General features: G+C 60.9%; 53 protein-coding genes and 1 pseudogene (2 of these 54 cut by a window edge). 30 read left to right on the top strand and 24 right to left on the bottom strand.

Annotation, left to right across the window (positions count from 1 at the left end; translation table 11 throughout):
- Nucleotides 1-1,187, top strand: the 3' portion of a protein-coding gene (locus HU773_RS17180; protein WP_057959124.1) for an MFS transporter. Its footprint begins 4 nt before the window's first position; 1,187 of the gene's 1,191 nt are visible here — the last part of the coding sequence; its start codon lies off the left edge, out of view; it ends in the stop codon at nucleotides 1,185-1,187.
- Between the two features lie 147 nt (nucleotides 1,188-1,334).
- Here the strand turns inward: HU773_RS17180 and HU773_RS17175 are convergent, their stop codons facing one another.
- From HU773_RS17175 to HU773_RS17165, 3 genes are all read right to left on the bottom strand, one after another.
- A complete protein-coding gene (locus HU773_RS17175; RefSeq protein WP_057439435.1) occupies nucleotides 1,335-1,583 on the bottom strand; it encodes a DUF1652 domain-containing protein in 249 nt (82 codons plus the stop codon).
- 11 nt (nucleotides 1,584-1,594) lie between these two features.
- The gene (locus HU773_RS17170) at nucleotides 1,595-1,846 is read right to left on the bottom strand and encodes a CsbD family protein (protein ID WP_057439434.1); all 252 of its coding nucleotides are present in this window, start codon (nucleotides 1,844-1,846) and stop codon (nucleotides 1,595-1,597) included.
- 132 nt (nucleotides 1,847-1,978) lie between these two features.
- Nucleotides 1,979-3,475, bottom strand: a complete 1,497-nt coding sequence (locus HU773_RS17165; protein ID WP_057439433.1) for a PAS domain S-box protein — start codon at nucleotides 3,473-3,475, stop codon at nucleotides 1,979-1,981.
- A 211-nt stretch (nucleotides 3,476-3,686) separates the two neighbouring features.
- On the opposite strand from HU773_RS17165, the gene HU773_RS17160 reads away from it, so the two are divergent.
- On the top strand, nucleotides 3,687-4,655 hold the full coding sequence (locus HU773_RS17160) for a hypothetical protein (protein ID WP_057959125.1): 969 nt from the start codon (nucleotides 3,687-3,689) through the stop codon (nucleotides 4,653-4,655).
- Nucleotides 4,656-4,740: 85 nt separating this feature from the next.
- Nucleotides 4,741-5,361 (top strand): transglycosylase SLT domain-containing protein, encoded by a 621-nt coding sequence (locus HU773_RS17155; RefSeq protein ID WP_225923796.1) that lies wholly within the window; start codon nucleotides 4,741-4,743, stop codon nucleotides 5,359-5,361.
- Nucleotides 5,362-5,401: 40 nt separating this feature from the next.
- Here the strand turns inward: HU773_RS17155 and HU773_RS17150 are convergent, their stop codons facing one another.
- Nucleotides 5,402-6,571, bottom strand: a complete 1,170-nt coding sequence (locus HU773_RS17150) for a hypothetical protein (RefSeq protein ID WP_170060312.1) — start codon at nucleotides 6,569-6,571, stop codon at nucleotides 5,402-5,404.
- 14 nt (nucleotides 6,572-6,585) lie between these two features.
- Nucleotides 6,586-7,473, bottom strand: coding sequence for a nitrilase family protein (locus HU773_RS17145; protein ID WP_057439430.1), 888 nt, complete (start codon nucleotides 7,471-7,473; stop codon nucleotides 6,586-6,588).
- A gap of 183 nt (nucleotides 7,474-7,656) precedes the next feature.
- On the opposite strand from HU773_RS17145, the gene HU773_RS17140 reads away from it, so the two are divergent.
- The 4 genes from HU773_RS17140 (at nucleotide 7,657) to HU773_RS17125 (ending at nucleotide 11,485) form a co-directional block, all read left to right on the top strand.
- Nucleotides 7,657-8,001, top strand: coding sequence for an FKBP-type peptidyl-prolyl cis-trans isomerase (locus HU773_RS17140; RefSeq protein ID WP_057959126.1), 345 nt, complete (start codon nucleotides 7,657-7,659; stop codon nucleotides 7,999-8,001).
- Between the two features lie 148 nt (nucleotides 8,002-8,149).
- Nucleotides 8,150-9,370 (top strand): putative DNA modification/repair radical SAM protein, encoded by a 1,221-nt coding sequence (locus HU773_RS17135; RefSeq protein ID WP_115128533.1) that lies wholly within the window; start codon nucleotides 8,150-8,152, stop codon nucleotides 9,368-9,370.
- Nucleotides 9,367-10,200 (top strand): TIGR03915 family putative DNA repair protein, encoded by an 834-nt coding sequence (locus tag HU773_RS17130; protein WP_057439426.1) that lies wholly within the window; start codon nucleotides 9,367-9,369, stop codon nucleotides 10,198-10,200. Before HU773_RS17135 ends, HU773_RS17130 begins: the two co-directional genes overlap by 4 nt.
- 322 nt (nucleotides 10,201-10,522) lie before the next feature.
- On the top strand, nucleotides 10,523-11,485 hold the full coding sequence (locus tag HU773_RS17125; protein ID WP_076965387.1) for an IS110 family RNA-guided transposase: 963 nt from the start codon (nucleotides 10,523-10,525) through the stop codon (nucleotides 11,483-11,485).
- Between the two features lie 72 nt (nucleotides 11,486-11,557).
- Here HU773_RS17125 and HU773_RS17120 read toward each other — a convergent pair whose 3' ends face one another.
- From HU773_RS17120 to ctlX, 7 genes are all read right to left on the bottom strand, one after another.
- The gene (locus tag HU773_RS17120; protein ID WP_057439425.1) at nucleotides 11,558-12,055 is read right to left on the bottom strand and encodes an Lrp/AsnC family transcriptional regulator; all 498 of its coding nucleotides are present in this window, start codon (nucleotides 12,053-12,055) and stop codon (nucleotides 11,558-11,560) included.
- A gap of 14 nt (nucleotides 12,056-12,069) precedes the next feature.
- Nucleotides 12,070-12,912, bottom strand: a complete 843-nt coding sequence (locus HU773_RS17115; protein ID WP_225923795.1) for an ABC transporter ATP-binding protein — start codon at nucleotides 12,910-12,912, stop codon at nucleotides 12,070-12,072.
- Between the two features lie 3 nt (nucleotides 12,913-12,915).
- Complete coding sequence (locus tag HU773_RS17110) at nucleotides 12,916-13,629, bottom strand: ABC transporter permease (RefSeq protein WP_057439424.1); 714 nt, start codon at nucleotides 13,627-13,629, stop codon at nucleotides 12,916-12,918.
- The gene (locus HU773_RS17105; RefSeq protein WP_057960092.1) at nucleotides 13,626-14,327 is read right to left on the bottom strand and encodes an ABC transporter permease; all 702 of its coding nucleotides are present in this window, start codon (nucleotides 14,325-14,327) and stop codon (nucleotides 13,626-13,628) included. Before HU773_RS17105 ends, HU773_RS17110 begins: the two co-directional genes overlap by 4 nt.
- Nucleotides 14,328-14,429: 102 nt before the next feature.
- Nucleotides 14,430-15,209: an ABC transporter substrate-binding protein gene (locus HU773_RS17100; RefSeq protein ID WP_057439422.1), complete on the bottom strand. Its 780-nt coding sequence runs from the start codon at nucleotides 15,207-15,209 to the stop codon at nucleotides 14,430-14,432.
- 257 nt (nucleotides 15,210-15,466) lie between these two features.
- Complete coding sequence (gene ocd / locus HU773_RS17095; protein ID WP_057960091.1) at nucleotides 15,467-16,513, bottom strand: ornithine cyclodeaminase; 1,047 nt, start codon at nucleotides 16,511-16,513, stop codon at nucleotides 15,467-15,469.
- A gap of 11 nt (nucleotides 16,514-16,524) precedes the next feature.
- Nucleotides 16,525-17,451: a citrulline utilization hydrolase CtlX gene (ctlX, locus tag HU773_RS17090; protein ID WP_120733536.1), complete on the bottom strand. Its 927-nt coding sequence runs from the start codon at nucleotides 17,449-17,451 to the stop codon at nucleotides 16,525-16,527.
- A 309-nt stretch (nucleotides 17,452-17,760) separates the two neighbouring features.
- On the opposite strand from ctlX, the gene HU773_RS17085 reads away from it, so the two are divergent.
- Nucleotides 17,761-18,651: a GNAT family acetyltransferase gene (locus HU773_RS17085; protein WP_186626266.1), complete on the top strand. Its 891-nt coding sequence runs from the start codon at nucleotides 17,761-17,763 to the stop codon at nucleotides 18,649-18,651.
- Nucleotides 18,652-18,682: 31 nt separating this feature from the next.
- On the opposite strand, the gene HU773_RS17080 is transcribed toward HU773_RS17085, so the two are convergent.
- The 5 genes from HU773_RS17080 to HU773_RS17060 form a co-directional block, all read right to left on the bottom strand.
- Nucleotides 18,683-19,702, bottom strand: coding sequence for a branched-chain amino acid aminotransferase (locus HU773_RS17080; protein WP_057439419.1), 1,020 nt, complete (start codon nucleotides 19,700-19,702; stop codon nucleotides 18,683-18,685).
- Nucleotides 19,703-19,886: 184 nt separating this feature from the next.
- Nucleotides 19,887-21,266 carry a dihydrolipoyl dehydrogenase gene (gene lpdA / locus HU773_RS17075; protein WP_057960089.1) on the bottom strand — a complete coding sequence of 460 codons (1,380 nt, stop codon included), beginning with the start codon at nucleotides 21,264-21,266 and terminating at the stop codon, nucleotides 19,887-19,889.
- Nucleotides 21,267-21,270: 4 nt separating this feature from the next.
- Nucleotides 21,271-22,536 (bottom strand): dihydrolipoamide acetyltransferase family protein, encoded by a 1,266-nt coding sequence (locus tag HU773_RS17070; protein ID WP_186626267.1) that lies wholly within the window; start codon nucleotides 22,534-22,536, stop codon nucleotides 21,271-21,273.
- Nucleotides 22,537-23,595 carry an alpha-ketoacid dehydrogenase subunit beta gene (locus HU773_RS17065; RefSeq protein WP_057439417.1) on the bottom strand — a complete coding sequence of 353 codons (1,059 nt, stop codon included), beginning with the start codon at nucleotides 23,593-23,595 and terminating at the stop codon, nucleotides 22,537-22,539.
- Nucleotide 23,596: 1 nt separating this feature from the next.
- A complete protein-coding gene (locus HU773_RS17060; protein ID WP_057439416.1) occupies nucleotides 23,597-24,832 on the bottom strand; it encodes a 3-methyl-2-oxobutanoate dehydrogenase (2-methylpropanoyl-transferring) subunit alpha in 1,236 nt (411 codons plus the stop codon).
- Nucleotides 24,833-25,028: 196 nt separating this feature from the next.
- Between HU773_RS17060 and bkdR the strand changes: the two genes are divergently transcribed.
- Entirely contained in the window at nucleotides 25,029-25,517 is a 489-nt protein-coding gene (bkdR, locus tag HU773_RS17055) for a Bkd operon transcriptional regulator BkdR (protein WP_057439415.1), read from the top strand.
- Nucleotide 25,518: 1 nt separating this feature from the next.
- Here bkdR and HU773_RS17050 read toward each other — a convergent pair whose 3' ends face one another.
- A complete protein-coding gene (locus tag HU773_RS17050; RefSeq protein WP_186626268.1) occupies nucleotides 25,519-26,394 on the bottom strand; it encodes a tyrosinase family protein in 876 nt (291 codons plus the stop codon).
- A 494-nt stretch (nucleotides 26,395-26,888) separates the two neighbouring features.
- On the opposite strand from HU773_RS17050, the gene HU773_RS17045 reads away from it, so the two are divergent.
- Both HU773_RS17045 and HU773_RS17040 read left to right on the top strand, forming a co-directional pair.
- A complete protein-coding gene (locus tag HU773_RS17045) occupies nucleotides 26,889-28,514 on the top strand; it encodes a methyl-accepting chemotaxis protein (RefSeq protein WP_186626269.1) in 1,626 nt (541 codons plus the stop codon).
- 46 nt (nucleotides 28,515-28,560) lie between these two features.
- Nucleotides 28,561-29,784, top strand: a complete 1,224-nt coding sequence (locus HU773_RS17040) for an HD-GYP domain-containing protein (protein ID WP_120733529.1) — start codon at nucleotides 28,561-28,563, stop codon at nucleotides 29,782-29,784.
- 15 nt (nucleotides 29,785-29,799) lie between these two features.
- Here HU773_RS17040 and HU773_RS17035 read toward each other — a convergent pair whose 3' ends face one another.
- Nucleotides 29,800-30,663, bottom strand: a complete 864-nt coding sequence (locus HU773_RS17035) for an MBL fold metallo-hydrolase (RefSeq protein ID WP_186626270.1) — start codon at nucleotides 30,661-30,663, stop codon at nucleotides 29,800-29,802.
- Nucleotides 30,664-30,757: 94 nt separating this feature from the next.
- Between HU773_RS17035 and HU773_RS17030 the strand changes: the two genes are divergently transcribed.
- From HU773_RS17030 to HU773_RS17005, 6 genes are all read left to right on the top strand, one after another.
- Nucleotides 30,758-31,093, top strand: coding sequence for an ArsR/SmtB family transcription factor (locus HU773_RS17030; RefSeq protein ID WP_032860171.1), 336 nt, complete (start codon nucleotides 30,758-30,760; stop codon nucleotides 31,091-31,093).
- Nucleotides 31,094-31,147: 54 nt separating this feature from the next.
- The gene (locus HU773_RS17025; protein WP_186626271.1) at nucleotides 31,148-32,392 is read left to right on the top strand and encodes an NAD(P)/FAD-dependent oxidoreductase; all 1,245 of its coding nucleotides are present in this window, start codon (nucleotides 31,148-31,150) and stop codon (nucleotides 32,390-32,392) included.
- A 9-nt stretch (nucleotides 32,393-32,401) separates the two neighbouring features.
- On the top strand, nucleotides 32,402-33,205 hold the full coding sequence (locus tag HU773_RS17020; RefSeq protein ID WP_057439411.1) for a sulfite exporter TauE/SafE family protein: 804 nt from the start codon (nucleotides 32,402-32,404) through the stop codon (nucleotides 33,203-33,205).
- A gap of 153 nt (nucleotides 33,206-33,358) precedes the next feature.
- Complete coding sequence (locus tag HU773_RS17015; RefSeq protein WP_115128524.1) at nucleotides 33,359-34,534, top strand: porin; 1,176 nt, start codon at nucleotides 33,359-33,361, stop codon at nucleotides 34,532-34,534.
- Nucleotides 34,535-34,776: 242 nt separating this feature from the next.
- Complete coding sequence (gene nosP / locus HU773_RS17010; RefSeq protein WP_057960094.1) at nucleotides 34,777-35,940, top strand: nitric oxide-sensing protein NosP; 1,164 nt, start codon at nucleotides 34,777-34,779, stop codon at nucleotides 35,938-35,940.
- Nucleotides 35,870-38,170 (top strand): hybrid sensor histidine kinase/response regulator, encoded by a 2,301-nt coding sequence (locus HU773_RS17005; protein ID WP_120733526.1) that lies wholly within the window; start codon nucleotides 35,870-35,872, stop codon nucleotides 38,168-38,170. The genes nosP and HU773_RS17005 overlap by 71 nt, the downstream gene beginning before the upstream one ends.
- A gap of 256 nt (nucleotides 38,171-38,426) precedes the next feature.
- Here HU773_RS17005 and HU773_RS17000 read toward each other — a convergent pair whose 3' ends face one another.
- From HU773_RS17000 to HU773_RS16990, 3 genes are all read right to left on the bottom strand, one after another.
- Complete coding sequence (locus HU773_RS17000) at nucleotides 38,427-39,551, bottom strand: IS481 family transposase (protein ID WP_057961168.1); 1,125 nt, start codon at nucleotides 39,549-39,551, stop codon at nucleotides 38,427-38,429.
- Between the two features lie 382 nt (nucleotides 39,552-39,933).
- Entirely contained in the window at nucleotides 39,934-40,599 is a 666-nt protein-coding gene (locus tag HU773_RS16995; protein ID WP_029296512.1) for a response regulator transcription factor, read from the bottom strand.
- A gap of 27 nt (nucleotides 40,600-40,626) precedes the next feature.
- A complete protein-coding gene (locus HU773_RS16990; protein WP_057960077.1) occupies nucleotides 40,627-41,181 on the bottom strand; it encodes a PQQ-dependent catabolism-associated CXXCW motif protein in 555 nt (184 codons plus the stop codon).
- A gap of 275 nt (nucleotides 41,182-41,456) precedes the next feature.
- Between HU773_RS16990 and HU773_RS16985 the strand changes: the two genes are divergently transcribed.
- Nucleotides 41,457-42,083: a response regulator gene (locus HU773_RS16985; protein ID WP_057439407.1), complete on the top strand. Its 627-nt coding sequence runs from the start codon at nucleotides 41,457-41,459 to the stop codon at nucleotides 42,081-42,083.
- Between the two features lie 42 nt (nucleotides 42,084-42,125).
- Here HU773_RS16985 and HU773_RS16980 read toward each other — a convergent pair whose 3' ends face one another.
- Both HU773_RS16980 and exaA read right to left on the bottom strand, forming a co-directional pair.
- Nucleotides 42,126-42,773, bottom strand: a complete 648-nt coding sequence (locus HU773_RS16980) for a pentapeptide repeat-containing protein (RefSeq protein WP_120733525.1) — start codon at nucleotides 42,771-42,773, stop codon at nucleotides 42,126-42,128.
- A gap of 87 nt (nucleotides 42,774-42,860) precedes the next feature.
- On the bottom strand, nucleotides 42,861-44,753 hold the full coding sequence (exaA, locus tag HU773_RS16975; RefSeq protein ID WP_057439406.1) for a quinoprotein ethanol dehydrogenase: 1,893 nt from the start codon (nucleotides 44,751-44,753) through the stop codon (nucleotides 42,861-42,863).
- A gap of 254 nt (nucleotides 44,754-45,007) precedes the next feature.
- Here exaA and pedF point away from each other — a divergent pair, with 254 nt between their 5' ends.
- The 12 genes and pseudogenes from pedF to HU773_RS16915 all read left to right on the top strand — a co-directional run.
- Nucleotides 45,008-45,469 carry a cytochrome c-550 PedF gene (pedF, locus tag HU773_RS16970; protein ID WP_057439405.1) on the top strand — a complete coding sequence of 154 codons (462 nt, stop codon included), beginning with the start codon at nucleotides 45,008-45,010 and terminating at the stop codon, nucleotides 45,467-45,469.
- Between the two features lie 3 nt (nucleotides 45,470-45,472).
- A complete protein-coding gene (locus HU773_RS16965) occupies nucleotides 45,473-46,228 on the top strand; it encodes a quinoprotein dehydrogenase-associated SoxYZ-like carrier (RefSeq protein WP_128593382.1) in 756 nt (251 codons plus the stop codon).
- Nucleotides 46,225-47,151, top strand: coding sequence for a quinoprotein relay system zinc metallohydrolase 1 (locus HU773_RS16960; RefSeq protein WP_169990361.1), 927 nt, complete (start codon nucleotides 46,225-46,227; stop codon nucleotides 47,149-47,151). The genes HU773_RS16965 and HU773_RS16960 overlap by 4 nt, the downstream gene beginning before the upstream one ends.
- A gap of 26 nt (nucleotides 47,152-47,177) precedes the next feature.
- Nucleotides 47,178-48,698, top strand: a complete 1,521-nt coding sequence (gene exaC / locus HU773_RS16955; protein ID WP_057439402.1) for an acetaldehyde dehydrogenase ExaC — start codon at nucleotides 47,178-47,180, stop codon at nucleotides 48,696-48,698.
- Between the two features lie 519 nt (nucleotides 48,699-49,217).
- Nucleotides 49,218-50,746 (top strand): IS3 family transposase gene (locus HU773_RS16950; protein ID WP_425608171.1). Its coding sequence is split into 2 segments (ribosomal slippage): nucleotides 49,218-49,683 and nucleotides 49,683-50,746, totalling 1,530 coding nucleotides; the frame shifts between segments, so codons are not numbered across the junction.
- Nucleotides 50,747-51,043: 297 nt separating this feature from the next.
- Entirely contained in the window at nucleotides 51,044-51,115 is a 72-nt protein-coding gene (pqqA, locus tag HU773_RS16945; protein ID WP_003243383.1) for a pyrroloquinoline quinone precursor peptide PqqA, read from the top strand.
- A 127-nt stretch (nucleotides 51,116-51,242) separates the two neighbouring features.
- Nucleotides 51,243-52,406, top strand: a complete 1,164-nt coding sequence (gene ercA, locus HU773_RS16940) for an alcohol dehydrogenase-like regulatory protein ErcA (protein WP_186625820.1) — start codon at nucleotides 51,243-51,245, stop codon at nucleotides 52,404-52,406.
- Nucleotides 52,390-53,760 carry an ATP-binding response regulator gene (locus tag HU773_RS16935; protein ID WP_057960070.1) on the top strand — a complete coding sequence of 457 codons (1,371 nt, stop codon included), beginning with the start codon at nucleotides 52,390-52,392 and terminating at the stop codon, nucleotides 53,758-53,760. Before ercA ends, HU773_RS16935 begins: the two co-directional genes overlap by 17 nt.
- A gap of 148 nt (nucleotides 53,761-53,908) precedes the next feature.
- Complete coding sequence (locus HU773_RS16930; protein ID WP_057439400.1) at nucleotides 53,909-54,322, top strand: VOC family protein; 414 nt, start codon at nucleotides 53,909-53,911, stop codon at nucleotides 54,320-54,322.
- Nucleotides 54,323-54,468: 146 nt separating this feature from the next.
- Nucleotides 54,469-54,561 (top strand): annotated as a pseudogene (locus tag HU773_RS16925) (ATP-binding cassette domain-containing protein); the annotation flags it as partial.
- 75 nt (nucleotides 54,562-54,636) lie between these two features.
- Nucleotides 54,637-55,923, top strand: a complete 1,287-nt coding sequence (locus tag HU773_RS16920) for an amidase (protein WP_186625819.1) — start codon at nucleotides 54,637-54,639, stop codon at nucleotides 55,921-55,923.
- A gap of 108 nt (nucleotides 55,924-56,031) precedes the next feature.
- Nucleotides 56,032-56,732, top strand: partial view of a DASS family sodium-coupled anion symporter gene (locus HU773_RS16915; RefSeq protein ID WP_057439399.1) — the start only. 778 nt of this gene lie beyond the right edge of the window; only the first 701 of its 1,479 coding nucleotides appear in the window; the start codon lies at nucleotides 56,032-56,034; its stop codon lies beyond the right edge, outside the window.

Here is a 56,732-nt window from a genome sequence, read left to right as displayed (position 1 = left end):
TGAAAACAATAAAAAACTACCCCCGCAGCGTAAACCTGCTGCTATCGGCCACGCTGGTATTGACCCTGGCCAAGGCGATCACCTTTCCGTACATGGTGATCTACCTGTCCAGTCACTTCGCCCTGGGCATCAGCCAAGTGGGCCTGGTGATCGGCAGCTCGTTGATCGTCGGTTCCCTGTTGAGCGTGTACGGCGGTTTCCTCGTGGACCGGGTCAATAGCTACCGGCTGTTGCTGGGCCTGAGCCTGCTGTTCGTCCTGGGATTCGTCGGCACCTTGCTGGCTCGCGAGCTATGGCTTTTCTACAGTTGCCTGATCCTGATCAACTTGGCGTATGCGGTGATCGATGTCGCGGTCAAGGCCGGCTTTGCCAGCCTGTTGCCGGTCGATGCGCGCAGCGAAGTGTTTTCCATCAAGTACACCCTGACCAATATCGGCTACGCGGTAGGGCCGTTTCTGGGGGCGATGGTGGCCAAGGTCGATATGAGCTTGCCGTTTGTCTTGTCGGTGTTGCTGGGGATGGGGTTCTTCCTGCTGTACTGGCGCTGGGGCGACCGCAGCCTGGCCACGGTGGACGCCGCGCAAAAACCGGTGCCGTTCCTGGCGGTGGGCCGGGTATTGCTGCGCGATCATCGCCTGGTGTGCTTCACCCTCGGCGGCCTGCTCAGTGCCGTGGTATTCGGGCAGTTCACCGCCTACCTGTCGCAGTACCTGGTGACCACCTCGGACGCCGAATACACCTACACCGTGATCAGCGCCATCCTGACCACCAACGCCCTGCTGGTCATCGCCCTGCAATACGTGATCGGTCGGCAGATCAGCCACCGTCACCTGAGCCGCTGGCTGATCTTCGGGCTGGGCATGTTCATGCTAGGGGTGATGGGTTTTGCGCTGTCCACCAGCGTGTGGTGGTGGGTGGTGTCGATGGCGATCTTCACCGTGGGGGAGATCATCGTGTTTCCCGCCGAATACATGTTTATCGACCGCATCGCCCCTGACCACCTGCGCGGCATGTACTACGGTGCGCAAAACCTCTCCAACCTCGGCGCCGCACTGGGGCCGGTGTTGTGCGGCCTGGTGCTGGCCAGCCTGCCGGCGCACTACATGTTCTACATGTTGGCGGGGTTTATCGTGGCCGGGGGGCTGTTCTACTTTATAGGGGCATCGTTGAAGCCACGCCCGTTGTAGACAAGGCCAAAGCGCGGAGCTGCGCCCCTGTGGGAGCGAGCTTGCTCGCGATGGCGGTGGGTCAGTCAAGTCACTGTTGGCTGTCTCACCGCCATCGCGGGCAAGCCCGCTCCCACAGGGGTAGGCGTCCCTACAGAGGGGGTGTTGTCAGATGGAGAGCGCGCCGCCCACGGTGTTGCTGTGCAATTCGTAGCGCAGTTCCTCGACCATCGTTGCGACGTCCTCCGGGGTCTTGAGTTTGTTGACGCTGATCCCGGTGACCACCAGGTCCACGCGGCCGCTCTGGGCGTCAAACACTTTCAAGGTCAGTGACGAGTCGCGGCACAGGGTGAATTCGCAGGTCAGCGGCAACAGGGCTTCTTCGATGCAATTACGCAGTTGGGCCAGGGTAAACATGCCAGCCCCCATCAACGACGACGCAGCAACAGGCCCAGCACCAGGCCCACGCCAGCAACGATCGCCACGGTGGCCAGGGGCTTGCGCTGGGCAAAGTCACCAACAGTGTCCAGCGCATCGCCATAGGTCTGTTGCAATTGGCCGGCCGCCTGGCGCGCTACGCCCTGGGCCTGCAGTTGTTCGTCGTCGGTCATTTCGCCGAGAAAGTCCTGAGCCTTGCCCACGGCTTTTTTCACGCGGCCGGTGACTTGTTCACTGTTCATGCTGCCTCCTTCAAGGGCAAAAAACTCGCCATGACACAGGGCATCAAACCCTGTGCCTACCCTTCAAGGTTAAGCAGCCCATCGCCCGGCAATAAGGCGAATTTGCACTGGTCGCCCTAGTGCATTTGCACCTTATTTCGCACTTTTTGCCCGCCGTTCCCCGGCAAACAACCCGCGTTCCCTGGCCCAGACGATGGCGGCGCTGCGGCTGTGCACGTTGAGCTTGGAGTACACCGTGGCCACATGATTGCGCACGGTATTGGGTGCCAGCTTCAAGCGCGAGGCGATTTCCTTGTCGGCCAGGCCTTCACAAATCAGCCCCAGCACATCCCGCTCGCGGGCGGTCAGGTCGGTAAAGGCGATGGTCGTCAGGTTGGGGCTGTTGACGCTCTTGGCGTTGGCCAGTTTTTCGATCAGGGTCTGGCTGAACCAGGACGCGTCTTTCATCACTTCCTCGATGGCCGACACCAACTCCAGCTCCGAGCGTTTGCGCTCGGTGATATTCATCATCACCAGCAGGTAACAGGTCGTGTCCTGGATGCTCACGGTGTCGGCCGACACCACGCAATCAATCACCTCATTGCCTTTCTTGCGGATTTTCAGGTCCTGGCCGTCGAGGTTGCCGGCTTTTTCCAGAGTGGCGAACAACTGCGTGCAGGCCTCCTTGCTGTCGATGAAGTCGATATCGCTGATGGACTTCCCAATCAACTCTTCGCTGGTGTAGCCGGTGACGCTCATGAACGCGTCGTTGACGTCCACCACCTGCTGATTGTCCGCGTCGCACACCAGGGTCGGCACCGGCGTCAGGCGGAAGGACTTGGCAAACCGCTCCTCGCTCTGGCGCAGGGCGGTTTCGGCCTTGCGCCGGGGCTCAAGGTCAGTGAAGGAAAACAGCATGCATTCCTCATCGTTCATATCCAGCGGCTGGCCGGCGACAATCACCAGCTTGCTGCCGCCTTCGGGCAGCTTCAGCTCGGCTTGCATCTGCGGGATGGTCGCGCCTTCGCCCAGGCGCTGGATTGCCAGCTCCTTGCGCTCGGCCTGTTCCAGCACGTCCAGTTCGTACACTGAACGGCCGATCACCTGGTCGCGGTTGTAGCCGGTCATCTCCAGGAAGCCCTGGTTGACCTTGATATAGCGCAGATCACTCAAGCGGCAGATCACCGCCGGCGCCGGGTTGGCGTTGAAGGTCTTTTCAAAGCGCTGCTCGGCGCTGGCCCATTCGGTGGCATCGCTCAAAATCAGCACCAGCAGTTCCGGCTTGCCGGCGCTGTCGGTGAGCGCCAGGCTGCGCAGGCGGTGGACCCAGGTGCGGTCGGTGTCGGCGCTGGGCGTGACTTCGACCACCACATCACTGAACTCTTCGCCGTTGGCCACCCGGCTCAGCGGATAGGCTTCCAGGGGCAGCGGGTGATTGTTGCGGTAGCGCAGGGCAAAGCGCTCGGCGTATTCGGCGGTGTTGGCGCCGAGCCCGGCAATGTCATCCAGGCCATGCATGGCCAGCGCGGCTTCGTTGGCCCAGAGAATGCTCTGGTCGATCTCGGCGAGAATCACCCCATCGGACAGTCCGGAAATGATCTGCTGCAATTGGCGGCGATTGGTTTCTTGGGCGAGAACGGCCTGGCTCATGGTTTCTCCAAAATGGCTACATAACGACATCGGCGCCTGCAACAGGGCATGTCTGGCTTGTGTGGAGTACGACAACTGGCCTTGAGCATAGTGCAGACCGATTCAGCTTGACGGGGTGCGAATGCACCAGTCGTCCTAGTGCATTTGTGCCGAGACCGCAGGCGTCGGCCTGGACAAACTGAAGGTCTACTCATTTGTCCAAGGAACGATTATGACCTCCCTCTATGAAACCCATCGCTCGCCTTTTCGTGTGTCCTGGGGCTCGGTACTGGCCGGCAGTGCAATTGCCCTGGTGACCTACCTGGTACTCAGCGTACTGGGCACCGCCATCGGCGCCAGTGCGGTCGACCCCATGGCGGCAGGCAACCCGTTGAGCGGCTTTGGCACTGGCGCCGGGATCTGGCTGTTTGTGTCCACGCTGTTGGCGATTGGCGTGGGCGCCTTTGTCGCCGGCCGCACAGCCCCGGATCGCGGCGGCCTGCATGGTGTCCTGAGCTGGACCATCACCACCTTGCTCACCACCTGGCTGCTGGCAGCATTGGCCACCAGCGTGGTCGGCGCCGCGGGCAATGTCGTAGGCAAAGGCCTGTCGGCGGCCGGTAGCGGCATTGCCGCCGTGGCCCCCGGCATCAGCGACAGCGTCAAGCAGCAGTTGGACGAAAAGGGCATCAGTTTGGATTGGGATAGCCTGCAGGGCGAACTCGACACCTTGCTCAAGCAAAGCGGCAAGGTTGAACTGGATCCGGCTAACGTCGAGCAAACAGCTAACCAGGCAGCGGCAGACGGTCAGCAATCGGCCACTGATGCCGCCACCAACCCGGCCCAGGCCGCGAGCGAACTCAAGCAATGGTTCGAGCGCGTCAAAGCCTCTGGTGAGCCGGCGTTGAATGCGGCCGACAAAGAGGCGCTGGTGAACATCGTCGCCGCCCGTACTGGCAAGAGCCAGGCCGAGGCCAGCCAGATTGTCGAGAACTATGCCCAGGCCTATCAGCAGGCCGTGCAGAAAGTCGAGGAACTCAAGGCCCAGGCCGAACAAAAGGCCCGCGAGGCCGGTGAAGTGGCGGCCAAGCAACTGTCCCGCGCGGCGTGGAGCACCTTGTTGATGTTGGTACTGGGTGCCGCATTGAGCTTTGGCATCGGTCGCCTGGCCATTTCGACCCGCAAAGTGCCCGTGGCTTGATCAAGGCCCATTGATTCGTAACCGCAACACCTTGCGTGAGCGCGTAAACTGTCGGCTTTTTTCGCGCTCACGCAAAGGTATGCTTTTGACCCCGGTAAAAACCACAGCCCTCCTGCTATTCACCACCCTGTTGGCGGCGTGCGGTACCTCGCCGCCACGCACCCCTGACGACATCTGCGGCATCTTCCGCGAAAAGGACGACTGGTACGACGCAGCCAAAGTCACCCAGAAGCGCTGGGGTGTGCCGATCCAGGTGCCGTTCGCCATCATGTATCAGGAATCGGGCTTCCGGCAGAACGCCAAGACTCCGCGCAAATACCTGCTGTGGATCATCCCCTGGGGCCGCGTCAGCACCGCTGCCGGCTACGCCCAGGCCAAGGATGAAGTGTGGGGCGACTACCAGAAAAGCACCGGCCGCAACTGGGCCAGCCGCCAGGACTTCGACGACGCGATCGACTTTGTCGGCTGGTACATGGACAAGACCGCCAGCATCAACGGCGTATACAAATACGACGCCTATGGCCAGTACCTCAACTACCACGAAGGCTGGGGCGGCTATCGTAACCGCACCTATGCCAGCAAGGCGTGGCTGTTGCCGGTAGCCGGCAAGGTCAAGGCCCGTTCCGATCTGTATGCGCGCCAGTATGCAGGGTGCAAGGCGGATCTGGAGCGGGGGTTCTGGGGGCGGTTCTGGCGGTGGTTGTAAGGCTGGGAGCGGGTAAGGCTCAAGAGCCTTACCCGGCTGTTTACGCGATCAACCTTCCAACGACGGGCACAATCAGCAAGGTGCTCAACGCCATCGAGATTACATTACCGATATAGGGATGAAAGTGTGTCGGCAGCCGCCCGGCAATGGCACAGGCCAGCGGCGGCGCGATCAACGCGCCAAGCAACGCACTCGATCCAATCACCATCCAACTCCCGCCATGGGTCAGCACCGCTGCCGGTACGACCGAGACCAGCGGCACGTAGGTGGGATACCAACCGCGCTTGATCCACTGACTGCGCCAGATCAGTACACCCAGAGCCGATGTCAGCGCCTGGGCACCGATCAGTTGCAGCACCAGTCCCGACCCATAGGCGGCACTCAACGGGTTCAAGGCATACGCCAGCAGGACTCCCGCCAGTAGGCCAAGGCTGGCCCACTCATTGCCGAAGAACGGCGCTTCGGAAAAATCGGCCAAGACCCTGCGCAAGCTCCAGCCCAGGCCATAGGTTGGCGGCTTGAGCGGCAATGGTTTGTCCGCGGCGATATAGTCCGAGCGCACCAGAATCGGCACGCGGCGACAGATGACAAAGGCAATCACGCTGCCCGCCGCCATGCCCAGCACGTTACCAATCACCACCGGCAAATCCAGCGGTACACAGACAAAATTGACGATCAGCAAGCACATCGGCGTGACCAGCAGCGCCCCCAACAACGCGCCATTGAGGGTGACTTTCCAACCACCCCCAAACATCAGGACCATTGCTGCCGGCAGTGAAACAAACGCGGCGAAGGTGGGTTGCCAGGTCTCGGCGGTGACCGTCCAACCCCATAGCAGGTTGCTCAGCAGCAGGCCCAGCAGGGAACTGGTCACCAACCATGGCCACAGCCCACTGCCGTAGCAAATCGCAAAGCCTTGCCAGCGCTTGCCGGTGCGGCTGGCCCACCAGGCCAGGTATGCACCCGCCAACAACCCGAGGGAGGCAAGCTCATGCTTGTAGAAGGCCACTTCGCTGACATCTCCCAGTACCCAGCGTAGCCAGGCGATGGGGTCGGGAAATGCTGCCACCATATCGCCGTAGCTAGGCCAGGAGCCTTGGTGCGTGAGGACCGTCCAGACAATCAGCGAGATGCTGATGAGCCCCAATGCGATGATCGCCTTATCGACCCGAGATCGCTCGTTTCCAGGTTTCATGAATAAATTTTCCATGACTCGCCCTCCCTTTAGCGTGGCAGGGCGGGGTGCTGGCAATACCCGAGCATCTGATCGTAAAGATCATCGCGCCGGTCACGGTGCAGGTCGTTGAGACTGTTCCAGATCGGCGCACTGCGGGCGCTGGTCAGGTCTATATCGGCGAAGAGGATTTCCTGGCGGTTAGCCGACGCCACTTTGCCGATAGGCCAGCCATTGGTCCCGGCAATCAACGAACACCCCAGGTAGCGTGCATCACGCTCCTCACCGATCCGGCTGGCGGCGGCGATAAACACATTATTGACGTGGGCGGCGGTCATGGTCAGGTACGACGCCATGCATTTACCGGCCTCGTCGAACAGCGGCGGCGGCGTCCACACCCAGTTGTTGAGGCTACAAATAATATCGGCGCCTTGCTGGCTGAGGATGCGTGGTACTTCCGGGAACCAGATGTCCCAGCAGATCAACAGGCCAATGCGCCCGATAGGCGTTTCAAACACCGGAAAGCCCAGGTTGCCAGGGGTGAACCAGAGCTTCTCGAGGTTCCATAGGTGGGCCTTGCGGTACTTACCGATCAACCCATCCGGCCCCAGCAATACCGCAGTATTGAACAACTGCCGACCCTCGATCTCATTCAGGCCCGCCACCAGATACACCTGATGGGTGGCGGCAAACGCCATCCAGGCTTGCACACTGGCCCCGCCGGGAACGGGCTCGGCATGCTCGAATGCGTCCTGGCGGCTGCTGAAGAAGTAACCGCAGTTCGACAACTCGGGCAGTACGATCAGGTTAGCCCCACCATTGACCGCCTCGGCAGCCAAGGCCAGGCTGCGATGCAGATTGCTTTCGCGGTTATCCAGGCCGACCTGGGGGTCGAACTGCACGACAGCGACGCGGACAGGGCTTGTTGGTTGGCTCATTGGGGTGTGACCTCTTATTGTTGTGCAACCGGGGTGGTTGATTTTTTATAAGAGGGGAAAAGATGGCTGAGGTTAAGTCAGGCGCTTCTGGCTGAGGCGTAGTCTGGATCCTTAAGAGTGCACTTGCCAAAGGCGCTTGATTCTGGGAAAAAGCCAGCCAGTGTGAACCCAACGAGATCCCCCATGAGCAACGAAGAACTGCAAATCACCGACATCCGCCAAGGCGACGGTAAAGCCGTGGTCAAGGGGGCGCTGATCACCACTCAATACACCGGCACCCTGGAAGACGGTACGGTGTTTGATTCGTCCTGGGAGCGGGGCAAGCCGTTCCAGTGTGTGATTGGCACCGGGCGTGTGATCAAGGGGTGGGACCGGGGCTTGATGGGGATGAAGGTCGGCGGCGTGCGCAAGCTGTTTGTGCCGGCGCATCTGGCGTATGGCGAGCGGGCGATGGGCGCGCATATCCAGCCCCATAGCAATCTGCATTTCGAGATTGAGTTGCTGGAAGTGCTGACGCGCGACGATTGAAGGTTCGGGGTCGCTCAACTGTTCTTGATGTGTTTGAAAAAACGTCGGCAGCTCCCACAACTATTTGTTCTACCGTTCGCCGATCTCTCCTTGAATGCCGGGTATCGCTGCTGATACTGTACAAAAACACAGTGTCCGGTAGCCCGCCATGCAGTTGATCGAAAAACTCAGCATCCTCGCCGATGCGGCCAAGTACGACGCGTCTTGCGCCAGCAGCGGGGCGCCCAAGCGCACCTCCGAGGGCAAGGCCGGGCTGGGTTCGAGCGATGGCATGGGCATCTGCCACAGCTACACACCCGATGGGCGCTGTGTGTCGTTGCTCAAGGTGCTGCTGACCAATTTCTGCCTCTACGACTGCCAATACTGTGTCAACCGCCGCTCCAGTGACGTGCCCCGTGCGCGGTTCAACCCGGAGGAGGTGGTGAGCCTGACCCTGGATTTCTACCGGCGTAATTGCGTCAGCGGGCTGTTTCTCAGTTCGGGGATCATTCGTTCGGCGGACTACACCATGGAGCAACTGGTGCGGGTCGCCAAGTTGCTGCGTGAGGAGCATGACTTTCGCGGTTATATCCACCTCAAGACCATCCCCGAAGCGGATCCTGCATTGATTGCCGAGGCCGGGCGATATGCCGATCGCTTGAGCGTGAACATTGAGTTGCCCACCGATAAAAGCCTGCAGATCCTCGCGCCGGAGAAGCAGATCGGTTCGATCAAGCAGGCGATGCAGACGATTTTCACCGGCGAGCAAACCGTGCTCAACGAGCCCCGGGCACCGCGGTTCGCCCCGGCCGGGCAAAGCACGCAGATGATTGTCGGCGCCGATGACACCGACGACAGCACCATCCTGCACGGTGCCGAGGCGCTGTATGGCAACTTCAAGTTGCGCCGGGTGTACTACTCGGCGTTCAGCCCGATTCCCAATAGCCCGAAAAGCGTGCCCCTGGCGGCGCCGCCGCTGATGCGCGAGCACCGTTTGTACCAGGCCGATTTCCTGCTGCGCAGTTATGGCTTTCGCGCCAACGAACTGTTCGCGGGGCCGGGGGATCTGGCGCTGGATATCGACCCGAAGCTGGCCTGGGCCCTGGAGCATCGCGAGGTGTTCCCGCTGGACCTGAACCGTGCCGAGGCGACGTTGATCGCGCGTATCCCGGGGATTGGCCTGCGTACCACCGAACGCCTGGTGGAGCTGCGCCGGCAACGCAAGATCCGTTTTGAAGACCTGGCGCGTATGCGCTGCGTGTTGACCAAGGCCAAGCCGTTCTTCATCACCAGCGACTACCACCCCCAGCAGGCGGAAAGCACCAGCGTGCTGCTGCGCGAGCAACTGCGCGACCGCCCGCAACCGCAACAGATGGGGTTATGGGGATGATCAGCCTGGAATGCGACAACCTGTTCAGTACCTGGCGCGAGCAGGCGCGCTGGCTGCTCAGCCATCAGATCGACCCCAGCCATGTCAGTTGGGGCGAAGTGGAAGTGGCGGACCTGTTTGCCACCGATGAACACTACCCCACGCACAATGGCCCGTTCCAGGCACGCATTCCCAAGGCGCTGCTGGAGCTGCTGGAAAGTGCCGCCTGTTACCACGGTGAGCAGCGCTGGAGCCTGTTGTATGAAGTGCTGTGGCGCGTCAGCCATGGTGACCGCACGGCGATGATGGCGGGGGATCAACTGGGCAGCGAGTTGCAACGGCGGATCAAGCAGGTAAGGCGTGAGGCCCACCATCTGCATGCGTTTGTGCGTTTTATCGCGCTGCCGGCGGCGGCGGGGCCGGAGTTGCCGGAGTACGTGGCCTGGCACGAACCGGCCCACGATATTTTGCACAGTGCCAGCCAGCATTTTGTCGGGCGCATGGGCCGTCATCGCTGGATGATCGCGACGCCCCTGGATGGGGTGTATTACGACGGTGAGCAGTTGATTCATCAACGCCAGTGCCCGGAGCAATGGCAGCAGTTGGCGCAGAATGTCGAAGATCCACACAGTGCCATGTGGCTGACCTATTACAGCCATATCTTCAACCCGGCGCGGTTGAATCCCAAGGTCATGGAGGGGCACCTGCCGAGCCGGTTCTGGAAGAATTTGCCGGAGGGTAAGTTGATACCGGGGTTGATCAGCGAGGCGCGGACGGGGAAGCAGCGGGATGGGCAGGCGAAGCTGATTGGTGAGCGCCCCGGCAAGCGGATTTCAGGCGGGCACGGTTAAAACATGTGGGAAACATATGGGAAGCATATGGCGGGCTGGCTTGTGTGGGAGCTGGCTTGCCTGCGATAGCATCACCTCGGTATAGCTGATAGACCGAGGCGTCTGCATCGCAGGCAAGCCAGCTTGTATGGTTAGACTTGTAGGGGTGGTGGGACTAAAAGCCAGCATCTGACTCTAGCCAGTACAGACCGTGGGAGACTTCGTCCCACCCCTTCACCAAAGCGCCGATAAGGAATGCATCGGCCATGACCGACGATAGAAGCAAGCCAGCGCAACGGTGAAGCCCCGACAAGCCCGTAAACCCTAACCCGGAGCTTTTCTCATGGCAATGACTGTCTCGCAATCAATCATTGGAGTGGATGTCGCTAAAGCCGAAGTAGTTGTTTATCAAAGTGAAACTGCTGAAACAAAGATCGTATCGAACAAGAAAAGCGAGCTGAAGGCATGGCTGAAGTCTTTGCCTGCGGGCAGCGCCATCGCAATTGAAGCCACCAATATCTATCACGTGGATACCGTCAACTTGGCTCATTCGATGGGCCATATCGTTTACGTGATTGATGGATATCGCCTTAGCCATTACCGCAAAGGCACAGGTGGTCGCGCTAAAACAGACTTCAGTGATGCGCAGTTGCTGGCTCGCTACTTGAAGAATGAACAGGCTGATTTACGCGCCTGGAATCCGCCGCCGAAGATTTATACCAAGCTTCAAAGCTTGCTGCGTCGACGCGCAGCGCTGGTGAAAATGCGTGTTGCACTGAATCAGAGCTGGGCGGGCGAGCCATCACTCAAGGCCTCGTCCAAGAGCATTTCAGCGTGTCTTGATAGGCATGAGGGGCTCATTGAGAAAAGGATATTAGATGCTGTTACTGAGGCGGGGCTTTTGCATCAGGTCAAGCGCTGCCAAGCCGTCGAGGGCATTGGGTTTCTGACAGCAGTTGCCCTGGTAATGGCGTTTCAGCGAGGAGAATTTGAAAGTGCTGACGCTTACATCGCGTTCTTGGGAATGGACTTGAGAGTATCCGATTCTGGGCAAATGAGCGGACGCCGCTCATTGAGCAAGAAGGGAGATTCAGAGATACGCAGATTGCTGCATAACGCGGCGTCAGCAGGTATCAGGTCAGAAGCCTGGAAACCTTTATACGAGGGTTATCTGGCCAGGGGCCTGAAAACGACTCAAGCCCTGGTCATCATTGGCCGCAAGCTGGCGCGCATCGCCTTTTCGCTCATGAAAAACCTGAGCGAATACCAGTCAAAAGCGGTTTTGGGGGCTTCCCCAAAACCATAGAATCTCCCACACAGCAAGCCCACACAAGTCCACCCCCCCACATCTGATCTGCATCGTGTGAGGCGATGGGGTTCAGGCCAACTCAGTCGCGGTGTTTTTCACCACCGCCAGCTCCGGATGGGCCACCAGTTTGTCGATGTGCAGCTCATCATTGTTCAACCAGGTTTCCGTCAGCACGCGGTAGTGCTCCATGTCCCGGCAGCGCATGCGCAGGCTGTAGTCGAAGGGGCCACTGATCAATTGGCACTCGAACACCTGCGGACAGGCTTTGACGCAGGCTTCAAAGGCTTTTTGCGCCGAGCGCCCGCTCTGGTTCGACAAGGCCACCAGTACCAGCAAGGACAACCCCGGCGAGACCATTTGCACATCAATGATCGCGCCGTAGCCGCGAATCACCCCGCGCCGCTCCAGCTTGCGCACCCGCTCCAGGCAGGGCCTGGGCGTCAGGTGCACCAGCGAAGACAGCTTTTCGTAGGTGATACGCCCCTGATGGCGCAAGACATCAATGATGGCTTCATCAATGCGATCCAGCACTGGGGTGGAATGGGGTCCGTTGGCCTTGGTATCCATGGTCGATTCTGTGTTCACTTCAAGCGGTTGGAGAGAAATTGCTGCAAGCGTTCGCTGGTCGGGTGGTCGAGGATCTCGGCGCTGCCTTGTTCTTCGACACGGCCCTGGTGCAGGAACAGCACCTGGCTGGAGACTTGCCGGGCAAAGCCCATTTCGTGGGTGACCATAAGCATGGTACGACCTTCCTCGGCCAACGTCTGTATGACTTTGAGGACTTCTCCTACAAGCTCCGGATCCAGCGCCGAGGTCGGTTCATCGAACAGGATAATCTCCGGCTCCATGGCCAGGGCCCTGGCGATGGCCACGCGCTGTTGCTGGCCACCGGAGAGAAACGCCGGGTATTGATCGGCGACCCGGCCCGGCAGGCCGACTTTATCCAGGTACATCCGCGCGCGTTTCTCCGCCTCGGCGGCACTGACGCCCAACACCCGGCGTGGCGCCATGCAGATGTTTTCCAGCACGGTCATGTGGCTCCACAGGTTGAAGTGCTGGAACACCATGGCCAGGCGCGTGCGCAGGTTCTGCAGTTGTGCCTGGTGCGGCGCCTGCACCCCGGCGCGACCCTGGCGCATTTCAATGCTGATGCCGTCCAGGGTGATTACCCCGGCGTCGGGCTGTTCGAGGAAATTGATGCAGCGCAGCATGGTGCTTTTGCCGGAGCCGCTGGCGCCGATCAGGCTGATCACATCGCCCTTGCTGGCGTTGAGCGAAACCCCCTTGAGCACTTCGTGGTCGCCGTAGCTTTTATGCAGGTCTTCGACCTTGAGTTTGACGTTGGCGCCGGCCGCCACCACGTTCGGGCGGGGCGCGGCAGTGTGTGTGGGATGAGCGGCCAGGGCCTGTGCGGACTGATTCATGGGTTAGCCTCGGGTCGGGACAAGAAAGCGCATCCAGCGTCGTTCGGCCAGTCGGAACAGGCCCACCAATGCGAAGGACAGCAGCATGTACAGCAGCGCAGCAATGCCGAAGGCCTGGAACGTGAGGAACGTTTCGGCATTGGCGTCACGGGCCACCTTGAGGATGTCGGCGATGGTTGCGGTAAATGCCAGGGACGTGGCGTGCAGCATCAGGATCATTTCGTTGCTGTAGGCCGGCAATGCGCGGCGCAGCGCGGCGGGGATCACCACGAACAGGTTCATCCGCCAGCCGTGCAGGCCGTAGGCCCGCGCGGCTTCAATTTCGCCATGGGGAATATTGCGAATGGCCCCGGCGAAGATTTCCACGGTGTAGGCGCAGGTGTTGAGCACAAAGGCCAGCAGCGTGCAGTTCAAGGCATTGCGGAAAAACTGATTGAGCAGGGCGTTATCCTGCACCACTTCCAGGCTGTACAGGCCGGTGTAGCAAATCAGCAACTGGATATACAGCGGCGTGCCGCGAAACAGGTAGGTGTACACCTCCACCGGCCAGCGTAGCCAGAAGTGCTCGCTGACGCGGGCGATTGCCAGGGGGATGGACAGGAAAAACCCGAGGATCACCGACACGATAAACAGCCACAAGGTCATGGCCACCCCGGAAAACCCCGAGCCATCGGTCCACAGGTACGCCAGGCCATATTGCTGGATCAGTTCGATCATCGCGCCACTCCTTTGATGCCGACGTTGTAGCGCCGTTCCAGGCGTTTGAAGATGCGGTTGGAGAGGGTGGTGATCACCAGGTACACCAGGCCCGCAAGGATCAGGAAGTACAACGGGTCATTGGTGGTCTTGCCGGCGTTCTGCGCGGCCTTGACCAGGTCCGCCAGGCCGATGATCGACACCAGCGCCGTGGACTTGAGCAGTACCAGCCAGTTATTGCCCAGCCCCGGCAACGCAAACCGCATCAATTGCGGGAACATCACCAGCCGAAACCGCTGCCAGCGGCTCAAGCCGTAGGCGGTCGCTGCTTCCAGTTGGCCCACCGGCACACTGAGCATCGCGCCGCGAAAGTTTTCGGTGAAATACGCACCGTAGATAAAACCCAGGGTGATCACACCGGCGGTGAAGGGATCAATTTCGAAGTAGTTCCAGCCAAGCATCTCGGTCAAGTCATTGAGCCACAGTTGCAGGCTGTAGAAGATCAGCAGGATCAGTACCAGGTCCGGCACGCTGCGGATCAAGGTGGTGTAGAGGGTGGCGGGGATGCGCAACAGCTTATGGCTGGACAGCTTGGCACCGGCGGCGATCAGGCCCAGGCTCAGGCTCAGGACCAGCGCGAGGAACGCCAGCTTGATGGTCATCCAGGCACCCTGGGCCAACAGCGGGCCGAAGCCTTGCAGGTTGAGGAGTTCATTCACGGGAAAGTCTCGATAGAACCGGTAGGAACCTGCCGCAAATGGCGGTGTTTGTCGCACCGCCAGCGCTGGCAAGCCGGCTCCTACAGGGGATAGGGCGGGGGATTACTCGTGATAGATATCTTCGTCACCGAAGTACTTCTTCTGGATCAGCGCGTAAGTGCCATCGGCCTGGATGGCTGCGATGCCCTTGTTGATCAGCGCCAGCAGTTCCTGGTCGTTCTTGCGCAGGCCCATGGCAATGTCCAGCGGCAAGGTCGGGTCCTTGAAGGCCGGGCCGGATTGGTAGTCGGCGCCTTCAGGCTTGGACAGGAAGTTGAGCTGGGCTTCGAGCTTGTCGGTCAGCGTCGCGTCGAGGCGGCCGTTTTGCAGGTCGGCATAGTTCTGGTCCTGGGACTGGTATGCCTTGACCTGGGCACCGAGCTTGGCCAGGTGGGCGCGGGCATAGGCTTCCTGCAGCGAGCCCTGGAGCACGCCGACCTGTTTGCCCTTGAGGGATTCGGGGGTGTCGCCGAAACCGGCGCCCTTGCGGGTGATCACCGAGGTGGGGCTGAGGAACAGGCGATCGCTGAAGTCGATCTGTTTTTGCCGGGCCGGGGTCACGGCCATGGAGGACATGATGGCGTCGAACTTGCGCGCACGCAGCGCCGGGATCATGCCGTCGAACTCGTTGTGGACCCAGGTGCACTTGACTTCAAGCTTGGCGCAGATAGCGTTGCCCAGCTCAATGTCGAAACCTTGCAGGCTGCCGTCAGCGGCCACGGATTCAAAGGGTGGGTACTCGGGGAACACGCCGAAACGGATTTCTTTCCATTCCTGGGCCTGGACGGCGGTGGCGCACAAAGGCAGGAGCAGCGCGGCGACGAGTGATCGGAGCGGAGTCATGGTGTTTTCCCTATATTTTGTAATTGATGTCAGGGCAGTAGAAAGGGTGCGGCATGCATTCATTTGCTGACTCTTTGGTCGCGCTCAGAATGCTTCATGATGGTGCGTTTTTTGTGTCGTTTACCTAGTCCTTCGCATGCGGAATGCGCTGTTAAAACGCGGATTGCAGCAGAATCGGCTGCGGCACCCTGTATATCGGCTTTTCAAACCGCGGTTTAGGGCCCGCCGCTTGCGCAAAGCGGCAGGCCAGAGCGGTTTCAGGCGCGCTTTTTATGCTGTGCGGTTGGTCGCTGGGCCAGGCGGGCGAACAGGTCCTTGGGGTCGGCCAGGTCCGGTACCAGCTCCAACTCGCTGCCCACGTCCAGGGCCTTGGCCACATCCAGTACATAACGCAGGGCCGAATAGTCTTCGAGGGCAAAACCTACCGAGTCAAACAGGGTGACCTGGCGCGCATTTTCCCGGCCCGGCTTCTGGCCGTTGATCACTTGCCACAGCTCGGTGACCGGCGAGTCCTCGGGCATATGCTGGATTTCGCCTTCGATACGGCTTTGTGGTTCGTACTCGACGATCACCCGCGCGCGCTCGACGATGCGCCGGTCCAGTTCGGTCTTGCCGGGGCAGTCGCCGCCCACGGCATTGAGGTGCATGCCGGGCTCGATCATGTCGTCGGTAAGGATGGTGGCGTAGGCCTTGTCGGCGGTGACGGTGGTGACGATATCGGCGCCTTTCACCGCTTCGGCGACGCTACCCGCGAGGGTCAGCTTGATCGCCGGGAAGGCCTTGAGGTTGTTCGCCAGCTTGTGCATGGCCTGGGTATCTATATCGAACAGGCGGATCTCATTGATGCCCAGCAAGGTGTGAAACGCCAGGGCCTGGAACTCACTTTGCGAGCCATTGCCGATCAGCGCCATGCTGCGGCTGTTGTCCCGTGCCAGGTAGCGCGCAACCAGGGCCGAAGTGGCGGCAGTGCGGATCGCCGTGGTCAGGGTCATCTCGCTGAGCAGCACCGGTTTGCCGGTATCCACATCCCCCAGGGCGCCGAACGCCATGACCGTGAGCATGCCGCTCTGGGTATTTTTCGGGTGGCCGTTGACGTATTTGAAGGCATACAGCGAAGCATCCGAGACCGGCATCAGTTCGATCACGCCCTCGGGCGAGTGGTTGGCCAGGCGCGCGCATTTTTCGAAGTCATTCCAGCGCAGGTAGTCGGCGCGGATGTACTCGGCCATCTCGGTGATGCAGGTTTGCAGGCCTTTTTGCGATACCAGGTAGCTGAGGTCGTTGACGTCGATATAACGGGTCATGGAAAAACTCCTTATTGGAATGAGGCGCGGGCCGGAAGATGCACTTCGGCCAACATGCAGCGGGCACTGCCGCCGCCGATGCGTTCGATGTTGTCGATATTCACCACGACTGGGTGGGTGTGGCGTTCCACATGCAGGCGCTGCGCCGGCTTGAGCGAGCGCCAGGCGCTGGCCGACATCACCAGCAGCGGCTGGCCGTCGCGGTCGTGGAGTTCCAGCATGTTGCCGGCGAAGGCTTCCAGTTGGTCGAAGTCCAGGGCCAGGATGTCTTTGCCGGTGTCGCGCAGGGAGCGTTCCAGGCCCTGGCGTTCGTGGGTCTCGGGCAGCGCGTCCAGGCACACCACCGACAGGTCGCGGCCGACGCTCATCATCACGTTGCTGTGGTAGATCGGTGCGTGATGGCGGTCGACGGCGTGGAAGGCGCAGACCTGATAGTCCAGGCGCTCGGCAAACTGGCGCAGGGCATCGTGATGGGTGCGCCCGGAGTGGCAGGCGTAGCTGATGCGGTGCTGGCGGTCGAGGACCATGCTGCCAGTGCCTTCGAGGAACATGTTCTGTTGTTCCAGGTGGCTGAAGTCGATGGTGTCTTTGATTGCGAAGCGCTGCTCCAGTACTTGCAGCACGCCTTTATCGCGCTCCAGGCGGCGGTTCTGGCCTTCCATCGGGTACAGCACCAGGCTGCCGTCGGCATGGCTGCTCCACCAGTTATTGGGGAAGATCGAATCCGGGGTATGGGGCGCGGGTGTGTCCTGCACCACCAACACGTCCACACCATGCTGGCGCAGGGTGTCGACATAACCGTCGAACTCTTCCAGCGCTTTGTGCTGTGCGGCCACCGGATCGACGGGCGCGCGCTGGAAGCGGTTGTTGATCGCGGTGTCAGGGTTAAAGGCAAAGTGCGCCGGGCGAATCATCAGGACGGTATTGGTGGTTTGCATGGGGGCACGAGTCCATGGGGTTGGGCATTGAGGCTATTTTGTGCGCTCTGGCCGCAGAATCCCGGCTGAAACAGGGGAGCAGCCCAGCCGGGAAAGCTGAAAAGAGGGGTATGGCAGCCGAATCGGCTGTCAGGGGGGCGCTCAATCCTGTAGGAGCCGACTTGTGTGGGAGCTGGCTTGCCTGCGATAGCATCACCGCGGTGTGGCGGACACACCGAGGTGCCTGCATCGCGGGCAAGCCCGGCTCCCACACAAGCCCACACATGGGTATTGTGGTGGCTGTCATTACGTCACCCGTCAGGAGGAGTCATGTCTACCGCCGTCCGCCTCGCCCAACCCACCGATGCCGAAGGCATCAGCCAGGTCATCCTGGCGGCCCTACGCAGCAGCAATGCCCGCGACTACCCGGCGGATGTGATTGCGCGGGTGGCGAGCAACTTCACGCCGGAGGCGGTGCTGCAATTGCTCACGCGGCGTACCGTGCTGGTTGCACTCCAGGATCAAGAAATCGTCGCGACCGCCGCCTTGGACGCCAATGTGGTGCGTTCGGTGTTCGTCAACCCGGCGCTGCAAGGGCAGGGCATCGGCCGCCAACTGATGGTCGATATCGAACAGCGGGCCCGTGAGGCTGGGGTCACGGTATTGAGCGTACCGTCGTCCCTCACCGCCGAGCCGTTTTATACCAAGCTGGGGTTCCAGACCGTGCGGGATGTGTACCACGGCAACGAGCGCACCCTGGTGATGGAGAAAGTATTGTCGTCTCGCCACCCCATCGGCGTGTATCGCGACCGTTTGCATCGGGCCCAGGTCGCGGCGTTATGGCAGACGGCGTTTGGTTATGACACACCACATAACCGGCCGGAACTGGCGATTGATAGAAAGCTTGCGGTGGAGGACGGGCTGTTCTTTGTCGCCACCCACGGCAAGGCCGTGATCGGCACCTTGATGGCAGGTTACGACGGGCATCGGGGTTGGTTGTATTCGGTGGCCGTGCATCCGGACTATCGCCGGCAAGGCCTGGGCGCGTCGTTGGTGCGCCATGGGGAACAGGCGTTGATCGCCCTGGGCTGCCTGAAGATCAACCTGCAGATCAATCTGGGCAACGATACGGTGGTGGGCTTCTACGAAGCACTGGGGTATGGCGTGGAGCCGAGGATCAGCATGGGCAAGAAGATTGCGCAAAACCTGCCAAAATCCTGAAACCACCTGTAAGCAAATGTGGGAGCGGGGCTTAGACCTTGACGATCCAGCCAGCTGGCGCTTCAACGTCGCCGGACTGCACACCGGTCAGCTCTTTGTAGAGCTTCTGGGTCACTGGGCCGACTTCTTTTTCGCTGTAGAACACGTGCAGCTTGTCTTTGTACTCGATCCCGCCGATAGGCGTGATCACTGCCGCCGTACCGCAGGCGCCGGCTTCCTTGAAGTCTGCCAGCTTGTCGATCAGCACGTCGCCTTCGACCACGTCCAGGCCCAGGCGGGTCTTGGCCAGTTCGATCAGCGACAGGCGGGTGATGCCTGGCAGCACCGACGGCGAGTTCGGGGTGACGAACTTGTTGTCGTGGGTGATCCCGAAGAAGTTGGCCGAACCGACTTCTTCGATTTTCGAGTGGGTGGCCGGGTCCAGGTAGATGCAGTCGGCAAAGTTGGCTTTTTTCGCCAGGGAGCCGGGCATCAGGCTGGCCGCGTAGTTGCCACCGACCTTGGCGGCGCCGGTGCCGTTCGGCGCGGCGCGGTCGTAGCCGGAGATCAGGAAGTTGTGCGGGGTCAGGCCGCCCTTGAAGTAGGCGCCGACCGGGATGCAGAAGATCGAGAAGATGAACTCGGGCGCGGTACGCACGCCGATGTTGTCACCGGTGCCGATCACGAACGGGCGCAGGTACAGCGCGCCGCCAGTGCCGTACGGCGGGATGAACCGCTCGTTGGCGCGGACCACTGCCTTGCACGCCTCGATGAAGGCTTCGGTCGGCACCTGCGGCATCAGCAGGCGGGCGCAGCTGCGTTGCATGCGGGCGGCGTTCTGGTCCGGGCGGAACAGGTTGATCGAACCGTCCTTGCAGCGATAGGCCTTCAGGCCCTCAAAGCACTGCTGGCCATAGTGCAGGGCGGTGGAGCCCTCGCTGATGTGCAGCACGTTGTCTTCGGTCAGGGTGCCTTCTTGCCAGGCGCCGTCTTTCCAGGTCTGGAGAAAACGCTTGTCGGTCTTGATGTAGTCAAAACCCAATTTGTCCCAATTGATGCTTTCGTTACCCATGACACCCTCTATCTCTTTTCAACCGCCTGGTCGAAGGCAGGCTTTTGGTTTATTTCTGGATGGGCGCAACAATACTTCATTCTTGGCCTGTGTGGGAGCGGGCTTGCTCACGAGAGCGGTGGGTCAGTTAACGCCTCTGACACTGACACATTGCTATCGCAGGCAAGCCCGCTGCCACAGTGGGTCAGAGGTGCAGGGCATGCCCCAGCGCCCGCAGCGCCGCTTCCTGCACGGCTTCACCGAGGGTCGGGTGGGCATGAATGGTGCCTGCCACATCCTCCAGGCGCGCGCCCATTTCCAGGCTCAGGCCAAAGGCCGTGGACAGTTCGGACACGCCAACCCCCACCGCCTGCCAGCCAACAATCAGGTGATTGTCGCGGCGTGCCACCACCCGCACGAAGCCGGTCTTGGACTCCAGGGTCATGGCCCGGCCATTGGCCGCAAACGGGAAGCTCGAGACAATGCAGTCCAGGCCCGCAGCCTTGGCTTCGTCCGGGGTCTTGCCGACCACCACCAGTTCCGGGTCGGTAAAGCACACCGCCGGGATCGCCGCCGGGTTGAACTCGCGGGATTTACCGCTGATCAGCTCCGCGACCATTTCGCCCTGGGCCATGGCCCGGTGCGCCAGCATCGGTTCGCCGCTCAGGTCGCCAATGGCCCACACATTGCGCATGCTGGTCTGGCAACGACTGTCGATCTGGATTGCCGCGCCGTTCATCGTCAGGTTCAAGGCTTCCAGGTTCCAGCCCTGGGTGTTGGGTTTGCGACCGACGGCAACCAGCACCTGGTCGGTGTCGAGGGCCAGGGTCTCGCCATTCGGATCGCGCACTTGCAGGCTGCCACCTTCAAAACCCGTCACGCTGTGCTTGAGGTACAGCTTGACCCCCAACTGCTTGAGGGATTCGGCGACCGGCTGCGTCAGCTCGGCGTCGTAGGCCGGCAGGATGCGGTCCTGGGCTTCGACCACGCTGACCTCGGCCCCGAGTTTGCGATAGGCAATCCCCAGTTCCAGGCCGATATAACCGCCACCCACCACGATCAAGCGTTTTGGCACACGGCTCGGCGCCAAGGCTTCGGTGGACGAAATGATCGGCCCGCCAATCGGCAGCATCGGCAGGTTGACGCTTTTCGAACCGGTGGCCAGCAGCAGGTGCTCGCACTGGATGCGTTGGCCGTCCACGTCCACGGTCTTGCCGTCGACGATCTTGGCCCAGCCGTGGATCACCTGCACTTTGTGCTTTTTCAGCAGCGCGGCAACCCCGGTGGTCAGGCGGTCGACAATGCCGTCCTTCCACTCGACGCTCTTGCGGATATCCAGGGTCGGCACATCCACTTCGATGCCCAGGGCCGAACCCTGGCTGTGGTGCACGGTTTGCTGGAACTGCTCGGCAACGTGGATCAGGGCCTTGGACGGAATGCAGCCGATATTCAGGCAGGTACCGCCCAACGCCTGGCCTTCTACCAGGATGGTCGGGATGCCCAGTTGGCCGGCGCGAATCGCCGCCACATAGCCGCCCGGGCCGCCGCCGATAATCAGCAGCGTGGTATGCAAAGTCTGAGTCATGCCCTTACTCCAGGAACAGGCTGGCGGGTTGTTCGAGCAGGCCACGGATGGCCTGGATGAATTGCGCCGCGTCCATGCCATCGACCACCCGGTGATCGAAGGAGCTGGAGAGGTTCATCATCTTGCGGATCACGATCTGCCCCTTGATCACCATTGGTCGCTCGACGATGCGGTTGACGCCGACAATCGCCACTTCCGGCAGGTTCAGCACCGGGGTGCTGACAATTCCGCCCAACGCGCCGAGGCTGGTCAGGGTGATGGTCGAGCCCGACAGTTCGTCACGGCTGGCCTTGCCATTGCGCGCGGCGTTGGCCAGGCGGGTGATTTCTTCGGCGGTGCCCCACAGGCTGCGTGCCTCGGCGTGACGCACCACGGGCACCATCAGGCCGACATCGCTCTGGGTGGCGACGCCCACATGCACCGCGCCAAGGCGGGTGATGACTTGGGCTTCGTCGTCATAACGCGCGTTGATCTGCGGGAAATCGCGCAAGGCCACAACCATCGCGCGCACCAGGAATGGCAATAACGTCAGCTTGCCGCGGCTGGCGCCGTGTTTTTCATTGAGGTGTACGCGCAAGTCGTCGAGGGCCGTCACGTCGATCTCTTCGACGTAGCTGAAATGTGCGGCGCGGCGCGTGGCGTCCTGCATGCGCTGGGCGATCTTGCGGCGTATGCCGATCACCGGAATCTGCTCTTCCTCGTTACGCTCGGCATACGGGTTGGCGCCGGCCGAGGCGCGGGTGCTGCCCTGTTGCAGATAGGCGTCGAGGTCTTCATGCAGAATACGCCCGGCCGGGCCCGAGCCCTGGACCAGGCGTAGCTGGATCCCGGCGTCCAGCGCATGCTTGCGCACGGCGGGCGAGGCCAGCGGGCGCTCATTGGCGTCGCGGGCCACCGGGGCCTGGGCGGCCACCACCGGCTTGGCGGCCGGTTTGCTTTCAACCGCAGGAGCCTTGATTTCGGCTTTTGAGGCCGGCGCGGCTTCTTCAACCACCGCCGACAACGCCGACTCCCGGGTATTGCCCGCGCCTTCGACTTCAATGCTGATCAGGATACTGCCCACGGCCATGACTTCACCCGGCTCGCCGCCCAGCGATATCACCTTGCCATGGACCGGCGAGGGAATATCCACCATCGCCTTGTCGGTCATCACATCCGCCAGCACCTGGTCTTCCACGACCATATCGCCGACCTTGACGTGCCATACCGACAACTCAACTTCTGCGATGCCTTCGCCAATGTCCGGCATCTTGATAACGTGCGTGCCCATTCAGACCTCCATGACCCGTTGCAAAGCCGCGCCCACACGGGTCGGGCCAGGGAAATACGCCCATTCTTGCGCGTGGGGGTAGGGGGTGTCCCAACCGGTCACACGCTCGATAGGCGCTTCCAGGTAGTGGAAGCAGTGTTCTTGCACCAACGACACCAGCTCGGCACCAAAACCGCAGGTCCGGGTGGCTTCATGCACCACCACGCAACGGCCGGTCTTTTTCACCGACTTGACGATGGTTTCCAGGTCCAGCGGCCACAGGCTGCGCAGGTCGATGACTTCGGCGTCGATGCCGGTTTCTTCGGCGGCCACTTGCGACACGTACACGGTGGTGCCGTAAGTCAGCACCGTGACGGCCGAGCCTGGACGCACGATGGCAGCCACATCCAGCGGCACCGTGTAGTAGCCGTCCGGCACCTGGGCTTGCGGGTGTTTGGACCACGGGGTCACCGGGCGGTCGTGGTGGCCGTCGAACGGGCCGTTGTACAGGCGCTTGGGCTCGAGGAAGATCACCGGGTCATCGTTTTCGATGGAGGCGATCAGCAGGCCCTTGGCGTCATAGGGGTTGGACGGCATCACCGTGCGCAGGCCGCAGACCTGGGTGAACACCGCTTCGATACTCTGGCTGTGGGTCTGGCCGCCGTAGATGCCGCCGCCGCAGGGCATGCGCATGGTCAGCGGTGCAGTGAACTGGCCGGCCGAGCGATAACGCAGGCGCGCCGCTTCCGAGATGATCTGGTCGGTGGCCGGGTACACGTAGTCGGCGAACTGAATTTCAGCCACCGGGCGCAGGCCATAGGCACCCATGCCCACGGCCACGCCGATAATGCCGCTTTCGGAGATCGGCGCATCAAACACCCGCGAGGTGCCGTACTTGCTCTGCAAGCCTTCGGTGCAACGGAACACGCCGCCGAAGTAACCGACGTCCTGGCCGAATACCACCACATTGTCGTCGCGCTCAAGCATCACATCCATGGCCGAGCGCAGGGCCTGGATCATGGTCATGGTGGTCGTGGTCATGGCGGTTTCCAGCTCGATTTTATTGTTGTGATCGTTCATGTCAGATCCCCAACTCTTGACGCTGGCGCTTCAAGTGCTCCGGCATCTCTTTATAAACGTCTTCGAACATGCTCGCGGCGCTTGGAATCTGGCCACCGGCCAGGGTGCCGTACTGTTCGGCTTCTTTCTGCGCGCTGAGCACTTCGGCCTCCAGCTGCGCACTGACCGTGGCGTGTTCCTCTTCGGACCACTGGCCAATCTTGATCAGGTGCTGCTTGAGGCGGGCAATCGGGTCGCCCAGCGGGAAGTGGCTCCAGTCGTCGGCAGGCCGGTACTTGGAGGGGTCATCGGAGGTGGAGTGCGGGCCGGCGCGGTAGGTGACCCATTCGATCAGGGTCGGGCCGAGGTTGCGGCGTGCGCGTTCGGCGGCCCAGGCAGAGGCGGCGTACACCGCGATAAAGTCGTTGCCGTCCACCCGCAGGGAGGCGATGCCACAACCCACGCCGCGTCCGGCGAAGGTGGTGGCTTCACCACCGGCGATGGCCTGGAAGGTGGAGATCGCCCACTGGTTGTTGACCACGTTGAGAATCACCGGCGCGCGGTACACGTGGGCGAAGGTCAGGGCGGTGTGGAAGTCCGATTCGGCGGTGGCACCATCGCCGATCCATGCCGAGGCAATCTTGGTATCGCCCTTGATCGCCGAGGCCATGCCCCAGCCCACGCCCTGTACGAACTGGGTGGCGAGGTTGCCGGAAATGGAGAAGAAACCGAAGTCTTTTACCGAGTACATGATCGGCAACTGGCGGCCCTTGAGCGGATCGCGCTCGTTGGACAGCAGTTGGCAGATCAGGTCTACCAGTGGCACTTCACGGGCCATCAGGATGCTTTGCTGGCGGTAGGTGGGGAAGCACATGTCGTCGATGTTCAAGGCCAGGGCCTGGGCGCTGCCGATGGCTTCTTCGCCAAGGCTTTGCATATAGAACGACATCTTTTTCTGACGCTGGGCGACCACCATGCGGTTGTCGAAGATCCGCGTCTTGAGCATGGCACGCATGCCGCGGCGCAAAATGTCTACCGGGACACCTTCGGCCCATGGGCCCAGGGCCTGGCCCTGGTCGTCGAGCACGCGGATCAGGCCCTTGGCCAGGTCGGCGGTGTCGGCGGCTTCTACGTCAATTGCGGGTTTGCGCACCGTACCCGCATCGGTCAGATGCAGGTAGGTAAAGTCGGTCTTGCAACCTGGACGGCCAGAAGGCTCGGGAACGTGCAGGCGCAGCGGTTCGTATTGCTGGGTCATGGCTTTCTACGCTCGATCTTGTGAATTTCTTGTAGTGGGCGCGCTTAGCTGACAGTCAGTCCCCGGGTAGGAGAAATCTTGTCCTACAACAATCATAGGCCGGGGCGTGGAGAATATTTATCTCTGTTTGGTTGCGCCTGAGATCATTTGAGGATAAAAAATCTGCATAAACATAATAAACAGGTGGTTTTGTCTCATGCGCAAGCTGGACCGTATTGATATCGGGATTCTCAACAGCCTTCAGGAGAATGCCCGCATCACCAACGCCGACCTCGCACGTTCGGTCAACCTGTCGCCCACACCGTGTTTCAACCGGGTCAAGGCGATGGAAGAATTGGGCTTGATCCGTGACCAGGTCACGCTGCTGGACGCCGATTTGCTGGGGCTGCACGTCAATGTGTTTATCCACGTCAGCCTGGAAAAGCAGAACGAGGAAGCCCTGCAGCAATTCGAGGGGGCGATTTCCGACCGGCCGGAGGTGATGGAGTGCTACCTGATGGCCGGCGACCCGGACTACCTGATCCGGGTGCTGGTGCCGACCATCCAGTCGCTGGAGCGCTTTATGATGGATTTTCTGACCAAGGTGCCGGGTGTGGCGAACATCCGCTCGAGCTTTGCACTCAAGCAGGTGCGCTACAAGACCGCGCTGCCGCTGCCGGCCAATGGTTTGAACCTAGGCAGCTGACTTATTCATAACGGTAGTCAAGTTGCTCAAGGTCCAGGGTCTGCCTGACGGTCCAGCGCTCTGGCCAGGGTGCCGGTTCGTTTGGCGGGTTGAACACCAGGCTTGAGTCCAGCACGCCGTTGGGGGCGTCAGCCCTGGGCTGGAACGGCTCGCTGATCGGATGCTGCTGGCGCCACTGCTCCCATAGAAAGTCCAGATGGCAATGGTGCAGGAAAAACAGCGGGTCATTGGAAGAGGAGGCGGTGGTCATATCGCCGCCGATCCAGGCATGAACCCTGTTGTGCAATCGGTCTTCACTGACATTTTCCCAACCTCCGGAGGCTTCAGCCACGGGGACTTGCCAGTACGGGGTGCGCGCTAACGTTGAAATCACTTCCAGGGGGCCTGGCAAGGGCTGCTCGGGATTTGCCCCCAGGTCGCGACGCAGACCCTGATCACCCGAATTGTCGTCCCACACCTTGAGTTCGAATGCGCCGTTGAACACGGAAAATGGGCCGGTGGTGACACGTTGGTTTTGCATGTTGTCGCCGTTGCCCCCCATGAAATCGGCGGTGAAGGGGTTGCTGCGACCCTCTAGCTGCCAATCCCAATAGGGCAGGGTGATAGACGGATCATTTGCGGCGGTTTTGAGCGCCAGTTCGAACTGCCGAATCAGGATCCGGTGCCAGGGATAGAACAGCGGGCTTTGGTGGGGGTTGGGGACCAGTGGGTTGGGCCCGCCCATAGAGTTGCGATGGACCTGCACGAAATCGTCATAGCGGCTCTGCAGGCCGGGGCGCAGGACACTTGGAACGTCGTTCTTGAGCCGCAGAATGGCGGTGACAAAGGCTCGTTTCTGCTCCCCGGTCAGGTCGCGGTGGTTACGTCGGATGTCCATGTTTCAGATGCTCCATAGAATGTGGGTTCCTGGAGTATCCGTGGGGGAGGCAGCAGAATGTGGTGTATAGATCTTCCTCTCGTAACGTCGGTAATACGCAATTGTTTCTATTCATACGAGGCGATGTGACTGATAGCGATCATCTGGAAGTGTCTGGTGAGCAAGCCATTATTATAAAAAACGCTTGTCCTTATGGGCAGTAAGGTATCTGCTAAGCTCATGTCTTATTCGGAAGAGCGAGTCATAGAGAATGAGAAACTAGTCCATCTGGCTATTTAAGGCTCTAAGGGTGCTCGCCCGTCTGTTATCGTCGCGGCGTATTCTTGGTCTACTTGACTTATATGAGTAGTTAGCTAAGTAGTGGTTTGCGTGATTTTTTGTTTGTCGGCTCCATAAAACAACGATAGGCCTACATTTTTTTCACAGAACGCTCCACACACTGATGCCATCGAGGCTGTAAAAGTCCTTGAGCCAGTAAGCCTAGGGGAATTGCCATGTCAATGAGATCCATAAGATTGAACTCCCGTACCACCCTGTGTTTTGGCGTGGTGTGCCTGTTGCTTTTAATACAAGGCGCGATGACCCTGGTGAAAGTTGACAAAGTCTATTCGTCCACTGTGCAAATAGAAACTAACTGGCTACCCAGCATTCGTCAGGCTGGAAAGATGGAAAGTACGTTATTGAAACTTCGCTTGGAGTTGCGCAGGTTTGCACTGGATGCTAATCGGCTAAGTTCAACTTCGGTCGCTGCTGTTAAAGAGGCGAGTAGTGCGCTGGTTAAAGTAACCAATGAGTATGCTTCGTTTGTATCCAGTCCCGAAGAAAAGAATAAATATGATCAAGTCATACGGGATATACAGGCCTATAACCTGAAAGTTGATGAGTTGCTGGCCATGGACAGTTCACATTCGGCTGCTGACTTGAGTGTGTTTTTTAGAGATTACACCAGCCCTCTGGCCGTTAAGCTGCAGTCCATGATTGGGGAATTGTTGGCTATCAACGAAACGGGTGGGCAGGCCGCAGTGGCCACTGCGGCCCATGAATATGATGCTGCCCGATTGTTCACATTGATCCTGATGGTGGCGTCGGTGCTGTTGACCATTGTGGTCGCCCGACTGTTCACCAAAAGTATCATCACGCCGGTTGGCGAACTGTTGGCCGCGACGGCGAAGATTGCCCAGGGAGACTTGCGTGTCGCCATCCAGATCAGCGGCAAGGACGAACTGACCGACCTGCAACAGTCCACTGCAGCCATGCAGATGAGTTTGAAAAGTACTTTGCAGCATATATCCGAAGCATCCGGCCAACTGGCATCGGCTGCTGAAGAGATGAGTTCGATCACCAAGGAGTCCAGTGCCGGTATTGAACGACAAAGTATGGAGACCGATCAGGCCGCCACGGCGGTCAATGAGATGACTGCCGCGGTAGAAGAAGTGGCGCGTAATGCGGTGTCGGCCTCCCAGTCGACACAGGACTCCCAACGCTCGGCAAAAGTCGGCCAGGAGCGGGTGACCCAGACCATCGCATCGATTGAAAAATTGAGCGCCACCGTCCAGCAAACCGGGGTCGAAGTAGAGGGGCTGGCCAAACAGGCCCAGGACATTGCAAGGGTGGTGGAAGTCATCCGCTCCATTGCCGAGCAAACCAACCTGCTGGCCCTGAATGCGGCCATCGAAGCGGCCCGGGCCGGCGAGCAGGGGCGCGGCTTTGCGGTGGTGGCCGACGAGGTCAGGGCGTTGGCCCATAGAACGCAGACCTCGACCCAGGAAATCGAGCAGATGATCGCGAAGATCCAGAGCTGTTCCAGTGAGGCGGTGCTCTCGATGGGGCTGAACCGAACTGAAGCCGTGGATTCGTTGAAGATCGCCCATGAAGCGGGTGCGGCCATTACTCAAATCACCCATGCGATCGAGGATATCAACGAGCGAAACCTGCTGATCGCCACCGCGTCGGAAGAGCAGGCCCATGTCGCACGCTCTGTCGACCAGAACCTCATCAGCATTCGTGACCTGTCTATCCAGAGCTCGTCGGCCGCCAGTCAAACCTCGATCGCCAGTAATGAACTGTCGAAGCTGGCGATTGATCTCAAACAGATTGTTTCGAGGTTCTCGGTGAACTGAGCCGAGTCGGGCAGGTTGTTTGATCTTGAACTGTGAGGTAATGCCTATGTTGAAATGCATTCCTACTTCGCAAGTCAGGTTGGGTATGTACGTCCACAAGCTCAACGGCGCCTGGACTGACCATGGTTTTTGGAAAAGCAGTTTTTTGCTGACCCGTCTGCAAGACCTGCAGCGTTTGCGTCAGTCACAGGTGCAGAGCCTCTGGATTGATACCGAGAAGGGGGACGACGTGCTGCCGGACGAGCTGCCGCGTTCGCCAGCTGTTACCTCAACGGTCGCTGCACTGGCGCAATCTGCGGTGCCCCCGCGTGTTGATATGAAGGTCGAGGTGGCGCGTGCCGTCAAGGTGTGCGCGCGGGCCAAGAGTGCCGTCGTCGAAATGTTCAGTGACTTGCGCATGGGGGGCGCGATCGACCCTACTCGCGTGGTTAGCCTGGTGGATGAAATTTCCCAGTCGATTTTGCGCCACCCCCATGCCTTGATCAGCCTGGCCCGGTTGAAGCGGGCCGATGAATACACCTACATGCATTCGGTCGCGGTCAGTGGCTTGATGATCGCGTTGGCCAGGCAGTTGGGGCTGTCGCCGGCATTGGTCCAGGAGGCAGGGCTGGCAGGGTTGTTCCATGACGTGGGGAAAATGGCCATCCCGGAGGGCATTTTAAGCAAGGCCGGCAAGCTGACTGAGGCGGAGTTCGAGATTGTGCGCAGCCATCCCCAGGAGGGGGTGAACATGTTGCGCAACAGCCCGCATATCAGCGCCCTGGTATTGGATGTGTGCTTGCATCACCATGAAAAGTGCAACGGCGAGGGTTATCCCCACGGCCTGCTCCAGGATCAGATCAGCTTGTTTGCACACATGGGCGCTGTGTGTGATGTGTACGATGCGGTGACCTCAGAGCGGCCTTATAAACAAGGCTGGGGGCCGGCCGATGCCATTCAGAAAATGGCCGAGTGGAAAGGCCATTTCGATGAGCGGGTGTTCCAGGCGTTTGTCCGGTGCATGGGGATTTACCCGGTGGGCGCCTTGGTGCGCCTGGAGAGCGGGCGTATCGGTGTGGTGATTGAGCAAAGCCAGAAGTCGTTGCTCACGCCACGGGTCAAAGTGTTCTTTTCGGCGCGCTCCCGCTTGCCCATTATCCAGGTGGTGGTGAACCTGGCCGAGCAGCGCGACAAGATTGTCGCTCGCGAGAGCATCGAGGACTGGGGCTTCAAGCATGTCGACGAGCTTTGGTCAGGCTTGCCCAAGCCCAAGGGCTCTTACTTCAGTTGAGCCCGATGTGCCGTGTCACAGCTGGTTGATCGGGATTTTCAGGTACACCACGCCATTGTCTTCCGCCGGCGGCATATTCCCCGCTCGTACATTCACCTGGATCGCCGGCAGCAACAGCGTCGGCATGCCCAGCCCGGCATCACGGGTGGTGCGCATTTGCACAAATGCCGCTTCATCCACCCCGTCATGCACATGGATATTGCTCGCTCGCTGTTCAGCCACGCTGGTCAGGCATTTGGCCTCGCGGCCCTCGGGTGGATAGTCATGGCACACGTACAGCCGGGTGTCGCCGGGGAAGGCCAGCAACTTGCGCATCGAGGCATACAACTGGCGCGCATCGCCGCCAGGGAAGTCACAGCGGGCGGTGCCCACGTCGGGCATGAACAGGGTGTCGCCCACCAGGATCAACTGGTCGTCGATCAGGTAGGCCATGTCTGCCGGGGTATGGCCGGGCACGTGCAGGGCCTGGGCCTTGAGGTTGCCGATGTGGAACACCTCGTCGGGGGCGAACAGATGGTCGAACTGCGAACCGTCAACGCGAAACGCCGGCTCCAGGTTGAACAGGTGCTTGAACACGCCCTGCACCTGGCTGATGGACTGGCCAATGGCGATTTTGCCGCCCAAGACACGGCGCAGGTACGGCGCGGCGGACAGGTGGTCGGCGTGGGCGTGGGTTTCCAGCAGCCATTGCACCTGCAAGCCATGGGCCTGGACGAACGCCACGACGCGGTCGGCCTGGCGCGTGTCGGTGCGTCCGGACGCGGGGTCGTAGTTGAGCACCGAGTCGACAATGGCACAGGGTCCACCGTCCGCTTCATAGACGATGTAGGTCCAGGTCGACGAGGCCTCGTCCAGGAAGGGTTGAATCAGCGCAGGCATGACGGTTGTCCCTGATGGCTAAAAAAAGGCGTGATATTCACTTTATGTTTAAACATAATGTTTTGAGCTTAAGTGAGAGAAAGGACCGAAGCAAATGGAATCCAGTCTGAGTGAAGGTGAAGTCGCCCAGTTGCGTGCGTCTGCGTCCAAGGCCTGTACCTTGCTCAAGGCCCTGGCCAATGAGGACCGGCTACTGATCCTCTGCCAGTTGACCCAGGGCGAGCGCAATGTGGGTGAGCTGGAAACCATGACCGGCGTGCGCCAGCCGACGTTGTCCCAGCAACTGGGGATCCTGCGCGACGAAGGGCTGGTGGCGACCCGTCGTGAAGGCAAGTACATCTTTTACGGGTTGGCCAGCCACGAAGTGATTCAAGTGATGAAAACCCTCTCCGGGCTGTACTGCGGGGCGGTGATAAAAAGCTGGGCGTGACGCCATACGGCAACGACCCTTGTGTGCATTGTTGAAATAAGAAAGGCCAGGACTATGAACGACCAACACTGGGGACCGACCATCAGTGGCGACATCGTGGTCATCGGCGGCGGCTCGGCAGGCATCGGCCTGCTGGCCAGCCTGCTCAAGCGCGACCCGCAGCTCAATATCATCCTGATTGAACCCAGCGCCGAGCATTACTACCAACCCGCCTGGACCCTGGTGGGCGGCGGCGCCCATGACATCCGCAAGACCATGCGCCCCATGGCCCAGGTATTGCCCGACGGCGTGACCTGGGTGCAGGCGGCGGTCAGTCAGTTGCTGCCCGACGAGCAGGCCCTGGTGCTCGACAGCGGCCAGCGTGTGACCTGGAATAACCTCATCGTCTGCCCCGGCCTGCGCCTGGCCTGGGAGAAAATCCAAGGCCTGGAGCAGACCCTGGGCCACAACGGCGTTACCTCCAACTACAGCTACCAGCACGCGCCCTACACCTGGCAACTGGTGCAGCAGCTCAAGGGTGGCAAGGCGATCTTTACCCAGCCGGCCATGCCGATCAAATGCGCAGGGGCGCCGCAAAAGGCCATGTACCTGTCTTGCGATCATTGGCTCAAGCAAGGTGACCTGAACACCATCGACGTCGAATTCAACCTGGCCGGCGCCGCGCTGTTTGGCGTGGCAACCTTTGTGCCGCCGTTGATGAACTATGTCGAGAAATATGGCGTGCAGTTGGCCTTCAACTCCAACCTGATCAAGGTCGATGGCCCGGCGCGCAAGGCCTGGTTCGAGGTCAAGGACGCCGAAGGCAATGTCAGCGTCGAAGAAAAATCCTTCGACATGCTGCACGTCGTCCCGCCGCAAGTGGCCCCGGACTTTATCCGCCACAGCCCACTGGCCGACGCCGCTGGCTGGTGCGAGGTCGACCCCCACAGCCTGCAACAGGTGCGTTACCCGCACATCTTCGCCCTGGGCGATGTGTGCTCCACCAGCAATGCCAAGACGGCGGCGGCGGTGCGCAAGCAAATCGTGGTGGTCGCCGAGAACTTGCTGGCCCTGCGCAGACAGGCGCCATTGCCGCTCAAGTACGACGGTTATGGCTCCTGCCCGTTGACGGTGGAGAAGGGCAAGGTGGTGCTGGCCGAGTTCGGTTATGGCGGCCGGCTGCTGCCGACCTTTCCCCTCGACCCGACGGTGGCGCGGCGCTCGACGTGGTTTTTGAAGGCGACGCTGCTGCCGTGGTTCTACTGGAACGGCATGCTCAAGGGCCGCGAATGGCTGACCCGTCTGGCCAAGGTGGAGTGAGAGAACCCTATGCTGCTGGCAAGTTTTTTTGGCGTGTTCATGGGGCTGGTGATGGGCCTGACCGGGGCCGGGGGCGGGATCCTGGGGGTGCCGGCGTTGGTGCTGGGGCTGGGCTTGACCATGACCCAAGCGGCCCCGGTGTCATTGTTCGCCGTGGGGGCGGCGGCGGCGGTGGGGGCGATTGATGGCTTGCGCCATGGCCTGGTGCGGTATCGCGCGGCGTTGCTGATTGCCTTGCTTGGCGCCCTGTTTTCGCCGCTGGGGGTGTTCTTCGCCCATCAGTTGCCGGACAAGATCCTGATGGGCCTGTTCAGCGCGCTGATGGTGCTGGTGGCGTGGCGCATGTTGCGGCGCGAAAAGCTCGAGGCCGGCCCCAGCGACCATGGCGCCGCGTCCTGGGGGCAGAAGAACTGCATGCTCGATCAGCAGACCGGGCGGTTTTCCTGGACCGCCAAATGCACCGCGACCCTGGCCGCCCTCGGTGCGGTGACCGGTGCGGTATCGGGCCTGCTGGGGGTGGGCGGCGGTTTTCTGATCGTGCCGGCGTTCAAGCAACTGACCGATGTGCAGATGCGCGGGATTGTCGCCACCTCGCTGATGGTGATCAGCCTGATTTCGCTGATTGGTGTGGTCGGCGCGTTCCATGCCGGGGTGGTGATCGACACCCTCGGCTGGGTGTTTATCGGTGCCAGCATCGTCGGCATGCTCATCGGCCGGCGCCTGGGCTCGCTGATTCCGGCGCGGGCCTTGCAAATCGGCTTTGCCAGCCTGTGTATCGTGGTGGCAGGCGGGATGTTGTTCAACGCCCTTTGACCCCAACCCCGCGCCTACCGGTGTAAGCCTTAAGTGGCGGGCCCTCGGCGCCCTCCAAAGCACCGCGCATTTCCCTCCAAGGCAGCGTTTAACCGCGCTGCCTGGCTTTCGATAATCGCCTCCGACACCCAGACCCCCGTCGCGGAGCGCGCCATGCATAACAATAAGAACTTCCCCCGTCGTTTGTTGCCAGCCTTTATCGCCAGCCTCGGTTTGAGCTCGGTGGCCCAGGCCGAGATCGTGCTGTACGACAAGGACCAAACCACCTTCTCCACCGATGGCTACGTCAACGCCTTTTACGTCAACAGCGATGTGGACCGTGCCGGCGAGCAATACGACCGGCGCCAGTCGCGGGTAAAAATGGGCTTTTTGCCCAACTACCTGGGCTTCAACATGGGCAAGCAGGTCGATGACCTCAAGCTCGGCGCCCGTGCCTCGTTCTGGGTGACCATCAACGACAGTGAAACCAACGGCACCGACACCGCCATCGACGTGCGCCAGTTCTACGGCACCGTGGCCAACCCCGAGTGGGGTGAAGTGCTGATCGGCAAGGACTTCGGCCTGTTCGCCCGTTCCAACATCCTGCTCGACGAACTGCTCGCCGGCTATGGCCAGGTCAGCGACAGCCTGGGCCTGGTGGACGGCGGCGGAGTATCGTTCGGCAATATCGGCAGTGGCTACCCATACCCGTTCCCCACCTCGCAAATCACCTACCGCACCCCGGTAATGGACGGCCTGCGGGTGGCCGTGGGCATCATGGACCCGGTCGACACCAACGACAGCAGCCCGCTGGGCAAGGCCTACCAGAAAAACCCACGTACCGAGAGCGAGATCACCTACCAGTTCGACGTGGGCGGGGCGAAGATCTACAGCTGGCTCAACGGCAGCTACCAGACCTCGGACAACACCGACTCCAGCGTCGAATCGGTGACCTCCAAGGGCCTGGGGTATGGGGTGCAGGCGAAGATGGGCGGCTTGTCGCTCACCGGCTCCGGCTTCCAGGCCAAGGGCATCAACCCGTTCTTCACCAACAACGCCGGGGAGGCCACCTTGCGTAATGTCGACAGCAATGGCTACCTGCTGCAGGGCTCCTACAAACTGGGCAAGAACCGCCTGGCGCTGTCCTACGGCAAGACCAAGGACGACGGCAACGGCGTGGTCGGCAGCGGCGCCGACTACGAAACCCGGGGCATTGCCCTGTTCCATGACATCAACGACAACCTGAAGCTGGTGGCCGAGTACAACCAGTTCGAGATCAACGGCCACGACACCAGTGCGCAGAATGAAGACACCGATACCTTTGCCGTAGGCGCGGTGCTGACCTGGTAATGACCTGGAACACGGTCAAACGTGTGGGAGCCAGCTTGCCTGCGATGCTTGCGACTCGGTGGATCAGTTACACCGCGGTGATGCAATCGCAGGCAAGCCAGCTCCTACACAAAGCCAGTCCCCACAGAGATTCATCTGTTGCTCAGTGGCTCTCATCCCATCGAAGCCCCGACCCAGTACCCAAGTAGCATAGGTCGCCACCCCGTGCGTTCGTACACTTGAGCTTCAACGGGGAGATGACCATGCAACAGGTGCACAGCGAAGGCGTAGTCACAGCCATGTCCCAGGCCAGCGATGCGCAGCAGGTGGCCGATGAGCTGGCGTGCCAGTTGTTGCACCCGTACCTGGGGTTCGTGCTGTTCTTCTGCTCTGCCACCTATGACCTGCAGGCCCTCGGCCAGGCCCTGCAACACAGTTTCGGTGGTGTCCGCGTGGTGGGTTGCACCAGCGCCGGCGAGATCACGCCCCAGGGTTACGGGCGCAATTGCGTAACGGCGGTGGGGTTTGACCATGCGCACTTTTCCATTGCCACCGAACTGATCGACCAGGTCGAGCACTTCAGCCTGATCGACGCGCAACAAATGGTCGAACGCCTGGTGGGTGGCTGTCGCAGCAACACCCTGGCCCCGATCAAGGGCAACAGCTTTGCCTTGACCCTGCTCGACGGCCTGTCCAGCCGCGAAGAAATGGTCCTCGCCGCCCTGAGCGCAGCGCTCGGCGATATCCCGCATTTCGGCGGTTCGGCTGGCGATGACAACCACCTGACCCACACCCACGTGTATTTCGACGGCGCCTTCCACAGCGGCGCGGCTGTCGTGGTGCTGGTCAATACCTGGCTGGACTTCGAGGTGTTCACCACCCACCACATCCTGCCCTTGGCACACAAACTGGTGGTGACAGGGGCGGACAGCGCGTCGCGGCGGGTCTTTGAGTTGAATGCCGAACCTGCCGCCGAGGAGTACGCACGGCATATCGGCGTGGCCGTTGCACAGTTGGATCACCGGATCTTCGCCGCCCATCCGTTGGCGGTGCGTATCAACGAGCAGTACTACGTGCGGGCGATCCAGCAGGTCCACGATGACTTGAGCCTGAGTTTCTACTGCGCGGTGGAAAACGGCATCGTCCTCACCGCCATGACCCCGGGGCCGATCCTGCCCAACCTGCAGACCCTGTTCGACGGCCTGCAAGCGCGTCTAGGCGACCTGCTGCTGACCATCGGCTGCGACTGTTTCCTGCGGCGCCTGGAGCTGGAAGAGCACGGCACCCTGGAGCCGATCGGCGCCTTTTTGCGTGAGCAACGGGTGATGGGGTTCAACACCTACGGAGAACAGTTCAATGGCATGCACATCAACCAGACCTTTACCGGGGTCGCCATTGCCCGTGGTCGAAGCTCTGGACAGCGCTGAACTGCACGCGCAGATCCGCGCCCTGCAGCAGGACAATCGCAAGCTGGCGCGGATCAACGCCGCGCTGATCGAGCGCGTCGAGTCCGGCGCGACCCGTGGCAACGACCCTTATGCGGCGTTCCAGCATTCGGTGGTGCTGGCCGAGCAGGTGCGCGAACGTACCGACGCCCTCAACCAGGCGATGGCCGAACTCAAGGCCAGCAACCATCTGCTGCGCGATGCACGGCTGCGCGCGGAAACCGCCCACCAGCATTTGATTGATGCCATCGAGAGCATTTCCGATGCCTTTGTGCTGTTCGACCAGCACCAACATATTGTGTTGTTCAACAGCCGCTTCCAGGGGTTCTGGAGCAACAGCCCGGTGCAGATTGTCGCGGGCATGGGCCTGCGTGAGGTCAAACGGCTGATGACGGTCAACGGCCTGTTCACCGAAGAGGCCCACGGGCACGCTGATGAAACCCTGTTTTACCGTCTGGATAACGGCCGTTGGCTGCAAGTCAGTGAGCGGCCGACCCAGGACGGTGGGCGGGTGATTCTGTTTACCGACATCACTGACGTCAAACTGGCGGAAACCCTGCGCCGTGAACAGGCCGTTGCGCAGAAATCCCAGGAAAGCGAACGCTGGATCCGCCTGATCACCGACCATGTGCCGGCGTTGATTGCCTACCTCAATGCCGATCTGGTCTACGAGTTCACCAACAAGGTCTACGAGCAATGGTATTGCTGGGCGCAGGGCGCGATGCTCGGCAAAAGCCTGCGCCAGGCCCACAGCGAACAGCATTACCAGCGCCTGGAGGCCTACGTGGCGCAGGCGCTGGCGGGGGAGAGCGTGACCTTCGAGTTCGCCGAAACCAATATCAACCATCAGGAGCGCTACATGCTGCGTTCCTATGTGCCCAACCGCCTGGCCAGTGGCGAGGTGGTGGGGATCTTTGTGCTGATCCGCGACATCACCGAACGCCGGCGCACCGCCGAGGCCCTGCACCAGGCTTATCAGAACCTGGAACTGCGGGTGCGCGAGCGCACCGCCGAACTGACTTCGCTCAACGACCAACTGCTGCAGGAAATCGACGAGCGCCGCCGCGTGGAGTCGCGCCTGCGCGAAGCCAAGCTGGAAGCCGAGCAGGCCAACCTGTCGAAAACCAAGTTTCTGGCGGCGGTCAGCCATGACCTGCTGCAACCGCTGAATGCCGCCCGCTTGTTTACCGGGGCCTTGCTGGAGCGGCGTGACCCGGTGGCCAACGAAACCCTGGTGCGCAACGTCAGCAATTCCCTGGAAGACGTGGAAAACCTGCTGGGCACCCTGGTGGATATTTCCAAGCTCGATGCCGGGGTGATCAAGGCCGATATCGCACCGTTTGCCTTGAGCGAACTGCTGGACAACCTCGCCGCCGAATACACCCAAGTGGCGCGCAGCGAAGGCTTGCAGCTGCACTTTATTGGCTGCTCGGCCCTGGTGCGCAGCGATATACAGTTGCTCGCCAGAATCTTGCGCAACCTGTTGAGCAATGCCATCCGCTACACCTACGGCGGGCGCGTGGTGCTGGGTTGTCGGCGTGAGCATCAGCGGTTGTCGATCCAGGTCTGGGACACCGGCATGGGCATCGCCGAGGAGCGCCTGGAGGAGATTTTCCAGGAGTTCAAGCGCGGCGATGTGCAACGCCCGGACCAGGATCGTGGGTTGGGCCTGGGGTTGGCGATTGTGGAAAAAATCGCGCGGATCCTCGGGCACCGGATCAGCGTGCGCTCCTGGCCGGGACGGGGCTCGATGTTCAGTGTGGAGGTGCCGTTGAGCAGCACCGCACCCAGGGTCTTGCCTATGCCGGTGATGAGTGAGCCGATGCTGGAGCGTTTGCAGGGCGCCCGGGTGTGGGTGCTGGATAACGACGCGGCGATCTGTGCCGGTATGCGTACCTTGCTCGAAGGCTGGGGCTGCCAGGTGATTACCGCCTTGTCCGAACAGGACCTGGCACGCCAGGTGGACAACTACCATGCCCAGGCGGACTTGCTGATTGCTGATTACCACCTGGATGACGAACAGAACGGCGTGGACGCGGTGGCCAGGATCAATGCGCGGCGGGCCAGTGCCATTCCGGCGATGATGATCACCGCCAATTACAGCAACGAACTGAAACTGCAAATCCGCGAGCTGGGGCATACCCTGATGCACAAGCCGGTGCGGCCGATGAAACTCAAGACTGCCATGAGCCACCTCTTGGGCCGTCCCTGACATGCCCTCGATCAAAATGTGGGAGCGGGCTTGCCCGCGATAGCGGTGGGTCAGGCAAATAAATGCTGAATGACACACCGTTATCGTGGCGTAGGTATCTACACAGGTCTTTTCTCTAGTGCTTCTTGGGTTTGTGTACATATCCATTGCTGGGGGCACGGCTGCTATTGGTTCCGCCCTTACGGCGGGTCACTTTCGAAGAGCGTGTACGGACCGGACACATAGTGGACACATGTGCGGGGACATAGTTGACACATTATGAACCATAGTCCGGTTTGCTCACGTCGATCGTTCGTAGGAAATGGTGGCAGAAGTAGACGTCAAAGAGCCCGTCACTTTCAGGGTTAGGCCGAACTGCGATGTGCTGCCCAACCAGCCCCTTGGCAATGCTGAAGTAACGTTTCTGAAAGCGAAATCGGCTGTGATAAACCTTGGCCAGCACATCATCCGGCCCATATTCAAACTCCGATAGCTGCTGCGGATAAGCCCAGGGGCTTGCTCGATACCGGTCCATAGGCACCTTGTAGTCCAGTGCTTGGTGAGGGCGTTTTAAGTTATAGACCTCACGCCATTGATCAAACGCTGTTTGAGCATCCTTGATCGTGGAGAATTGACGCCCATCAAGCACCTCGGCTTTGAGTGAACGATGGAAGCGCTCAATCTTTCCATTGGTTTGAGGGTGATAAGGACGACTGAAGCTGATCCTGATCCCCAAGCGAATCAACCAGATACTTAATTCTGTGATTTCCCCAGGGTTGCGTGGCGAGCCCCATGGCGGCCCATTGTCAACGTTGATGCGAGCCGGTAAACCAAAGCGCTGGAATACCTCGATCATCTTTTCCTTCACTGTGATTCCACGCTCGTTATCACAAGCTTGAATCGCCAAATTGAATCGTGAGTGATCGTCCAGCAACGTCAGCGGATGGCATCGGCCTTCTTGCGTCGGGAAGTGCCCTTTGAAATCCATCTGCCAAAGATCGTTAGGTGCATCGTGTTCAAATCTCAGCTTTGCTTCTTGTTCCTTCTGAACAGGCTGAATCAGCCCGCATCGGTGCAGAACATTGGTGACAGTGCTAGGAGCAATCTGCTTTTTCAAAAGGCTGCTGATTGTACGTCCGCCCCAAGCGGGATGTGCTCGCCTAAGCGCTATGACTTCCGCTTCCAGAGCTGGCGCGGTTAGCTTTGGGCTAGTCGCAGGTTTTCGGGACTTCTCTTGCAGTCCAGACTGCCCCTGCATTTCATAGCGTTTCAACCACTTATAGGCCGTTTGCGGACTGATGCCGAACCGTCGACACAGCTCTCGTTTATTGCTGCCGGGTTGCCGTGCTAAGGCAATGAACTCTTCTTTCAGGCTCATGGTATCTCTCGTGTCCCAGGGCATGATGGCTTTCCGGCGAAGTTGGCTCGCCAAAAGTGTCCACCATGTCCCCGCACACCCGTCAACCATGTGTCCGGTCCGTACAAAGAGCGCGAAAGTAACCAAAGCGCTCTTGCCCCACCACTCGGTGCCTCGCCTAGGCTCGGCATGCCCGTCATCCGACATTGATTTGGGGGGCCGCCGCGATGGGCCATCCATGGCCCAGCGCGGCTAACCCGGCGTCCTGCCGGGTTACCCCCCAAATCAAAATCGGATGACGGCCAGCGTGGTTTAACGGGGCGCCTCAGATCAAGATCAAGATCAAAAGCAAAGCGAGGCGGCCTTAAAGCCGACCTGATCTTTGAATCGTACGCGTACCCCTGTGGGAGCTCAGTTGTAAGGAAAATCAGCGCCGCAGGTAGGAGCCGAAGTCGATATCTCCAGCGCTAAGGATCGCCTGCACCCGGTTATGTACGTTCAACTTGCGCAGAATCGCCGACACATGGGCCTTCACCGTGGTCTCGGCAATTTCCAGGGTGTAGGCAATCTGCTTGTTCGACTCGCCCTTGGTCATCCGCTCCAACACCAGCAACTGCTTGCGTGTAAGGGCCTGCAGCAGTTCCGGGGCGAAGGCCGGGTTGTCGTGCATGCGCCGCTGGCCGGGGTTTTTCTGGGTGCGGATGATGTCGGGCGGCAGGTACACGTTGCCATTGAGGATCTGCTGGATCGCTTCGGTCATCTGCGCCCGTGGCGAGGATTTAGTGATAAAGCCCACCGCGCCATAGGTGATGGCTTGCAGCACGATCTGCTTGTCCTGTTCGGCCGAGACGATCACCACCGGTATGGTCGGCGCTTCGTTGCGCAGGTTGATCAGGCCGTTGAGGCCGTGCATGCCGGGCATGTTCAGGTCCAGCAGGATCAGGTCGAGGTCGTCGTGCTCCTGGGTCAGGGCCAGGGCGCTGTCCAGGTCGGCAGTTTCCATCACTTCGCTGCCGGCAAAACCGTCGCTGATGACGTTATGGATCGCTTCGCGAAACAGCGGGTGATCGTCGGCAATCAGAATTTTATACATGGCCGTTCACCTTTTTATTGTGATGTTTCAGGGGGCAAGCTCAAAGGGCTCAGGGTGTGCCGCGGCGACGGGCAGCTTGGCGGCTTCCCACGCGTCCAGGCCATCGCGATACCAATACACAGTGTTATAGCCCAAGGCTTTGGCCCGTTTTACCGCGTTCCAACTCAACCAGCAATCGGCGCGGCAGTAGAACACTAAGGGGTGGGCAAGGTGACCGTCGGTGTAGGTGTACAGGTGGCGGGCAAAGTAGCTCTGCCACTCGGGCGTCAGCTCGCCATCGCCGGTATTGGCCAGCCAGTGGCTGCCGGGCAGGTTGGCGTGGGGCTGGTCTTCGATGAACTGGCCGTGCAGCCATTGCCGGCGGTAGACGTCGATCAGCACCGGGCGCGGCTGTTGCGCCAGCAGGGTTTGCAGGGCCTGGGTATCGACGATGGTCGCGCCCGGCAGGTGTTCGGGGGTGGGGCTGCGATAGAGGTTGATGCGGTAGCCGTCGCGGGAAAACAGCGCGGTTGGCGGCTGGGCAGCAGCCAGCAGCGGGGTCAGCGACAGCACGGCAGCCAGAGTCAGTCGGGCGGGCAGCATGGCAGGTACGATCCTTATAGTTATGCGCCTATTACATGCCAGTCGCGCTGCCTTGGGAATGCGACGATAGACAGCAAAACCAGTACCAAAGTAGTAAATCAGCCGGCGCTTGAGGGCTCTAGCATGAAAGTACCGGTCATCCTCAGGAGTTGTACGATCATGCGAATTCTCAAGGCGCTGCTCTTGCCGTTTTTGCTGATTGTCAGCCTGATCGGCGTGGACAAGCTCCACGGCCCGCGACCGGCGCCGTTGTTGGTGACGCCGGCGCATTCCTCATGAATATCCTGTTGGTAGACAAGCACGCCGTGGTGCGCCTGGGTTACAGCAGCCTATTGCGGGCGCTGCTACCGGGCGTGGAAGTGCGCGAGGCGGGCACTGGCGAGGAGGCGCTGGCGCGGGTGCAGGAGGCGGTGCCGAACCTGGTGATCACCGGTTTTGGCCTGCCGGGCATCAGTGGCCTGGAGACCACCCGCCGCCTGCGCCAGCGCCTGCCGCAATTGCGCGTGCTGTTTTTCAGCCAGCATCAGGAGCTGCCCCTGGTACGCCAGGCCCTGGAGGCCGGTGCGTCGGGCTATATCACCAAGGGCGCGACGCCTGCGGTGATGAATGAAGCGGTGCAGCGCATTCTCGACGGCCACACCTATATCGAACAGGCCCTGGCCACCGAGCTGGCCTACCACCCGGTCGATCATCGCCTGCAGGGCATGACGGCCCGTGAGCTGGAAATTTTCCTGATGCTGGCCAAAGGCACACCCACCCGGGCCATTGCCGATCAACTGAGTATCAGCAGCAAGACCGTGTCCAATCACCTGACCTTGCTCAAGAGCAAATTGCAGGTCAGCTCCCATGCGGAGCTGGTGCATGTGGGGATTGATATGGGCGTGGTGCGGGCGGCGGGATAAGTCGCTCCTCTGCGGGAGCCGGCAAGCCCGCTCCTGCAAAAGTTAACGGTCCCAGGTGGTGGGGCAGTCCTTGCAGCCCTCCATATTCGCGTCCTGGAAGTTTGCATAGTGCTGGCGGCTGCCGGTGAGGGTGGCCTGTTCCAGGTTGCTTTCACCGAACTTGGCCTCTTGCAGGTTGGCGTCGCTCAGGTCCGCACCTTGCAGGTCGGCTTTGCTCATCCAAGTCATTTCCAGGTCTGCTGCACGCAGGTTGGCCTTGTGCAGCTTGGCCCCCGACAACCGCGCAAATTGCAGGTAAGCCGCGCTGAGGTTGGCGTTTTCAAATTGCGCGCCCTGGGCAAACATGCCCCAGCCTTGCACGGCCATCAAAGTGGCCCCGCTGAAATCTGCCAGGCGCAGGTTGGCTTGCTGCAGGCTGGCGCGGGTCAGGTTGGCGCCTTGCAGTTGGGCTTTTTCCAGGTTGGCCAGGTCGAGGTTCGCGTGGCGCAGGTCGGCCTCGCGCAGATCGGCCCCGGCCAGGTTCATTTTGCTCAAGTCCTGGTTGCGCAGGTTGGCGCCCTTGAGGTTGGCGCCGGGGCATTGGCTGTGGGGGGCGAGGGTGCAGCCGTTGATGACCAGGGGTTGATCGTCGCCGTCGTCGGCGTAGGCCAGAGGGAGGGAAAGCAGGAGTAGCAGGGGCAGGTAGTTCATGGCAGGGACCTCGTGGTGACCGTTGGGGCGCGGTGCGCCCTGGGAGGCATTCCCACGCAGAGCGTGGGAACGATCATCAACGGGGGGTTATTTTTGCGCGGTTTTGTTATCCCAACTCGGGATTTTGAACACCCAGAACGACCCGCCCTGTGCCACCGGTTTGGTCAGCTCGGCCATGTCGCCGCCCCACAACGGCACCGCGCCGCCGTAGCCAACGGTCACGCCGATGTATTGCTCGCCATCCTGTTCCCAGGTGATCGGTGGGGAGACGATGCCGCTGCCGGTCTGGAACTTCCACAGCTCCTTGCCGGTTTTTGCGTCGAAGGCTTTGAAGAAACCGTCGCCGGTGCCGGTGAACACCAGGTTGCCCTTGGTCGCCAGCACGCCGGCCCACAATGGCAGGGCCTCCTTGTGCTCCCACACCACCTTGCCGGTGGTCGGGTTCATCGCGCGCAGGGTGCCGACGTGGTCGTCATACATGCGCTTGATACGGAAGCCCATGCCCAGGTACGCCGAACCCTTCTTGTAGTTGACCTCTTCGGTCCAGTATTCCTCTTTCCACTGGTTGCCGGGGATGTAGAACAGGCCGGTGTCCTGGCTGTAGGCCATGGGGTTCCAGTTCTTGCCACCGAGGAACGGCGGCGAGACTTCCACCGGCTTGCCCTTGGTTTCACCCGGCAGCGGCTTGGCCGGACGCTGGCCTTCGTTTTCCACGGGGCGGCCGGTCTTCAGGTCGATATGACTGGCCCAGGTGATGTTGTCGACGAACGGGAAGGCGTTCTGCAGCTTGCCGTTGTTACGGTCCACCACGTAGAAGAAGCCGTTGCGGTCAGCGTGGCCGGTGGCCTTGACCACTTTGCCGTCCTTGTCCTTGTAGTCGAACAGTACCAGCTCGTTGTTGCCGGAGAAGTCCCAGGCATCGTTTGGCGTGTGCTGGTAGAACCACTTCACTTCGCCGGTGCTTGGGTCGACACCCACTTGGCCTGAGGTATAGAGGCTGTCGAAGTCGTGAGGGTTGCCATCCTTGGAAGTACGCGCCCAGGTGTTCCACGGGCCGGGGTTGCCGGCGCCGACGATGATGGTGTTGGTCTCGGCATCGAAACTGGCGCTCTGCCAAGGGGCACCGCCGCCGTGGCTCCAGGCTTCGACCTTGCCGGTTTCGGTGGTCGGATCATCTGGCCAGGACGGTGCTTTCACATCGCCGGTGGTGGTGCTGTCCTTGCCATTCAGGCGGCCCATGTGGCCTTCGACGAACGGGCGCATCCACACTTCTTCGCCGGTGTCCGGGTCGCGGGCAAACAACTGGCCGACCACGCCGAATTCATCGCCGGAGCTGCCGTGGATCAGCAGGACCTTGCCGGTGACCTTGTCTTTGATCAGCACCGGGGCGCCGGTCATGGTGTAGCCGGCGGCGTGGTCGCCGAATTTCTTGTTCCACACCACTTTGCCGGTGTTTTTATCGAGGGCGATCAGGCGCGCATCGAGGGTGCCGAAGTAGATCTTGTCGCCAAAAATCGCCGCCCCGCGGTTGACCACGTCACAGCACGGGCGAATGTTGTCGGGCAGGCGGTGGTTGTAGGTCCACAGGCGCTTGCCGGTCTTGGCGTCGAGGGCGAACACCCGGGAGTAGGAGCCGGTGACATACACCACGCCGTCGTTGACGATGGCCTGGGACTCCTGGCCGCGCTGCTTCTCGTCACCGAACGAGTACGACCAGGCCGGGGTGAGCTTGAACACGTTCTTGTCGTTGACCTGGGCCAGGGGGCTCCAGCGCTGGGCGTTGGTGCCCATGCCGTATTGCAGCACGTCCTTGGTGGTCAGGTGGTCGTTGGCAATGTCTTCCCAGGTGACGTTGCGCGTCTGCTTTGCAGGTTCGGCAGCGGCGAAGCTCGCCGCACTCAAGGACAGGCTGCCGACCAGCAGGAAAGCCTGCACGGCAAGGCTCAGCGGCGAGAGGGCGGGTAGCGATCTTATTGTCATGGTTGCAGTTCCCAGTGGAGGTTTTGGCCTGCACAGGTTGCTGGCTGGACGGTGCCCGCGGATACGGAAAATATCCCGGTGTGGCCGGGACAATTTCCCGAACCGCATCTGATTTAGCAGGGGCCCGCAAGCCTTACTACGAAGGGAGTAGAGCCCGGCCACCAAAGCAGCATACGGGCCCTGGCGAGGCGTTCCTATGATGGTTGCCATAGCCTCTGTAGAGAGGTTTTGCGTGCAATCCTGAGGGGACAATAATGACAACAAAACGCAACGCCTTGCTGGTTGCCGGCCTGTTGGCCGGGGTGATCGGTGCAGGCTCCGTCTGGGCTCACGGCAACGTGACGCCAACTGCCGTGGAAACCCAAGGCCTGACCCCGATCAAGGACGCCGGCGTACCGCTGGATGCCGATGGCTGGGCGGCGGTGAACCCGTATCGCCAGTCGCCGGAACACGCCAAGGCCGTCGAAGTGGGGGCCTCGGCCTATAACCAGAACTGCGCCGCGTGCCACGGTCTGGAAGCCAAGTCCGGCGGGATCGCCCCCGACCTGCGCATGCTCGATGAGGGCGATGCCGGGGACGAATGGTTCGTCGAACGGGTGCGCCATGGCGCCGTGCGCGATGGTCGGGTGTACATGCCGAAAATGGCCGACTACTTGAGCCAGGAAGCCTTGTGGGCGGTACGCACTTATCTTGATAGCGTGCACGTCGAGGAGTAAGCCATGGGCTGGCGCGCACGTTGGCTGTTGGCTTGCTGGTTGCCAGTGGCCGCCTACGGGATGGACCCCGGCAAAGACCCGGTGCCATCGGTGATGTGGAGCTATTTCCACCAGCAGTTCCTCGGCAATGCGCCGTTTGTCTTTGATGAACGGGTCAAGCTGCTGGCGCCGCCATTTGCCGAAGATGCGCGGCAGGTGCCCCTGGAAATCGACGCCCGCGCCTTCAAGGGCGAGGTGGTGAAAATCATCGCCTGGGCCGAACTCAATCCACTGCCGAAAATCGTCGACTTCCAGCCGGGCGAGGGCGTGTTGCCGTGGCTGGCGATCCGCGTCCGGATCGAGCAGGCCACGCCGTTGCGCGCCGCCGTGTTGACCAAGGATGGCCTTTGGCATGTGGGGTCGACCCTGATCGACGCCGCCGGCGGCGGCTGTACCGCGCCCAGCGTGGTGCGCAGCCAGCCGGGCTGGGAAGAACACCTGGGGGAAGTGTTGGGCGGTCGTTACCCCCGCGAGGATTTCAGCCGGCTGCGCCTGCAGATAGCACACCCGATGGACAATGGCATGGTCAGCGGCATCCCTGAGTTCTACATCAACCACGCCGAACTGCGCGACGCCCAGGACCGGGTGTTGGCGCGCCTGGAGCTGTTCGCGGCGGTCAGCGAGAACCCCGACCTGGCGTTTGACCTGCAAGGCGCCGGGCCGGTGCGCCTGCTGTTGCGCGATACCAGCGGTAGTGAATTCGCCGGGGCCATCCCATGAAGTGGCTATTACTGCTGTTACTTGGCCTGGGCCTGCCCGCGCTGGCCGACCTCGACTACGCCCTCAAGCCCCGGCAGATCGCCGCCGACACCTGGCTGCTGGAAGGCAGCACGGATAATTTCGCCAGGGCCAACGGCGGCAACATCGTCAATACCGGGTTTATCGTGACCCAGGCCGGGGTGGTGGTGATCGACACCGGGCCGTCCCGGCGTTACGGCGAAGCATTGCGCCAGGCGATTGCCACGGTCACCGACAAGCCGGTGATCCAGGTCTTGTTGACCCATCATCACCCCGACCATGTGCTGGGCAACCAGGCGTTCAAGGATGTGCCGATCGCTGCGCTGGCAGGCACCACCACGCTGCTGCGCGAACAGGGCGATGGCATGGCGGAAAACATGTACCGCATGGTCGGCGACTGGATGCGCGGCACCGAAGTGCTGCTGCCCAGCCAGACGTTGAGCCCCGGAGTGCAGACCGTCGGCGGCCACGCTTTGCGATTGTTGAGCCTGAGCGGCCATACCGGCGCCGACCTGGCGATTTTCGACGAAACCACCGGCGTGCTGTTTGCCGGCGACCTGGTGTTTTACCAGCGCGCCCTGACCACCCCCAACACCCCGGGCCTGGCGGTATGGCTGGCGGATATCGCCACCCTGCAAGGCCTGCCCTGGAAGCTGATTGTGCCCGGCCATGGCCCGGTGGCCAGCGATGCCCAACCCTTCGCACAAATGCGTGATTACCTGGGCTGGCTCGACCAACTCATGGCCACCGGTGCTGCCAACGGCAGTGCCATGGGCGAGATGATCCGCAGCCCCATTCCCGAACGTTTTGCGGCCATCAGCCTGAGCCGCTACGAACTGATCCGCAGTGTCAGCCACCTGTATCCCCGCTATGAACGCGCTCAGATGCAACGGATAGATCAATAACAACATCCCCCGAAAGAGGCCTCATCATGATCTACGCACAACCTGGCACCCCCGGCGCCATCGTCACCTTCAAGCCGCGCTACGGTAACTTTATCGGTGGCGAGTTTGTGGCCCCGGTCAACGGTGAATACTTCACCAACACCTCGCCAGTGACTGGCGAGGTGATTGCCGAATTCCCGCGCTCCAGCGCCGCCGATATCGACAAGGCCCTGGACGCTGCGCATGCTGCCGCCGACGCCTGGGGCAAGACCTCGGCCCAGGACCGCGCCCTGGTGCTGCTGAAAATTGCCGACCGCATCGAGCAGCACCTGGAAGTGTTGGCCGTGACCGAGACCTGGGACAATGGCAAGGCCGTGCGCGAGACCCTGAATGCCGACGTGCCATTGGCCGCCGACCACTTCCGTTACTTCGCCGGCTGCATCCGCGCCCAGGAAGGCGGCGCCGCCGAGATCAACGAACTGACCGCGGCCTATCATTTCCATGAGCCCCTGGGCGTGGTCGGGCAGATCATCCCGTGGAACTTTCCGTTGCTGATGGCCGCCTGGAAACTCGCCCCGGCCCTGGCCGCCGGCAACTGCATCGTGCTCAAGCCGGCCGAGCAGACGCCGCTGTCGATCATGGTGTTTGCCGAACTGATCGCCGACCTTTTGCCGGCCGGCGTGTTGAACATCGTCCAGGGTTTTGGCCGCGAAGCCGGTGAGGCCCTGGCCACCAGCAAGCGCATCGCCAAGATCGCTTTCACCGGCTCCACCCCGGTGGGCGCGCACATCATGCACGCGGCGGCCGAGAACATTATTCCGTCCACCGTCGAACTGGGCGGCAAGTCGCCGAATATCTTCTTTGAAGACATCATGCAGGCGGAGCCGGCCTTCATCGAGAAAGCCGCCGAGGGCCTGGTGCTGGCGTTCTTCAACCAGGGCGAAGTGTGCACCTGCCCGTCGCGGGCGCTGGTGCAGGAGTCGATCTACGAGCCGTTCATGGCCGAGGTCATGAAGAAGATCGTCAAGATCAAGCGCGGCAACCCGCTGGACACCGAGACCATGGTCGGCGCCCAGGCGTCCGAGCAGCAGTACGACAAGATCCTCTCGTACCTGACCATCGCCCAGGAAGAGGGCGCCGAACTGCTGGCCGGTGGCGCCGCCGAACACCTGGCGGGAGACCTGTCCAGCGGCTATTACATCCAGCCGACTCTGCTCAAGGGCCACAACAAAATGCGCGTGTTCCAGGAAGAAATCTTCGGCCCGGTGGTGGGCGTGACCACCTTCAAGGACGAAGCCGAAGCCCTGGCGATTGCCAACGACAGCGAATTCGGCCTGGGTGCCGGGCTGTGGACCCGCGATATCAACCGCGCCTACCGCATGGGCCGGGCGATCAAGGCCGGGCGTGTGTGGACCAACTGCTATCACCTGTACCCGGCGCATGCTGCGTTTGGTGGCTACAAAAAGTCCGGGGTAGGGCGTGAGAACCACAAGATGATGCTCGATCATTACCAGCAGACCAAGAACCTGCTGGTGAGCTACGACATCAACCCGCTGGGGTTCTTCTGATCGCCTGATTGAACTGCCAGCTTCCACCCTTTGATGGGTAGACATCAGCCGCCCTGCTTGAAATGCAATCAAGTGTGGGAGCTGGCTTGTCGGATCGCCGCATCGCTGCGATGGTGGTGTATCAGTCGATAAATGTACTGGCCGACCCGCCGCCATCGCAGGCAAGCCAGCTCCCACAGGGGAATGCAGCTTCGCACCCCGGCTTTGCTGTTGCTGTTGCTCTGCTTTTGATCTGGCTTTTGATCTTAGGCGCCCCGTTAAACCACGCTGGCCGCAGGCAGGTATTGCGCAGTGGGCACCCCGGCATGGATGCCGGGTTAGCCGCGACACGGCCATGGATGGCCGATCGCGGCGGGCCCACGGAGCAATGCCTGACTGCGGGCATGCCGAGCCTAGGCGAGGCACCGAGTGGTGGGGCAAGAGCCCTTTTGGTTACTTTTGGGGCTCTCCCTCCGTGTCAGGCTACCTGTCGCGCTTGTTGATTGACTCAATTATTCAAGAGGGCGAAGGTGTGTAGCAATGTCCAAGCGTTATGACGACGAATTCAAAGACTGGGCCGTTCTGCAAATGATGCCGCCCCTCAATCGCTCAGTGGCAGACCTTGCCGTTGCGCTCAACCTCACGCCACAGTCACTGCGTAACTGGAGACAAATGGCTAGAGATAAAGGTTTGATCGTGCCGGGAAACGGCAAAACCAGTGATCAATGGTCCAGCGCCGATAAATTCAATGCTGTCATGGAAACCGCTCCGTTGAGCGAGGTGGAAATCTCCCAATACTGCCGAATCAAGGGCGTTTATCCGGAGCAAATCCAGCAGTGGCGCGAAGCCTGTCAAAACGCCAATACCCTGGCTGACCTGAAGCCCAGCGCAGAGAAAACTGCCGAACAACGACGAATCAAAGAGCTGGAACGTCAGTTGATCCAATCCGATGCTGGACGTGCTGAGGCGGAGGCTTTGCTGGAACTCAGAAAAAAAGCCAATGCGATCTGGGGCAAGGACAAGGAAGACTGATCAGCGCCTCTGATCGTACGCAAGCCATGCAGTTGATTGCCGAGGCGGTGCTCGGTGGGGCTCGTCGATATCGGGCGTGCAACGAGCTGGGACTGAGCCTGCGCACGGTTCAACGTTGGCGATACGCCGCCTGCGACAAGCGCCTGCTGGCTCAGCGGGCAGCGCCGTCAAACAAACTCAGCGAAGCGGAGCGCCAAGCGGTGCTTGATGCGGCCAGTCAGGCTGGCTACGCCAGCCTCACACCGCACCAAATCGTTCCTAAGCTGGCGGATGAGGGTATCTATCTGGCTTCGGAGTCGACGTTTTATCGCGTGTTAAAAGCGGCTAATCAAAACGTGCGCCGTGGTCGTGCCAAAGCTCCGAAACGCAGGGCGCTGACAACGCATTGTGCTGACGGCCCCAATCAAGTGTGGTGCTGGGATATCACCTGGTTACCCAGCACCGTCAAGGGCCGTTTTTTCTACTGGTACATGGTCAAGGACATCTACAGCCGTAAATTGGTCGCCAATGAGGTGCATGAGGTGGAGTGCGCTGAGCATGCGTGCGAACTGCTCGAAAAGGGCTGCTTACGCGAACACACGGCCGGTCGTCCATTGGTGCTGCACTCGGATAATGGTCACGTTATGAGAGGCTCTTTGCTGCGTGAAAGCATGGTTTCGCTAGGCGTAGAGCCGTCATTTAGCCGACCGCGCGTGAGCAACGACAATGCATACGCCGAAGCACTTTTTCGTACCGCAAAGTACTGCCCACTCTGGCCGGACCAGCCGTTTGATACCCTCACAGAAGCAAGACTTTGGGTACAAAAATTTATCGAGTGGTACAACGAAGATCATCGTCACAGCGCCTTGAAATACGTGACGCCGAACGAGCGCCACGAAGGCAAGGCGACAGCTCTATTACAAGCCCGAGTGGCGCTATATGAAGATGCCAGAGAAGCTAATCCGAGCCGCTGGAGTACCAGGACACGCAACTGGAAGTTGGCAGATGCGGTGTATTTGAACCCAGAACGCCCTGAAGTTAAGGGCGCAATGGGTTAGCCGCAGCAGTACTAAGGCGACAGGTACCTTGACACGTACCGCTCTTTTCCAAAAGTGACCCGCTGTAAGAGCGGAACCAATAGCCGCCGTTACCGCAGCAATGGATATGTACACAGACCGAAGTGATGTGTAGCTACCCATGGCCATCGCAGGCAAGCCAACTCCCACAGTTTGATCCATGTACATCCGAGACTAACGACTGCGACCGGTTCGTTCGAAAGTAGCATTCGCCCGCCAGCCCACCCATGTATTAATGCCTGTACCGGACTCTCCCGGTATAACAAGAGGAACGCTCCCATGTGGACCAAACCCGCCTACACCGACCTGCGTATCGGCTTTGAAGTGACCATGTATTTCGCCAACCGCTGAAACCATCCCAGGAGCCGGCCTGCCGGCTCCTGCAGGGATAAGGGCTAGCCCATTGGTCTGATTGCATTCGCCAGCGGATGCGTTAGTGTGGCCCGTATCTTCCAAAACAATAAAAACAGGCTTTCCAATGAGCCATAGCCTCAGCCAATTGCGTAAATTCGTCTCCCCAGAAATCATCTTCGGCGCCGGTTCCCGGCACAGTGTCGGCAATTACGCCAAGACTTTCGGTGCGCGCAAGGTCCTGGTGGTCAGCGACCCGGGTGTGGTCGCTGCCGGTTGGGTCGCGGATGTCGAGGCCAGCCTGCAGTCCCTGGGGATCGAGTACTGCCTGTACACCGCGGTGTCACCCAACCCGCGTGTCGAAGAAGTGATGCAGGGCGCCGAGGTCTACCGCGAGAACCATTGCGATGTGATCGTCGCCGTCGGCGGCGGCAGCCCGATGGATTGCGGCAAGGCCATCGGTATTGTGGTCGCCCATGGGCGCAGCATTCTTGAGTTCGAAGGGGTGGACACCATCCGCGTGCCCAGCCCGCCGCTGATCCTGATCCCGACCACCGCCGGCACCTCGGCCGACGTGTCGCAGTTCGTGATCATTTCCAATCAGCAGGAACGCATGAAGTTTTCCATCGTCAGTAAGGCAGTGGTGCCGGATGTGTCGCTGATCGACCCGGAAACCACCGCCAGCATGGACCCGTTCCTCTCGGCCTGTACCGGGATCGACGCGCTGGTGCATGCCATCGAAGCCTTTGTGTCCACCGGCCACGGCCCACTGACCGACCCCCATGCGCTGGAAGCCATGCGCCTGATCAATGGCAACCTGGTGCAGATGATCGCCAACCCCGGCGATATCGCCCTGCGCGAGAAAATCATGCTCGGCAGCATGCAGGCCGGCCTGGCGTTTTCCAATGCGATCCTCGGCGCGGTGCATGCCATGTCCCACAGCCTGGGCGGCTTTCTCGACTTGCCCCATGGCCTGTGCAACGCGGTGCTGGTGGAGCATGTGGTGGCGTTCAACTACAACTCGGCGCCGGAACGGTTCAAGGTGATTGCCGAGACCTTCGGCATCGACTGCCGGGGCCTCAACCACCGGCAGATCTGCGGGCGGCTGGTGGAGCACCTGATTGCCCTCAAGCACGCCATCGGCTTCCATGAAACCCTCGGCCTGCACGGGGTGCGGGTGGCAGATATTCCGTTTTTGTCGCAACACGCCATGCACGACCCGTGCATCCTGACCAACCCGCGTGAGTCGAGCCAGCGTGACGTCGAGGTCGTCTATGGCGAAGCTCTCTGACGACCAGCAGCGGGCTCTGGCCGGGCTGCTGGGGCTGGGCGATCACTCGGCGCGCAAGAGCCACTACCCGGAGCTGACGGCGCGGCTGGATGAACTGGAAGCCGAGCGCAAACGCTATATCCGCCTCAACGATGAGCTGGAACAACGGGTGGCGGCGCGCACCGATGAGCTGCTCGAAGCCAACCACAACCTGCAACAGCAGATCGCCCGGCGCGAACAGACTGAACAAGACCTGCGCGACGCCCGTGACGCCGCCCAGGCCGCCAATCGCAGCAAGGACAAGTACCTGGCCGCTGCCAGCCATGACCTGCTGCAACCGCTCAACGCGGCGCGGCTGCTGATCTCTACCCTGCGTGAACGCAACCTGCCCAGTGTCGAGAAAGTGCTGGTGGAGCGCACCCATCAGGCCCTGGAAGGGGCCGAGGACCTGCTGACCGACTTGCTGGATATCTCGCGCCTGGACCAGGCGGCGGTCAAGCCGGACGTGGCGCTGTACCGCCTGGATGAGCTGTTTGCGCCGCTGGTGTCGGAGTTCCATTCGGTGGCCCAGGCGGCGGGCCTCAAGCTGCGGGCGCGCACTGCCGGCTACGCGATCCGCACGGACTTGCGCCTGATGACGCGTATTTTGCGCAACTTCCTCAGCAATGCCTGCCGCTACACCGATGAAGGTTGCATCCTGTTGGGCGCGCGGCGGCGCGGTGATCGCCTGCGCCTGGAGGTCTGGGACACCGGGCGCGGAATTGCGGCGGACCGGTTGAGCTCGATCTTTCTGGAGTTCAACCAACTCGATGTCGGCCGCGCCGCGGATCGCAAGGGCGTTGGGTTGGGCCTGGCGATTGTCGAGCGTATCGCGCTGATTCTGGGTTACCCGGTGGCAGTACGCTCATGGCCGGGGCGCGGCTCGATGTTCAGCATCGAGGTGCCGTTGAGTGCCGAGGTACCCCTGGCCATCAGTCAGTTGCCGACACAGCCGAGCACTGGTAATCCGTTGCCCGGGCGCCGCCTGCTGGTGATCGATAACGAGCTGAGCATCCTTGAAAGCATGCGCGCGCTGCTCGGGCAGTGGGGCTGCGAGGTGGTGACCGCCACCGACCAGGCCGGTGCCTTGCTGGCGTTGCAGGGCCGGGCGCCGGAGCTGATCCTGGCTGACTATCACCTCGACCATGGGGTGGTGGGGTGTGCGGTGGTCAAGCAGTTGCGCGAGCATTTCGCCCAGAACATTCCCGCCGTGATTATCACGGCGGACCGCACCGACCAGTGCCGCCGCGCCCTGCGCCGCCTGGAAGCACCGTTGCTGAACAAACCGGTCAAGCCAGGTAAGTTGAGGGCGGTGTTGAGCCAGTTACTGGGGTAGGGCAATACTCCCTGCTCTTGTACGGGGCTATCGTTAAAAATTCTTTCGCTCTGAATAAAAATTACATGCTGTGTGTTTCTGTAAAAGCAGCACAAACTTTGCCTTATTCCACTGTCATTTAAATAGATGGTGATTTAAGGAGCGCTCCATGCAGTCGATTTTTCATCTGGCCTACCATGTTCGCGATTTGGAAGTTTCACGTCAGTTCTACTGTGACTTGCTGGGTTGCGCACAGGGGCGCAGCACGGATACATGGATGGACGTGAATTTCTTCGGGCATCAATTATCCCTGCATCTGGGTGAGCCCTTTGCCGTCACTGATACCGGCAGGGTCGGCGACCATCTGGTACCGATGCCTCATCTGGGGGTGTTGCTGGAGATGCCGGACTGGCTGGTGTTAAAGGACCGTTTGATCGCGGGCGGGGTGAAGTTTGTCCTCGCCCCTTATCTGCGCTTTGCCGGCGGACCGGGCGAGCAGGCAACCCTGTTCTTCCTGGATCCGGCCGGTAATCCCATCGAGATAAAAGGCTTCTGTGATTTGCAATCGGCGTTCGCTGTTTAACGCATGTTACGCAAACGACGTTAAGTTGATTTAAGTCTTTTGGGCGCGCCAGCCAACGGTAGGACGTGAACTCGTCAAGTTGCTCAATGGCTGCGACGGAACCTGGAGCGCGTGCGCATCCCGGAGCAGGCCCACAAGGTGCCGGGCAATTGTCGGGCTGTCAGCAACAGCGCGTGGCGATTACCCGTGCCCTGTGCATGAAGCGGAAAATCATGCTGTTCGACGAGCCGACCTCGGCGCCCAATGACTTCTTCGACAACCCGCAGCTTTTGCATTGAGCCCTTGGGCAGACAGGCCTGTAACAGAGGAATGCCATGTACCGTTTTGATCATTTGGATGCCTCCGCCCTGGCACAGCGGGTCTGTGCGGGTGAGGTGAGCGAAGAGACAGTCGCCGCACACTTCCTTGGGTGTGCCGAGGCCCAGGAGTCGACAGTACAGGCCTTTGTTTCGTTCGACCCCGACGCGGTACGTGCTCAAGCGAGGCAATTGACCGGGACGCGTGCGCGAGGTCTGTTGGCAGGTATTCCGGTGGGGGTCAAAGATAACTACGACACCGTGGATCATCCCACCGGTTTTTACTCGCCGATCTATGAGGACAACCGCCCGTCCCGTGACGCACAGGTTGTCTCGCTGCTGCGCCAGGCGGGGGCGCTGATTATGGGCAAGACCCATACCACCGAATTCGCCTATATGCACACCGGGCCGACGCGCAATCCCCAGGACCCCCGACGCACGCCTGGGAGTTCGAGTGCGGGCTCGGCGGCGGGGCTGGCGGCTGGATTCTTTCCCATCGCCCTGGGTACGCAGACGGCCGGATCATTGATCAAACCTGCCGCTTACTGTGGGGTGCACGCCTTCAAACCCAGCTATGGGTTGGTCTCGCTTGAGGGGGTCAAGCCACTGGCGCCGAGTTTCGACACGGCCGGCTGGTTTGGGCGTTCGGTGCGTGACTTGAGCCTGATTGCGCAAGTCCTGATCCCGGGGTTCCCGGCGCGCCCCGCGGAAAGCCCGCTACGGTCGTTGGGTTTTTGCCGTACGGCGCGCTGGGATCAGGTGGACAAGGACGTGGCCCCGGCACTGGAGGCCGCTATGGATACGCTGCGTGCGGCAGGGCACCGAGTGAGCGAGGTGGTGTTGCCCGAGGCGTTTGCCAGGGTGTTTGATGACCATCTGCTGATAAACGATTGTGAGGGTGCCCGCTCATTGGCCGCTGAGTTCAATCGGCACCCGGACAAGATGAGCATGGAAATCCTCGATATGTTCGCCCGCGCCGAGCGGACCAGTTGGGAGCAAGAGTCAGCGGCGAAGAGGCGTCTGGCACAGTTGGCGCCGGTGCTGGAGGAGATATTCAGCCCGTTTGACGCCGTCCTGGGGGCGAGCTGCGGCATCGTCGCCCCGTTGGGCCTTGGCGCCACTGGGCCGTCGGATTTCATCAAGTTCTGGATGGCATTTGGATTGCCGCAAGTGAATATTCCTCTTGTGCGCAAGGCCGCAGAGCTGCCGGTAGGGCTGCAAGTAATCGGAGGATTTAGAAACGACAGCCTTTTGCTAAGCGTGGCTGAGCAGGTCGATGCTCTGCTGCGGCCGGCTGGCCGATAGGAGGGGGCTGGGCTCACGTGTTGGCCTGGCACGTTGATACCCGTCAACACGGCGTGCGGTGCTTTGCCTCATGCTGTCGGCCTGATTTGAAGGCTGACGGAGAACCCCATGAACGGCCCCGCAACAACCGCTGCATCATTCAAGTTGCCCATGGGCCTGGTGATTGCCGTACTGGTGATGGTCGGCGTGCTGCTGTTGCCGCTGCCCGCCGATTTGCCGGTGGCCGGCCAGCGGATGCTGGCGATCCTCGCGTTTGCCGTGGTGGTGTGGATCACCGAAGCGGTGTCCTACGAAGCCAGTGCGATCATGATCACCTCGTTGATGGCCTTTCTGTTGGGCACTGCACCGTCCTTGCAGGACCCGACGCACCTGATCGGTTCCAGCCCCGCTATCAGCATGGCGCTCACCGGGTTTGCCAATCCGGCCCTGGCCCTGGTGGCCGGTGCGTTGTTTATCGCCGCCGCCATGACCCACACCGGCCTCGACCGGCGTATCGCCCTGGTGACTCTGACTCGGGTCGGCACCAGCACTCGCGGGATCCTGGTGGGCGCGATTGCGGTGACCATCCTGCTCAGCCTGGTGGTGCCCAGCGCCACCGCCCGCAGCGCCTGCGTGGTGCCGATCATGATGGGGGTGATTGCCGCGTTTGGCGTGGACAAACGCTCGAATATCGCCGCCGGAATCATGATCGTCGTCGCCCAGGGCACCAGTATCTGGAACGTCGGGATCCAGACCGCCGCCGCGCAGAACCTGCTGACGGTCGGTTTTATGGACAAGATGCTCGGCCAGCGCGTGTCGTGGATCGACTG

It is taken from the genome of Pseudomonas shahriarae (genome assembly GCF_014268455.2).
In the GTDB taxonomy this organism is placed as follows: domain Bacteria; phylum Pseudomonadota; class Gammaproteobacteria; order Pseudomonadales; family Pseudomonadaceae; genus Aquipseudomonas; species Aquipseudomonas shahriarae.
The sequence above is the reverse complement of the archived record's forward strand: the minus strand, read 5'-3'. Positions and strand labels throughout refer to the sequence as shown.

Coding starts and splice junctions, on each gene's coding strand:
- HU773_RS17015 (WP_115128524.1), top strand. CDS start 33,359: ATGCATAACAATAAGAACTTCCCCCGTCGTTTGTTGCCAGCCTTTATC.
- exaA (WP_057439406.1), bottom strand. CDS start 44,753: ATGACAATAAGATCGCTACCCGCCCTCTCGCCGCTGAGCCTTGCCGTG.
- HU773_RS17140 (WP_057959126.1), top strand. CDS start 7,657: ATGAGCAACGAAGAACTGCAAATCACCGACATCCGCCAAGGCGACGGT.
- HU773_RS17110 (WP_057439424.1), bottom strand. CDS start 13,629: ATGATCGAACTGATCCAGCAATATGGCCTGGCGTACCTGTGGACCGAT.
- HU773_RS17045 (WP_186626269.1), top strand. CDS start 26,889: ATGTCAATGAGATCCATAAGATTGAACTCCCGTACCACCCTGTGTTTT.
- HU773_RS17020 (WP_057439411.1), top strand. CDS start 32,402: ATGCTGCTGGCAAGTTTTTTTGGCGTGTTCATGGGGCTGGTGATGGGC.
- HU773_RS17030 (WP_032860171.1), top strand. CDS start 30,758: ATGGAATCCAGTCTGAGTGAAGGTGAAGTCGCCCAGTTGCGTGCGTCT.
- nosP (WP_057960094.1), top strand. CDS start 34,777: ATGCAACAGGTGCACAGCGAAGGCGTAGTCACAGCCATGTCCCAGGCC.
- HU773_RS17025 (WP_186626271.1), top strand. CDS start 31,148: ATGAACGACCAACACTGGGGACCGACCATCAGTGGCGACATCGTGGTC.
- HU773_RS16935 (WP_057960070.1), top strand. CDS start 52,390: ATGGCGAAGCTCTCTGACGACCAGCAGCGGGCTCTGGCCGGGCTGCTG.
- HU773_RS16980 (WP_120733525.1), bottom strand. CDS start 42,773: ATGAACTACCTGCCCCTGCTACTCCTGCTTTCCCTCCCTCTGGCCTAC.
- bkdR (WP_057439415.1), top strand. CDS start 25,029: ATGCGCAAGCTGGACCGTATTGATATCGGGATTCTCAACAGCCTTCAG.
- ercA (WP_186625820.1), top strand. CDS start 51,243: ATGAGCCATAGCCTCAGCCAATTGCGTAAATTCGTCTCCCCAGAAATC.
- HU773_RS16985 (WP_057439407.1), top strand. CDS start 41,457: ATGAATATCCTGTTGGTAGACAAGCACGCCGTGGTGCGCCTGGGTTAC.
- lpdA (WP_057960089.1), bottom strand. CDS start 21,266: ATGACTCAGACTTTGCATACCACGCTGCTGATTATCGGCGGCGGCCCG.
- HU773_RS17085 (WP_186626266.1), top strand. CDS start 17,761: ATGTCTACCGCCGTCCGCCTCGCCCAACCCACCGATGCCGAAGGCATC.
- HU773_RS17000 (WP_057961168.1), bottom strand. CDS start 39,551: ATGCCCTGGGACACGAGAGATACCATGAGCCTGAAAGAAGAGTTCATT.
- HU773_RS17175 (WP_057439435.1), bottom strand. CDS start 1,583: ATGTTTACCCTGGCCCAACTGCGTAATTGCATCGAAGAAGCCCTGTTG.
- HU773_RS17130 (WP_057439426.1), top strand. CDS start 9,367: ATGATCAGCCTGGAATGCGACAACCTGTTCAGTACCTGGCGCGAGCAG.
- HU773_RS16995 (WP_029296512.1), bottom strand. CDS start 40,599: ATGTATAAAATTCTGATTGCCGACGATCACCCGCTGTTTCGCGAAGCG.
- HU773_RS16990 (WP_057960077.1), bottom strand. CDS start 41,181: ATGCTGCCCGCCCGACTGACTCTGGCTGCCGTGCTGTCGCTGACCCCG.
- pedF (WP_057439405.1), top strand. CDS start 45,008: ATGACAACAAAACGCAACGCCTTGCTGGTTGCCGGCCTGTTGGCCGGG.
- HU773_RS17115 (WP_225923795.1), bottom strand. CDS start 12,912: ATGAATCAGTCCGCACAGGCCCTGGCCGCTCATCCCACACACACTGCC.
- HU773_RS16920 (WP_186625819.1), top strand. CDS start 54,637: ATGTACCGTTTTGATCATTTGGATGCCTCCGCCCTGGCACAGCGGGTC.
- HU773_RS17165 (WP_057439433.1), bottom strand. CDS start 3,475: ATGAGCCAGGCCGTTCTCGCCCAAGAAACCAATCGCCGCCAATTGCAG.
- HU773_RS17100 (WP_057439422.1), bottom strand. CDS start 15,209: ATGACTCCGCTCCGATCACTCGTCGCCGCGCTGCTCCTGCCTTTGTGC.
- HU773_RS16960 (WP_169990361.1), top strand. CDS start 46,225: ATGAAGTGGCTATTACTGCTGTTACTTGGCCTGGGCCTGCCCGCGCTG.
- HU773_RS17125 (WP_076965387.1), top strand. CDS start 10,523: ATGGCAATGACTGTCTCGCAATCAATCATTGGAGTGGATGTCGCTAAA.
- HU773_RS17065 (WP_057439417.1), bottom strand. CDS start 23,595: ATGAACGATCACAACAATAAAATCGAGCTGGAAACCGCCATGACCACG.
- HU773_RS17060 (WP_057439416.1), bottom strand. CDS start 24,832: ATGACCCAGCAATACGAACCGCTGCGCCTGCACGTTCCCGAGCCTTCT.
- HU773_RS17145 (WP_057439430.1), bottom strand. CDS start 7,473: ATGAGCCAACCAACAAGCCCTGTCCGCGTCGCTGTCGTGCAGTTCGAC.
- HU773_RS17080 (WP_057439419.1), bottom strand. CDS start 19,702: ATGGGTAACGAAAGCATCAATTGGGACAAATTGGGTTTTGACTACATC.
- HU773_RS17050 (WP_186626268.1), bottom strand. CDS start 26,394: ATGGACATCCGACGTAACCACCGCGACCTGACCGGGGAGCAGAAACGA.
- HU773_RS17135 (WP_115128533.1), top strand. CDS start 8,150: ATGCAGTTGATCGAAAAACTCAGCATCCTCGCCGATGCGGCCAAGTAC.
- HU773_RS17035 (WP_186626270.1), bottom strand. CDS start 30,663: ATGCCTGCGCTGATTCAACCCTTCCTGGACGAGGCCTCGTCGACCTGG.
- HU773_RS17070 (WP_186626267.1), bottom strand. CDS start 22,536: ATGGGCACGCACGTTATCAAGATGCCGGACATTGGCGAAGGCATCGCA.
- HU773_RS16965 (WP_128593382.1), top strand. CDS start 45,473: ATGGGCTGGCGCGCACGTTGGCTGTTGGCTTGCTGGTTGCCAGTGGCC.
- ctlX (WP_120733536.1), bottom strand. CDS start 17,451: ATGCAAACCACCAATACCGTCCTGATGATTCGCCCGGCGCACTTTGCC.
- HU773_RS16930 (WP_057439400.1), top strand. CDS start 53,909: ATGCAGTCGATTTTTCATCTGGCCTACCATGTTCGCGATTTGGAAGTT.
- HU773_RS17150 (WP_170060312.1), bottom strand. CDS start 6,571: ATGGAAAATTTATTCATGAAACCTGGAAACGAGCGATCTCGGGTCGAT.
- HU773_RS17160 (WP_057959125.1), top strand. CDS start 3,687: ATGACCTCCCTCTATGAAACCCATCGCTCGCCTTTTCGTGTGTCCTGG.
- HU773_RS17170 (WP_057439434.1), bottom strand. CDS start 1,846: ATGAACAGTGAACAAGTCACCGGCCGCGTGAAAAAAGCCGTGGGCAAG.
- HU773_RS17040 (WP_120733529.1), top strand. CDS start 28,561: ATGTTGAAATGCATTCCTACTTCGCAAGTCAGGTTGGGTATGTACGTC.
- ocd (WP_057960091.1), bottom strand. CDS start 16,513: ATGACCCGTTATATCGACGTCAACGACCTCAGCTACCTGGTATCGCAA.
- HU773_RS17120 (WP_057439425.1), bottom strand. CDS start 12,055: ATGGATACCAAGGCCAACGGACCCCATTCCACCCCAGTGCTGGATCGC.
- exaC (WP_057439402.1), top strand. CDS start 47,178: ATGATCTACGCACAACCTGGCACCCCCGGCGCCATCGTCACCTTCAAG.
- HU773_RS17005 (WP_120733526.1), top strand. CDS start 35,870: ATGGCATGCACATCAACCAGACCTTTACCGGGGTCGCCATTGCCCGTG.